Origin of the sequence: Lapidilactobacillus luobeiensis (genome assembly GCF_024345205.1) — a bacterium.
In the GTDB taxonomy this organism is placed as follows: domain Bacteria; phylum Bacillota; class Bacilli; order Lactobacillales; family Lactobacillaceae; genus Lapidilactobacillus; species Lapidilactobacillus luobeiensis.
Genome location: NZ_BROC01000015.1, coordinates 1 through 57,671 on the forward strand (window position 1 = coordinate 1; position 57,671 = coordinate 57,671).

Consider the following 57,671-nt stretch of genomic DNA (forward strand, 5'->3'; position numbering starts at 1 on the left):
TTCGGCGGGTTTCCGAAAAGCTTCAAGTCGTGCCCGCAGCGTTCCACCACCCCCAGCCCGACCTGGAGCCCCACCACGCTTGCCATCCACCAACACCCCGCGCATGATAGACACGTGCTCGGAAGCAACCCGGACTGGCTCTCACTCTTTTTTTCATAAATTTCGTTGAAAGGGGAATCTGTGGACAAATCCACTAGCAAAGCTGGCGGGAATCCATGCTATAATTAGCAAAGCATCTTGAATCAATGAGAGAGAAATGGGGTAACCAGATGGCTAATCAATATTTTGAGAACGATCCGGAGTTGGATCATCAACGGGAAACATTTGACTTCACATTACTGGGACAGTCATTGCAATTGACCACTGATCGCGGGGTTTTCTCGCGCGCGCGAGTTGATTACGGTACCGTCGCATTATTAACGAGTAGCGCCGAATTGCTCCAGACGTTGGCCCAAACTCACCCTAACTTTACTTGCCTTGATCTAGGTTGTGGCTATGGTCCAGTGGGGATCAGTATTGCCAAGGCCTACCCACAAGCTCAGGTGACCATGGTCGATGTCAATCAACGCGCGTTGGCTCTCGCCGAAGAGAACGCGCAGGCTAATCAGGTGAGTGCTCAAGTACAGATCAAGGCGAGCCAAGGTTACTCAGCCTTAACTGATCAACGTTTTGATTTGATTTTGACCAATCCCCCTGTTCGGGCCGGTAAAAAAGTGGTTTCCGAATTTTTAGCTTTGGGACAAGAACATTTACAACCAACTGGTCAATTATTAGCCGTTTTGCAAAAAAAACAGGGTGCACCCTCGGCCTTGAAATTATTGCAACAAAAATATCCCGTTGCTCAAGTTCGGCATCGGGATAAAGGCTATTATATCTTGCAGGCTCAAAATCAAGATTGATCGTTGGGGGAGTTAGCACAAGGTCGGTGCTAAAGCTTTTGTTCAATCATTGAACGCGGTGATCAATAAATAGCAGAGAACCAGATCGTCCATCTGTTTTAAGTTTAGATTGGTGGCCTCATAGAAACGTTCAAGCCGATATTGCAGGGTATTACGGTGCAAGAACAGCTTTTTGGCGGCCGAGCTCAAGTTGCCGGCGCTTTGGTAAAGGGCGATCACCACATCTTTGATCTCTGCGTCTTGATTCAAGATCGTATTGAGTTGTTGCGCCAAGGGTGATTTTCGTAATTGCGGACGGGCGTAATAATCAAGCGCAAGCGTGGCCAGACTACTGACCGAGGACGTTGATTTGGCGAAAACAGCTTGTTCTTCATTGAAAATAGCAGCCAGTTGTTCATCGACCGGCCAGTAGTTGCCTATGAAGGCTTGTGCTTTGACCATAAAGTCACTTTCGATCGTTTGCAGAATGCTTTCTAATTCCACTAGCGTCAAAGTCTCGGGACCATTTGCTTGGACGATGATCAATGTGTTTTCATTTAAATAAAAATTTGTGATCAAATGACTGAACAAGTCGGCGATCGCCTGGGCAAACTCGCGCCGATCATTGGTGTCTTGGACGGTGGTGCGGAATTGGATCAAACGCACAGTTTTAGCGGACACTTTCGGAAGGATCGTTGATTGTTGCGTCAGGAACTGATACCAAGGATTACTTTGATCAGCGGCGATGAAGTTCTGATCGCTGAGGTTTTGCAGGATCAGCGTACTGGTATTGTTTAGTTCCTTTTTATTGATAGCCAACCAGTTGCCTGCAAAAGACCATGCTCGTTCTTGGCTGGTCGCTTCCTGGGGGCCTTTAAGCGTACGTGCTTTAGGAAAAGTATTTTTGAGACGCATGATCAGGTCGAGTGGTTCGTTCATAAGATGGCGCGAAAACTGGGTAATTTGATTACCTTAGGATCCGCTGATCTCCTTCCGACAAGTTGATTGGCTACTGGAGTAACTGGGTTTGACCCAAGTTTAGGATAGGTGGTCATCGAGATAGCTTGAGATTGATATAGTTTAGTGTAACATTTTTTTCGAGAAAGGACGAGATGGGTTGATCAGTTTAGTAGCGCTAACGGCGGCGCAAAAAGAACGATATATGGCAGTGGCGCTCGCTGAAGCTAAAAAGGCCGCTGCTTTAGGAGAAGTCCCGATCGGTGCGGTGATCGAATTGGATGGGCAGATCATTGCTCAAGCCCATAATTTAAGAGAGACCAGCCAAGATGCGACGGATCACGCGGAGACCATGGCGATCCGTCAGGCTTGTCAAACGATCGGCAGCTGGCGGTTGGAGCGCTGCCGGCTCTTTGTGACCTTAGAACCTTGTCCCATGTGTGCCGGTGCGATCATCAATAGTCGCATCGCCGAAGTTTATTACGGGGCTCCAGATCCTAAAGCAGGCGCTGCCGGAACTTTAGTCGATCTTTTGCGAGATACACGGTTCAATCACCAACCATTAGTTTTCCCGGATGTGGAGAAGCAGGCTGCCCAGGAACTCCTACAGCAGTTTTTTCGCGCGATTCGTCAACGTCAGAAGATGGCCAAACGACACCGGCAAGAACAGGCCAGGCCGGATCCATCCAAGCCGGACTGAAACTCGTTGTTTGCTAGTCGTGCTGCGCACAACTGACTTCTGCGCTTAGCTACACAAGGATTCCGGAAGCAAGGTGCGCTTCCATAATCCTTGTTAGGTTAATGCTCAAAGTCAACCCGTTGTGCGCAGCACTCTTTTCCAATAAAGTGCTGGCTTTTTTTCTTCTAATTCGTTACAATAGTAAGTGCCGAAAGGCTGAGGCAATGGCTCACCTGCAAATCGTGTCAGGTCCGGAAGGAAGCAGCACTAAGCTTGCTGGGTCATGTGCCTTATTTTTTTGTACTTTTTTTAAAAATATGTGTGGATTTTTTGGGGATCATGGTATTTGATGCCCATTTTTGATAAAGTAAAGTCATGTTGTTTGGTGATCGACTTTAGATCATTGTTTTTATTGCAAAATGTTGGTTAAATACATACTGTTCAGCTATTGAATTTCTCAACGTGGTTTGCCTAAGTGTGTTAAGGTTAAGCCATGATCTGGCTGGGCAGTCAGAAATCAGTTTGATAAAAATGATATAGAAGGAGTTAATATGGCATATCAAGCACTTTATCGAGTTTGGCGGCCACAGACGTTTGCGGGGGTCATTGGCCAGAAAATCGTGACGCAAACACTCCAAAATGCAATCATTACCGATCAGATCAGTCACGCTTACTTATTTGCGGGACCTCGTGGCACCGGAAAAACCTCTTGCGCGAAGATTTTTGCTAAGGCGGTCAACTGCTTACATCCGGTCAACGGCGAGCCGTGCAATCAGTGTCAGATCTGTCAGGCAATCAATGAGAATCGATTGACGGATGTGATCGAGATCGATGCGGCTTCAAACAATGGTGTGGATGAGATCCGCGATATTCGGGATAAAGTCAAATACCCGCCGACAGAAGCCAAATATAAAGTTTATATCATTGATGAAGTCCATATGTTATCCACAGGTGCTTTCAACGCGCTTTTGAAAACACTAGAAGAACCGCCTGCTCATGTGATCTTTATTTTGGCGACAACGGAATTACAGAAGGTCCCAGCGACGATCATTTCGCGGACCCAACACTTTTCTTTTCGGCGGATCGTGGCAGCAGACTTAACTGAGCAAATGGTCAAGATCCTTGATGAAAAGCAGATCACTTATGATCCTGAGGCGTTAGATGTGATCAGCCGGGCGGCAGATGGCGGAATGCGGGATGCTTTGAGTATCCTTGATCAGGTGCTGTCGTTTGGTCAAGATCACGTTTCTTTAGAAAATGCGCTCGAAGTGACCGGAGACGCCAGTGATCAACAATTGGCGCAATATTTATTAGCGATCTTCAAGAATGATTTGGATCAGGCGTTACAAACGATCACGACGTTATTTATGAATGGACGGGCCGCGTCTCGTTTGATCGAAGGGCTGATCGCTTTGTTGCGTAATCTCTTGCTACAAAAAAGTAGTCCAGAGTTATTACAAACTCTAGATTATCGTCCGCTACCAGCTGACTTGTTGCCCTTTGCAACCGAAGTGACGAATGAACGGCTTTATCGAATGATCGATCAGGCTAATGAAACTTTACTGCAATTGCGGACCAGTGCGCACAGTGATTTGTTTTTGGAGGTCTTGACAGTTCGTTTTGTGACCGGAACGCAAGCAACAGATCCGGTCACACCAGTAGCCGAGGAAGCTGAGCCGGCGGAAAATCAGGTAACGGGTTTACGCGCGCAAGTGAAGGATCTAGCGGCGACAGTGGCACGGCTGGAAGAAACAGCAAAGAACAGCAATGGCCCTAGCCCTGATCGTCCAAGAAAGGCCAGCCCAACACCACGGCGGGCCGCGATCCGGATCGACCATGATGCTGTTGATCGAGTCTTGAGTAAGGCGACTCGGCGTGACTTAGATGCGGTCCAAGAGGTTTGGCCGGATATGTTGAGTAAATTATCGCCAGCCAAACGAGCGATGATGCAGGTCGCTAAACCAGTAGCGGCAAGTTCCGAAGCGATCGTTGTGGCCTTTACTTACGCTTTTACGCTTAAGACGGCTAATGGTGATCAAGAATTGCAGACGGATCTAAAAAATGAACTGAATCATTTTATGGCTAACAATGCTGATATCGTTTTGGTCGAGGAAGCGCAGTGGCCGCAATTACGGAAAACATATTTGCAGCAGCACCGGGTGCAAAAACGGACTGTGCCGGCGCCAACATCAGTGTCATCGTCTGATAAGCAGCCTGCTGAGCAGTCAGCAGCGCCGACTTCCGTAGTGGATCAGGCGCAGGCTTTGTTCGGTGAACAGATCGTCAAGGTCCAACCAGACTAGTCTGGGATGATTCTGTTAAAATAAGGGTAAGTCGTGTGGATCGATCATTAAAAAAATAAAAAAAAGAAAGAGGTTTTTATGATGCGGGGAAATCCAGGAAATATGGCCGGTATGATGAAGAAAATGCAAAAATTACAAAAGGAAATGCAGGCGGCCCAGAGCCAATTGGAAGTGGCTGAATTCACTGGCAAAGCGGCCAATGATTACGTCACGATCACGATGAATGGCAAACGCGAGGTCAAGGACCTTCAAATCAAACCAGAAGTGATCGATCCAGATGATCCGGATATGTTGCAGGATCTGCTGATCGAAGCGCTAAATAATGTGTTACAGACGATCGATCAGCAGACTGAACAGACAATGGGTAAATATACCCGTGGCTTAATGTAAGGTGTGATCAAGAATGCAGTATCCAGAAGCAATCGCCAAATTGATCGACAGTTATATGAAATTACCTGGGATCGGTAGTAAGTCAGCGACGCGATTGGCCTTTTACACCATTGATATGGATGAAGAGACGGTCAAGCAGTTTGCGGAAAGTTTGTTAAAGGCCAAAGAGGATTTACATTATTGCAGTATCTGCGGCAATATTACCGATGTGGACCCTTGCGAGATCTGTCGTGATCCTAACCGGGATCAGTCGCAGATCCTTGTCGTTGAGCAGCCTAAGGACATTATGGCACTGGAAAAAATGCACGATTATCAGGGTCGTTATCATGTTTTGCATGGTGTGCTTTCACCAATGGATGGTCAAGGACCAGAAGATCTTAATATTGCTTCACTGATCAAACGATTGCAAAATAGTGAGGTCAATGAAGTGATCGTCGCCACGAACGCGTCGCCAGAAGGTGAAGCTACCGCAATGTACTTGGCACGTTTGATCAAACCAGCGGGGATCAAAGTCACCCGGTTGGCCCATGGTCTTTCTGTCGGCTCAGATATTGAATACGCTGACGAAATGACCCTACAACGAGCGGTTGAAGGGCGGCGGGAGCTGTGAGTCTATTTAAGCCAAAATATAAATTGCGCCATGAAGGTGACCAGCTCTTGCGTGATGAATTGGATCAAGTCCAAGACCAATTACAGCGACTTCAAAAGGCAGCTACTCAGGGGCTGGAAGATCCGATCCAGTTTGTTGATAGTATCAAGATCCAGCAGGCTAAATTCAATTTACTGTATCACGAGGCTCGTTATCGTGGGACCAAGGCTAAAACTTTACGGACAGTGGTCACCCGATAGTTTTGACCGTAGTCAGTTACAAAATTGGTGAATTAAAAATGAACGAAAAAAGCAGTTTTACTGTACAATGAAGGTAGAGGAGTCAAATGGCAGGATTTTTTATTTCGTTTGAGGGACCTGACGGCGCTGGAAAATCAACAGTGATCCAACGATTGGTCGAACCACTGATCAAGGCAACCGGTCAGGAAGTGATCGTGACTCGGGAGCCAGGTGGTAGCGCGATCGCCGAACAGATCCGACATATTATTCTTGATGTGGCGAACACAGAAATGGATGATTGGACTGAAGCATTGCTGTTTGCTGCATCACGGCGGCAACATTTAGTGGAGGTCGTTGAGCCAGCGTTGGCTGCGAATAAGATCGTTTTGTGCGATCGGTTCGTCGACAGCTCCATCGCCTATCAAGGTGGTGGCCACCAGTTGGGAATGGCGAAAGTCGCGGCTTTGAACGATTTCGCGATCCAAGGACATTATCCTGATTTGACTTTATACCTCGATGTTCCGGTAGAAGTAGGTCTGCGGCGTGTTCAGAAGTTAGGCGCGGGCTTCGATCGCTTGGAGGGGCAACAACTGGCCTTCCACGAACGAGTGCGTGCAACTTATCAGCAACTACTAAAATCACAATCAGCGCGGATGGTCCAAGTAGATGCCAGCCAACCAGCAGCAACGGTCGTGGCTACTTGCTTAGATGTGATCCAGCAGCGCTACAATTAAAGGAGGAATTATCATGAAATTGATTCTTGCGATCGTTCAGGATAAAGATGCTAATATCCTGAGCAATGAATTTATTGATGCCAATATTCGTGCGACTAAATTATCGACGACCGGCGGTTTCTTACGTTCTGGCAATACGACCTTTATCGTGGGTGTTGAGGATGATCGCGTTGAGGAAGTGCTGGAGATCATCAAACGGACTTCTCACGCGCGGCAACAATTTATGACACCACCAGCTAATTTGGATCCAATGGGCGATAGTTCGATGCCTTATCCGATCGAAGTCCAAGTCGGCGGCGCCACTGTCTTTGTGATGCCAGTTGACCAATTCCATCATTTCTAAGCGCTCGACGGATGGAAAAAACGACACTGACAGAGATCAAAATGCATTTCAAGGATTTGATTGCAACGGATCGGTTGAGCCATGCCTATTTGTTTGCTGAACCGGTCAATGCTGGCGCACTGGATCTGGCCCAGTGGGTGGCTGAGCGTCTTTTTTGTCAGGATTTGACTGCTACTGGCGATCCTTGTCAGCAATGCGCAGAATGCCAACGGATCCAAACGGGAAATAATCCAGATTACTTGGTCGTTCAAACAGAAACACAATCGATCGGTGTCGACGATGTGCGCAACCTGAAACAAGAATTGAGTAAAAGTGGATTGACTGGTCAGCGAGTGTTTGTGATCGCAGATGCAGATAAAATGACCTTGCCGGCAGCCAATTCATTACTTAAATTTTTGGAAGAACCGGTCAGTCAAGTGCTGATTATTTTGACGACCACCCGATTGGCCCAAATCTTACCGACGATCCGTTCACGGGTGCAAACAGTATTATTACCGGCGCCTGAATTGGCAACGCGGACGGCGGCATTGGCAGCAATGGGTCTTACGACAGAACAAAGTCAGGTATTGAGCCAGACCCCGCTAACGACCGCAGAGATCGAAGAATTACATGAGCAAGATGCGTTGGCGCCGGCATTGACAGCTTTTTGGCAGTGGTACCAAAGCCTAGTCCAAGGATCAGCAATGGCGTTTGTGCTCGTGCAAAGTACGATCTTACCCTTGTTTAAGGCCAAGGCGATGCGGCGTTTACTAGAAGAACTGTTAGTGCTGACTTTTAGTGACCTGTTTACGACCAAGTTCCAGTTAGGGACAGCGCTGAAATGGCCGCAGAAATCAGCGGCCCAGCAAGAATTAGCGCCACAGGTATCCTCGACGCAAGTCACCCAGGAATTGGCGCAGGTCTTACAGGTCAAGCAGCAATTAGACGCTAATGTTAGCTTTCAAAATACATTGGAGCAGTTATCATTACAACTAATTTTGATAAAAGAGGGAAATTTTAAATGAATCAACATGATCCTTTTACTGATTTTCAGCGTTTGTCAACCGAGGCTGATAACTTAGCGCGCGATTTGGCGGAATTTCGTCAGGAGCTGAATCGCGTGTTGGAGCAAAATGCGGAATTGATGATCGAGAACAAGCATCTAAGAGGGCGGCTGAATGAGTTGGCACCGTCGACTGAGACTGCGCCGCAACCGGAAATGTTACCTTCACGGCGAAATCTTGAAAAACTTTATGATGCGGGCTATCACATCTGCAATATGATGTATGGCGCACGGCGGGAGAACAATGAACCCTGCGCTTTTTGTACAAATATCATTTATGGCAATAATAAAAGTCGCCATAAAAAATAAAAGGGGGCCGTCCTTTGCGGATTCAGAATAGTTTTGAACCGACGGATAAGGGGACCCTTTTTTTGGTGCCCACACCGATCGGAAATCTTGATGATATGACTTTTCGCGCGGTCAAGACCTTGCAAGCGGTAGATCTGATCGCGGCCGAAGATACACGCAACACTGGTAAATTATTGGCCCATTTTGGGATCAAAACGCCACAGATCAGTTTTCACGAGCATAATACACAACAGCGACTGCCCGAATTGATTGCAAAAATGACGGCAGGGGTCTCGATTGCTCAGGTTTCTGATGCTGGATTGCCGTCCATTTCAGATCCTGGGCAAGAACTGGTCCAGGCGGCGATTGCGGCGGAGATCGCCGTGGTGCCGCTACCAGGTGCCAGTGCGGGGATCACTGCATTGATCGCCTCAGGGTTAGTGCCACAACCCTTTTATTTTTATGGTTTTTTACCGCGAAAGAAAAAGGAACTCAAAATAGCACTAGCACGATTGGTCCAACGACAGGAAACTATGATCTTGTATGAATCGCCGCATCATTTACGGCGAACGTTGGCTGATCTGGCCACGGTCTTTGCCTCTGATCAAGCAATCGTTTTAGGTCGAGAATTGACCAAATTGCACGAATCGTTTGAACGTGGGACCTTGGCTGAATTACAGGCTTGGTATAGCGAGCATGAGCCTCGTGGTGAGTATGTCCTGTTGTTGGCCGCTATGCCAGAATTACCGCGGCAGGGATCGGGACCACTTTCAACAGCTGACTTGAAAGCGGCCGTTGAAGGTTTGATCGCCGGTGGGCAAAAACCAAATCAAGCGATCAAACAAGTCGCCCAGGAGCAAGGTTTATCGCGGCAGACCGTTTATCAACGTTATCATGACTTGACGCAAGCGGTTGACGATTAAAGCCGGGTGTTCGTCACAAGAGACTTGGCGGTCGTTATTGCACTGACTGAGCCGATGATCTTAGTGTTAAGGGTTAAGGATAGAATGATAACGGTAGCTCAGTCTCAGAAAAAAAGTGAACAGCTCAGTGATCATGCCAACTGTGTTTTGCTTGCAGGAAGCGCCAAATTAAATAAAAATATGGTTTAAGGGGAAGTAGAATCTATGACCTATTACGCAGAAGAATTTACAGTACCTTTCTATGAATGTGATCCGGCTGGGTCGATGCATCTCTCAGCGGCGATGAATCATCTTGTTTTGGCCTCAGAACGACAGCTGGCGGCTCAGGGCTTAGGTCCTGATGATATGAACCGGCTGGCGTTAGGTTGGGTGACAACGGAGTATTTGATCAATATCACGCGTTTACCGAAGCAACATGAAGTGATCGAGGCTCGGACTGAAGTGACTCAATATAATAAATTCTTTTGCTATCGGAATTATTGGTTGTTTGACCAAGCGGGCAATGAACTGGTCGGAGTTCGGAGCACTTGGGTAGTCATGAGTTTGACCGAGCGGCGGATGATCAAGATGCCTGCGGAATTGACCAGTAAATATGATGCGCCATTTTCAAAGCAAGTTCTTGGGCTGCCACATTTGCCAAAATTGGCGTGGACTGAGTTACAAACGACTAAAGATTATCAGGTGCGGTATTTTGATATCGATTCCAATCGCCATGTTAATAATGCGCATTACTTTGACTGGATGTTGGATACTTTAGGAGCAGACTTTTTGCAGACCCACCGTCCTCAAGAAATGTTGATCCGTTATGAGCACGAGGTCCGCTATGGTGATCTGATCCAAAGTCAGCTCCAAAATGAAAACGATCAAACGTTGACGGCGTTCACGACTCACCATCGTATTTTGAATGGGACTGAAGTGGCGGCGGAAGCTCAAGTTCGTTGGCATTGAGTGAGTTTCATGTGTGTTGCTGTTCACTTGTTTTGAGACGAACTTAACTGATTTTTCGGATCAAGAAGCAAGATACTTGCAGTTGTACCAAAAAAACAGTAATATTTTTCTATATTCGGAGTAGGCGGCTAAGCGTTAAGTGCTGATGGAACGGAATGTGAACATCGGACGAAGATCAGGATCGATCGCGGTTTGGCTGCCGCATTCGCCGCTTTGGTGGCGCTCCAACAGGGGAGTGTTCAGAATGGAAAAAACAACAGGGCATGGCCTATCCATGCAACGATTAGTTTTCTTAGCGGTCTTAATTGCGGTGCAATTAGTGTTAGGCCGTTTTTCTTTTGGGACTAATTATTTGAAAGTCACGCTGACTTTTGTGGTGGCTGCCTTGATCGGCTATTGGTATGGTCCTTTTTATGCGGCAGTTGCCAGTGGCGTCAGTGATTTAGTCGGCGCGATCTTGTTTCCCAACGGTCCTTTTAATCCGGCTTTTACGTTAGTCGCGATTTTTAGTGGTTTTGTGTTTGGCTGGTTATTGGATCAACGAAAAATGCCACAGGTCAAGTGGAACCGAGTGCTGTTAACGGCTGTGATCATTAATTTGATCAGCAATTTGGCCTTCAATACGTTGATCATCCATTTGATGTATCGGGCGTCATTTTGGCCATTGTTTTGGCTCCGATTGCCCAAAGAGTTGCTGATGATCCCCATCTATTTTGTAGGTATCTATTTCATTTTGCAGATGGTCGAGCGTTTGCGACTCAATGAGCGGCTTGGTGATCGGTAAGAATGGTAGCAGCAAGGTGTTAGCGTCAGAAAACGCATTGAGATGACTCAGTGCGTTTTTTGCTGTTTGAATAGCTCAGCAGTCGTGGTAGTTTCCGGGTGAGTACGTCCTGATCAAGGTCACGATCGAGGCAACATTCGGCCCAAGAATGTGTTAAACTTGAAACAGATATTTTTTCAGAAAGCAGAGGCGTTTTTTGTGCTGACTTTAGCATTAGATACATCCAATACACCGTTAAGTGTGGCCGTGATCCAAGACCAGCAACCTTTGGCACTGATCCAAACAGCCAAGGCAAGAAATCATAGCGCGACCTTGATGCCAGCGATCGATCAAGCACTGAATTTTGCAGCGGTGAAGCTCACTGATATCGATCAGTTCATCGTCGCCGCAGGACCGGGCTCTTATACCGGCGTTAGGATCGCGATCACCACGGCTAAAATGCTGGCCTGGACCTTAAAGAAGCCGTTGTATCAAGTGTCAAGTTTGGCGGCATTGACGACGACTTGGCGTTCGGTCATGCCAGCACCTTTATTGGTGCCTCTGATCGACGCGCGTCGTAATTGCTTTTTCGCCGGGTTTTATCAATGGCGAGAGAATGGTGAGTTACAACAGCGGCAAGCGGATCAATATTTGGCAGCAGAACAGATCGTGGCCAGTGTAGACCGATTGCGAGCGCCGAATCAAACGATCGTCATCAATGGACAGTTGACCGTTGAGCAACAGCAATGGTGGCGACAAGCCTGGCCCCAGGCGCAAGTAACGATCGCCACTGGTTTAGCCACGATGCCGGTAGCGACTGAATTTGGGCGATTAGTGACCGCGAAACAATTGGTAACAGATCTTGACCACTTTGCGCCAAATTATTTGCGGCCCACTGAAGCGGAAGCAAACTGGCTCAAAGAACATCCAGGTGAGGCACATGAAAACTTTGTTGAACAAGTTTAAGCAGTTTTTTCATCCGATCTCGGCAACGACAGCAATGAGTGTGCCGTCTTTGCCAGTGACTTGGCTATCTGGGGCGGTCAGCTTGACCCTGCGCCCCTTGGTCGTCGCCGATTTGAATCAAGCGCTGGCGATCGAGCGGGACGTTTATGATGGCAAGACGCCTTGGGATCGTTTGGTTTTTATGAATGAATTATCCCGTCAGCAGGATCGACTTTATTTAGGTTTATTTACGGCTGACGATCTTTTGGTGGGTTTTATTGGCGCTTGGTTTTCCAACAATGAGACTCATGTCACCAATATCGCTTTACGCCGTTCTTGGCAACAGCAAGGCTGGGGACAGCGGCTGATGGGCTATTTGATCGCGGTGGCCAGTGCGCGGGGGTGTCGCATCATGACGCTTGAGGCTAGGGTCGATAATAAAAATGCCTTGGCTTTGTATCGACGTTTAGGCTTTCGTGATGTGCGGATCCGTAAAAATTATTATGAACAAGAACAAGCGGACGCGGTTTCAATGCGTCTCGAACTAAATTCAATAACCAAAAAGAATGCTTGATCAAGCAAGAAATGAGCGGTGAATGTTTTGAAAAGTAATAAACGGCAACTGATCCTCGCTTTTGAGACTAGTTGCGATGAGACCAGTGTTGCAGTGATCGCCGATGGTCACGAGATCCTTAGCAATATTATTGCGACCCAGATCAAAAGTCACCAACGTTTTGGTGGTGTTGTTCCGGAAGTTGCTAGTCGTCATCATGTTGAACAGATCCTTCATTGCACTGAATTAGCATTGGCAGAGGCGCAAGTGACTTATGCGGACCTGACGGCTGTCGCAGTGACTTATGGGCCAGGATTAGTTGGTTCCCTATTGATCGGGATCAGTGCAGCTAAGGCCTTGGCTTATGCGCATCAGTTGCCGCTGTTGCCGATCAATCATCTTGCCGGCCATATCTATGCTGCCCAATTAGTCAAACCGTTACACTACCCTTTTATGGCGTTAGTGGTCTCAGGTGGGCATACTGAACTTGTATTAGTCTCCGCACCCAATCAGTTTGAATTATTAGGTGAGACACGTGATGATGCGGCTGGCGAAGCCTATGATAAGATCGGTCGGGTCCTAGGGATCAATTATCCTGCCGGCAAGGAAGTTGATCGGTTAGCGCACCTTGGTAATGATACCTTTAAGTTTCCGCGGGCGATGATCGATGAAGATAATCTTTATTTTAGTTTCAGCGGGCTAAAAAGCGCCTTTATCAATCGCGTCCATCATGCGAGCCAGATCGGGGAGACACTTTCTCGTGAAGACCTTGCCGCTAGTTTTCAGGCTAGTGTAGGGGAGGTCCTTGTGAATAAAACGTTGCGGGCTTTAAGTGCCCATCCCGTCGACCAATTGGTGATCGCAGGTGGTGTTGCTGCCAATCAAGGCCTTCGGGAAATGATGCGTGCCAACTTGCATAATAATTTTCCACAGGTCGAGTTGATCATTCCGCCGCTACGCCTTTGTGGTGATAATGCGGCGATGATCGGGGCCGCGGCCCAAGTTTACTTAGCAACCGGCGCGCCTGCTGCTGATCTTAGCTTGAACGCAGACCCTAGCTTAGATCTCGTTAGATATTAATCATTGACACATCAGCTTTTTTAGACTATTATCGATAATGTATTGAAAACGGTTTAGAAGTTTTCATTAACATTTTTTAAGGAGCGTTTTATCATGGCCGAAAAAACAATCATGTTAGTATGTAGTGCTGGTATGTCAACCAGTTTATTAGTTTCAAAAATGCAAAAGGCTGCGGCAGCAAAGGGTATCGATGCTAATATCTTCGCAACAGCTGCAGGCGATGCTGACAACGCTTTGGCATCTAATGATGTTGACGTTTTGTTATTAGGACCTCAAGTTCGTTATATGCTTAAGCAATTCCAAGATAAAGTTGCCGGTAAGAATATCCCTGTTGAAGTTATCGACATGCGTAGTTATGGCATGATGGATGGCGATGCAGTTTTGGCGCGCGCTGAAGAGTTGATGGGCTAATAAGCCCCTTTAACTTGGGATTTGGCTCTAGACCACTAAAAAAAGGCGCCCTGTTCATGGGAACAGGCGTCTTTTTGTCGTCTTTTTTAGGGCGGAGTAGGTAGCGGTGTGCGCATGAGTAGACGTGCAGATCGCACCAGCCGCCAGTAGCGAGCTAGTTTTGTTCCAATTCATCGGTAGCTTGGAGCCAGTCATTTTCGGCCTTAGATTCCGCGTTTTGGATCTGATCAAGTTGTTTTTGCAGATCGCCCAATTTTACAAAATCTGCTTGGATCGCCGGTTGGGCCATTTGCAACTGCAACTCTTCGGCCTGCTGTTGCAATTGGGTCATTTTTTCTTCGGCGGCACTGACAGCACGTTCTAGTTTGCGTCGCTCGCGTTGTTGCGCCTTGTCTGCGATAAACTGTGCTTGATTGGTTGAGATCTCTGTGGCGACAGTGGTCGTAGCGAGTTCAGGTTGACGTTTCTCCAGATAGAAGTCGTAATTGCCCTCATAGACCTGACTGCCAGTCGGGGTGAGATCTATGATCCGGTCTGCCAGACTATTGATAAAATAACGGTCATGGGAGACAAAAATCAAAGTGCCGGTGAACTGTGCCAATGCTTGTTCGAGGACTTCCTTGGATTGAATGTCTAGGTGATTGGTCGGCTCATCCATTAGGAGCACGTTCCGTTTTTCCATGGCCAGTTTTGTTAAAAGTAGCCGCGCTTTCTCACCGCCAGAGAGTTGATGAACGACTTTTTGGACGTCATCACCGCTGAACAGAAAACTACCTAGCACTGTCCGGATCTCTTGTTCTGGTAATAATGGATGCTCGCTCCAGATCGTTTCTAAGACCGTTTGCTGGGGATCGAGTTGTCGTTGATCCTGGTCGTAGTAACCGATCTCGACGTTAGCGCCAAATCTAAAACTACCGGCAAGAGCTGGGATCTGTTTTAAGAGAGTCTTGACTAAAGTGGATTTACCAACACCATTTGGCCCAATGATCGCCACTCGTTGGTGTTTCATCACTTCGAAATTGATCGGACGCGACATGACATGGTCCTCGTAGCCAATGGCCAAGTCACGGACAAATAGGACTTCCTTACCGGTTTCTTTAGTGAGCTCGAAATGGAAATGAAGACTCTGATCAGCGTCGATCGGCTTGGCTAGACGCACCATTTTTTCTAATTGTTTCCGGCGTGCTTGAGCGCGTTTGGTTGTCGAAGCGCGGGTGATATTCTTCTCAACGAAAGTTTCTAATTTCTTGATCTCAGTTTGCTGCTGATCGTAGGCTTTCAAGGCTTGTTGGAAGTTTTCTTGACGTTGTTGCAAGTAGGCACTGTAATTGCCGTGATAATGTTTCAAAGTGTGTTGTTCTAACGCGAAGATCTCTTTAGTCACATGATCAAGAAAATACTGGTCATGGGAAACGATCAATAACGCGCCACGATAACTTTGCAAATAGTTTTCTAACCAGTTGAGGGTCTCGATATCCAAGTGGTTGGTCGGTTCATCAAGAATCAGTAAATCAGGTCGTTGGAGCAAGATCTTGGCTAGCGCTAGGCGTGAACGTTCCCCACCAGATAAGGAACTGATCGGCTGCTGATAGGTCTCTGCAGGGAATTGAAACCCTTGAAGCACTGCTTTGACCTCAGCCTCGTAGCCGTAACCATTTTCTGCTTTAAAACGGTTTTGCAATTGATCGTATTGATTCAAAAGGTTTTGATCAGTAGGGTGTTCCCCTAATTGACGCTCGAGTTGCCGAAGCTGGCTCTCCATATTCTTGAGATAAGTGAAGACGGCCATCATTTCGGCAATGATCGTCTTGCCGGAATCTAGACCGCTATTCTGCGCGAGATAGCCGACGGTCAGCCCCTTATTCTTAACGACTTGTCCTTCATCAGGGGCATCGATACCTGCGATGATCTTGAGCAAGGTCGATTTGCCGGAACCATTGACGCCGACCAAGCCCACGCGACCTTGATTTTGGATCTCCAGGTTAACAGCGGAAAATAGGGTTTCAGCACCAAAGAAACGAGCGACTTGTTGAGCTTGCAAAATAATCATTGTGAGGTTCCTCCATAATAATCGAAAATTAATAAAAGTTTAAAAAATATTGATGTGAGAACATTATAATGTTCAAACGTTGATTCTAAAGGGTTCAAGCATTTTTATTGCATCTTTTTCACTAATCAGGTATTATGCAAATTAGAAATTAAGTTGTTTATTTACTTAATTTGTGGAATAATCATTTTGGATAATTGACATGCTCCACAAAATAATGTTTGAAAGACTGAGGTGTTTCAGCAATGGCTGAAATAAAAATTCCAAAGGCAACGGCGCGCCGTTTACCTTTATACTATCGTTACTTACAATTTCTCCACGATGGAGAGAAGAAGAAGGTCTCATCCGCTGAGTTATCTGAAGCGGTCAAAGTCGACAGCGCGACGATCCGTCGTGACTTTTCCTACTTTGGCGCTTTAGGAAAGCGTGGCTATGGTTATGATGTCGATTCATTATTGACATTCTTCAAGCGCCTACTTAATCAGGACCATTTGACGAATGTCGCTTTGGTCGGGGTAGGTAATCTTGGTCATGCGTTGCTCAACTACAATTTCCGCCAAACGAATAATATTCGGATCAGTGCGGCTTTTGATGTTGATCCGGATTTGACGGGTACGATCCAAAGCGGAGTCCCGATCTATCCAATGGCGCAACTGAAAGAACAGTTGCGGGCCCAACAGATCGATATCGTGATTTTGACCGTGCCGATCGAACAGGCTCAAGAAATTACAGATGAATTGGTTAAAGTCGGTATCAAGGGTATTTTAAACTTCACCCCATTGCGGGTCAATGTCCCTGATGATGTCCGGGTCCACAACGTTGATCTGGCCAACGAACTACAAACCTTGATCTATTTCTTGGATAACTTCAATGAAGATGGTACTTTGATCAATCCGTTGGCGAATGATCCGCTATTAAATTAGGCGCTGATCAACTTGTCGTTAGAACTACCTGATTACGATCAGGTAGTTTTTTTATGGGCTGATCCGAAAAATGTGCTTCTTTGCACTTACATAATTATGCAAGTCGCCATCGCTCCGGCTTACTCTGCCTGATTTTGAGCAAAAGCAGGCTTGGATGGTCAAGAACGCCTACGCTCACCTTGGCAAAAGCAGTGCTACTGCTAAGGCGAAACTGTTGTAGATAATATGAGCGGCCATTGTCACCTTGATCGATTTGGTCTTATGGTACAACCAGCATTGTACGACCCCGATGCCGGCGTAGACGATCAGAAAGCGATTGTCATTGTGCGCCAGGCCAAAGAGTAGACTTGAGATCAAGGCGGCCCCTACTGGATTCATTAAGCGTCGACCGAGCCCGTAAAGTGTTTTGCGGAAAACGATCTCTTCTAGGACGGGCGCGATCAAAGCAGCATAAACCGCAAATAATGGCGCTTTGTGAATGTTTGTGATGATTTCTTGCGTATTGGTTGAACTTTGTGGCACTCCGAAGAACAAAGAAATCAGTAAGGTACCGACAAAATTGACACCAAAAAATAAAATCAAACCGAAGACACCATAGAGAAGAATATCGGCCAGGGATCGTTTCGGTTCTGGTTCGATACCGATCTTCTGATCAGAGCGATGATCATACCAAACAAATAAAACGGTGAGCAAGATACTGAACCCCATCTGCCAACTGACACCAGTGGCGCCCTTGATGCCAAGGGCTAATAGCAGTTGCCCGGGCACAGCAAGGATCAATAAGTAAGCGAGCACGATCCAAATGATTTTAGTCCAAATTTTACGATTAGTCATGTGAGCATCCTTTCTTAACTCTGATCAACGTGGTCACTGGGAACTGGCCTGATCATCGCACTAACTTGGATTCAAGGAAGCAATCGAGGTTACTGTGATTTTGCTGTGATCAAGCAGTGGCGCGCCAGCGGGCTAGACGGTGTCAAAGTGAAACAAACTAGCTCAATCATAACAATTTTTAGGATGCAAAAAAAGCCTAACTTGAAGAGGAATCTGATTCGGTTATCACGAAAGCGCGTTGTGGCCGATAAAAATCGAGAAAATCTTGACCGTGGGGGAATCACTTTCTCAGGGGAATCGTTTTATTTTTTGAATGAAAATCAGAAAACAAGGTTGAAAAAACTTGCAATCACCCTGAAAAATGCTATTATGAATCTTGTGGTTAGCACTTGATGCAATTGAGTGCTAAAAAGAATAAATGTTAACGGAGGGATTTTCTGTGTTAAAACCTTTAGGAGATCGTGTTATCGTAACTGTCGAAGAACCAGAGGAACAAACGGTAGGTGGGATCGTTTTAGCTAGCAATGCTAAAGAGAAGCCACAAACAGGCAAGATCGTTGCCATCAGCGCTGGTCGCTTTACCGAAGATGGCAAGCAAGTACCTTTGACTGTCAAAGAAGGTCAAACAGTTTTGTTTGATAAGTACGCCGGTTCTGAAGTTAAGTATGAAGGCGAGTCATACTTGGTCCTTCATGAAAAAGATATCATGGCGATCGTTGACTGATCCCAAGTCAGTCGCGAACAACGTTTTAAATAAATTTTTTGATAAGGTGGTAATTTTTAATGACGAAGGAAATCAGATTTTCTGAAGACGCGCGCGCGGCAATGCTTCGCGGTGTTGATCAATTAGCAAATACAGTTAAAACAACTTTAGGACCTAAAGGCCGCAATGTTGTTTTGGAGAAATCATATGGTTCACCAGAGATCACCAATGATGGTGTGACGATCGCCAAAGATATCGAATTGGAAGACCATTTCGAAAATATGGGCGCAAAGTTAGTTTCTGAAGTTGCGTCTAAGACCAACGATATCGCTGGTGATGGGACCACAACAGCAACTGTTTTGGCGCAAGCGATCATTCGTGAAGGGATGAAGAACGTTACTGCTGGCGCGAACCCAGTTGGTATCCGCCGTGGGATCGAATTAGCAACAAGTACTGCAGTCGCTGAATTACACAAGATCGCTCATAAAGTTGAAAATAAGAGCCAGATCGCCCAAGTTGCTTCAGTTTCTTCATCAAGTGATGAAGTCGGTAAACTGATTGCTGATGCCATGGAAAAAGTTGGTCATGATGGTGTTATCACGATCGAAGAATCTAAAGGGATCGAAACTGACTTGAGTGTGGTCGAAGGGATGCAATTCGATCGCGGTTACTTGTCACAGTACATGGTCACCGATAATGATAAAATGGAAGCCGATCTGGACAATCCTTATATCTTGATCACCGACAAGAAGATCAGTAATATCCAAGAAATCTTGCCAATGTTGCAAGAAATCGTTCAACAAGGCAAGGCACTTTTGATCATTGCTGATGATGTTGAAGGCGAAGCATTACCGACCCTAGTTTTGAATAAGATCCGGGGAACGTTCAACGTTGTTGCAGTCAAGGCTCCTGGCTTTGGCGATCGCCGTAAAGCACAATTGGAAGACATCGCTGTTTTGACTGGCGGGACTGTGATCACTAGCGACCTTGGGCTTGAATTGAAAGATACCAAACTGGAACAATTAGGCCAGGCTGGTAAAGTCACAGTCACTAAAGATAATACAACGATCGTTGAAGGTGCTGGTGCCAAAGAAGCAATCCAAGAACGGGTCGACTTGATCAAGGGTCAGATCGCTGATACGACTTCTGATTTCGATCGGGAGAAGTTGCAAGAACGTTTGGCTAAATTAGCTGGCGGTGTTGCCGTGATCAATGTTGGTGCCGCAACTGAAACTGAATTGAAAGAACGCAAATATCGGATCGAAGACGCTTTGAACGCGACTCGGGCCGCAGTTGAAGAAGGTTACGTCGCTGGTGGTGGTACTGCCTTTGTCAACGTGATCTCTGCTGTCAAAGAATTGCAAGAAACTGGTGATGTTCAAACTGGGATCAACATCGTGGTCCGGGCTTTGGAAGAACCAGTTCGTCAGATCGCTGAAAATGCTGGCATGGAAGGTTCTGTCATTGTGGAACACATGAAGGGCCAAGCAAACGAGGTTGGTTATAACGCTGCCACTGATAAGTGGGAGAATATGATCGAGGCTGGGATCTTGGATCCAACTAAGGTCACTCGTTCAGCGTTACAAAATGCGGCCAGTGTTGCTGCTTTGATGTTGACGACTGAGGCAGTTGTGGCTGATAAGCCAGAACCTGAAAAACCTGAAGCTCCTGCTGGCCCTGGCGCTGGTATGGGCGGTATGATGTAGTCGTTATTTTCTTAATAAAAACGAGTAGGATCCACTGATTTTAGAGATCGAGTCGAAATGACTTGATCTCTTTTTTCTGTGTTAGTCCTTTCTGGACCAGCTGTTATTATTTACGGGCTTTTTGCCTAGATTAACTTTGTGTTTAGCCTAAGAAACAGATATACTAAGACAGTAGAGACTGTAATAAAAGTGGGTGAGTTAGTGGCAACAAAACATGAAGAGATCATTCGTTATTTGGAGACTTTGCCGATCGGTCAGAAAGTTTCGGTGCGCTCGATCGCGCATGAACTTCAAGTCAGTGAAGGTACGGCTTATCGTGCCATCAAATCAGCCGAGACCAATGGCTTGGTCGCAACGATCGAGCGAGTCGGGACGGTGCGGATCGAAAAAGAGCGACCTAAGAAGATCGAGGAACTTTCTTTTTCAGATATCCTAGATCTGATCAATGGCCGTTTACTTGGCGGCGCTGCTGGTTTGGCTAAAACTTTAAATAAATTCGTGATCGGCGCCATGACTGAAGAAGCGATGATTCCCTATATCACGCCAATGTCCTTGGTGATCGTCGGCAATCGTTCTGGTGCCCAGAGGATTGCTTTGGAGCACGGGGCAGCCGTACTGATCACTGGTGGTTTTGATACGACTACTGAGAATATTCGTTTGGCGGACGATGAAGAATTGCCTTTGATCAGTACCAACTATGACACGTATACAGTTGCGAGTTTGATCAATCGCGAGATCTCCAACAAAAATATCAAGCAAGATATTTTGACGGTCAATGATGTTTATGAACCAATTGAACAGATCCAAGTGTTACGTCAGACCCAGAAAGTCAGCGATTATCTGGCGCTGCGCAATAGCACGAATAAATCGCGTTTTGCTGTTGTGACCGATAAGGGCCGTTTGGTCGGAGTGATCACGTATCATGATATCCAAGGGTTTAGCGGTGGCACGAGTTTGGACAAAGTCATGGTCAAGAATCCGATCACAGTGACCTTGCATACGTCTTTGGCTAACGCGACCCATTTATTGATGTCTAATTCGATCGATCTGTTGCCTGTTGTCGATACTGGCTTCAATCTGATCGGGTTGGTCAATCGCAGTGATGTCCAAGCTCATGAACGGCCACTTTCAAAAATGGGTACTTGGACGCTGGAAGCGCAGATCGGTGAGGCTTTGGCAGTCGAGGAAACGCCGCTGGATAACGGTGATGATTTTCCTGATTGGCACGCTCTAGTTACGCCACAAATGGCCAATGATGATGGCACTTTGGCGATCGGGGTCTTGACTGAATTGTTGACGTTAGCAGCAACGCGTTCTTTGCGCCTTTACCAGCAAAAGGTCAGTATGGTCGACCAATTGAATCTGTATTATTTACGGTTGGTGCAGATCGATCACGAGTTGACGATCAAATTACGTGTGGTCAATGCTAGTCGTCGGCGAACTTATTTTGACGTTGATATTCTATCCGATCATTTGATCGTGGCCAAGGCCATGGTAACTTGTCAGGTTATTGAGGAGATATAAAAAATGGAAGCAAATTTTGCGCAGATCCTTGAAAAAATCCAAGCTTATGATAAAATCGTGATCCACCGCCATCAAAATCCTGATCCTGACGCGTTAGGATCTCAAGGTGGTCTTGCCACAGCGATCCGGGCCGGTTATCCTGAAAAACAAGTCAGGACTGTTGGTGGCGCTGTCGGCGATCTTGATTGGCTGAATCAACCTGAAGAAGTTAGTGATGATTTCTACCAAGGGGCTTTGGTGATCGTGACCGATACTGCCAATACACCACGGATCAGTGATCCTCGTTTTGATCAAGGTGCGTTTTTGATCAAGATCGACCATCATCCCAATGATGATGCCTATGGTGATTATTATTATGTGCAAACAAGCGCGTCCAGTTCTTCAGAGATCATCACTGATCTGATCAATGCTAGTGCGGGGCAGTTGGTCCTGACTCAGGAGGCGGCGCGGGTACTTTATGCGGGGATCGTTGGCGATACGGGGCGGTTTATGTATAACGCTACAACAGCCCATACCTTCAATGTGGCGGCACAATTAGTCAGTACTGGTTTTGATCATACGGCGGTCAGTGAGAATCTTTACGAAATGACTTTGGGTCAGGCACGCTTGCAGTCCACTGTGTTCGATCAAATCCAATTCGATGGTCAAGGCGCGGCCCACGTCGTGATCAGTCAAGCATTGATCAAGAAGCTGGGCTTACGAGATGATCAGGTCAATTCGATCGTTTCCACACCTGGTCGACTTAAAGGGGTCCTGCTTTGGTCACTTTATGTTGAAAAACCTGACGGGACTTATCGCGTTCATTTCCGTTCAAAAGGACCGATCATCAATGGTATCGCTAAAGCCCACAATGGTGGTGGCCATCCGCTTGCAAGTGGTGCCAGCGCTCGTGATCTTGAAGAAGTCCAGACGATCATCCAAGCAATGGTAGCGGCTGGCGCGGCTTATCAAGTCACGCCGCAATAGCACCACCAAGCAAACTAGAATCGTACAAGATGTTGATTAAGGAGAAATGCAATGCCAAATGAATTTGCTGATTACGGCTTAAAGCCTAGTATCTTGACCGGGTTGACAGAAATCGGATTTCGTCAACCGACCCCGGTCCAAAACGCGGTCATTCCTGTTTTATTAGCGGGTAAAGACGCTATTGTGGAATCACAAACAGGGAGTGGCAAGACTCATGCCTTTTTGTTGCCATTATTGAGCCGCTTAGAAAAGCACGAAGAACTGGCTCAGTTGGTGATCACTGCGCCAAGTCGAGAATTGGCTACCCAGACTTATGAAATGACCAAAGCGCTGCTAACGGCCAGCAATGAGCACTGGTCGACTCATTTATATGTAGGTGGCAGTGACAAGGAGCGTCAGATCGAGAAATTGCAGCGGCAACAACCGGATATCGTGATCGGGACACCTGGTCGAATCTTAGACTTGGTTTCTAGCGCCGCCTTACGAGTCGATCAAGTTCGTTTTTTGGTGATCGATGAAGCAGATATGACTTTGGATATGGGTTTTCTCAACCAAGTCGACGCGATCGCCAGTAAAATGCCTGCAAACTTGCAGACTGCTGTTTTCTCGGCGACGATCCCCGATAAATTACAACCGTTCCTGCGTAAATATCTACACGCGCCTGAACAAATCAAGTTAGCGCCGAAGTCAGTGATCAATCCGCAAGTAGAGAATTGGTTGTTTGCGACTGGCGGGAAAAATAAGGCTGAATTAGTAGCACAATTGTTAACGCTCGGTCAACCTTATTTAGCCTTAGTTTTCGCTAATACGAAACAAACCGTTGATGAACTGACCGATTATCTCAAGAAAAAAGGTCTGCGGGTTGCCAAGATCCATGGCGGGCTCCAACCGCGCGAACGGAAACGAGTGATGAAGCAGATCGAGAACCTTGAATATCAATATGTGGTCGCAACGGATCTGGCGGCGCGTGGTATCGATATTCCTGGAGTCTCACTGGTGATCAACTATGAGTTGCCGCAAGATCAAGAATTCTTTATCCATCGGGTTGGTCGGACTGGTCGCAATGGCTTGTCTGGGACCGCGATCACTTTGTATCGTCCGGCTGAAGAAAATTTGGTCGCGCAATTGGAACATTTAGGCGTGAAATTCTTACCGAAAGCTTTGTCAAAAGGTCAGATCATTGATAGTTATGATCGACAACGGCGGGATCAACGGCGGGCGACACAACATAAATTAGATCCTACTTTGGTCGGTTATGTTAAGAAGGCGCGGGGCAAAGGAAAACCTGGCTATCGTAAGAAGATCAAACAAGCGATCAGTGATGACCGGCGTCGTAAGCGGAAAATCGAGCAACGGGCAGAACGTAATCAACAAAAGCAGAAAAGGAAGACATCGCGATGATCTCGGAGAATATGCTGTATTGGTCAAGTTGGCGTGACCTTACGGCGGAGGTACAACAGAAAATTTTTGAACAAGTGCTACGTTATTTTGTCAATCCGTTATGGACTGTGGAACGGATCCAGTATGTGGAAACACCCAGTGCTGATCAAACCTGGCGGACGTTCACTGTTGATCTCAATGGCCAATCTTTCTTCTTTATGCCGGGACAAGAGGCTGGCGAGCTGGTCGCGCACAGCACTAATGTGGCTCCTTTTCTGATGAGCGTTCAGGCGATCCCCGCAGGTTTGAAATTGATCGGTGAGTTGGATCAGGTCACTGGCGCTTCACAGGGTGATCAACGACTATTGAAAAAATACCAAACAGAGATCAAAGCTTATCTTGACCAACGTCAGGCAACGTTAGATCCTTTTGCTGTTGATGATGAGCTGGCGGATACGGGCGATCTATTTTTTGCGCCGGTTGATGATCATGCGACCAAAGTGTTCTTGTTGAAAGACTTTACTTTTGATAGTTTGCGCCAAGAATTACGGCGCGATGGTGCGAATTTGCCGACTCGAAATCAATGGGAGTACGCGGCTAGCGCCAATTTGCCGGCTAGTTTCGCTAATTATCAGCCAACTGCCGCGGATCACCAATTGGGTTTGGGAATGATGTTCGATGATCTACCCACTGTGGAATTATTGGATGATCCAATCTACAGTAAAGGCAATCCGTTCATGGCAACTGCGGCCTTACTCAATGGCGTTGAGCCAGCGCCGTTGACTGCAGATGTATTGGCTGAGCGTTTGTTTGCCGTTAAAGAGAATGGCTTTTCCGGTAAATTGCCGCTTTGGGCGGCCTATCGTTCTGTTTTTAATATTCAGTTAGATTGATCCGTTGATCGTTAGGTTTAAGCTGACAGTTTTTAGCTGCGGTAATTGACAGCGGCGTTGATTTTCACTATAATGATTTTTGACTTGAGATATGTTAGCGTGATCAGCGTTTAGAGAGAGACTGTTTGGTGCAAAGTCTTCGCGAGATCAGGTTGGATGCTCCTTGAGTGGTAATCGAATAGTAATACGATAAAGAGGTTAACGATCAAACATCGTTGCAAACAAGGTGGTACCGCGCACAAGCGTCCTTGTAAGCAGCGGTGTTTTTATTTGCTTTTGTGAGAAAGGGTGTTTGTATGAAAAAATTATCGAGTAGTGAGTTCCGGCAAATGTTTTTGGACTTTTTCAAGTCAAAAGGCCATGATGTTGAACCTAGCGCGTCATTGATCCCACATGACGATCCAACCTTATTGTGGATCAATTCCGGTGTCGCCACTTTAAAAAAATACTTTGATGGAACCGTGGTCCCCAAGAATCCTCGGATCACCAACGCGCAAAAGAGTATTCGGACCAATGATATTGAAAATGTTGGTAAGACCGCACGCCATCATACCTTTTTTGAAATGTTGGGAAATTTCTCAGTTGGAGATTACTTTAAAGAAGATGCGATCCCGTGGGCTTGGGAATTTTTGACCTCAAACCAATGGTTGGCGATGGATCCGGCCAAACTCTATGTAACGGTGTATCCAAAAGATACAGAAGCTTACCGGATCTGGCATGAGGTCGTCGGTCTACCGGAGAACCATATCATTAAGGTCGAAGATAACTTCTGGGATATCGGCGAAGGTCCTAGTGGTCCTGATTCTGAGATTTTTTATGACCGCGGTCAGAAGTTCAACAATGTGGCTGCGGATGATCCCGAAAATTATCCTGGCGGCGAGAACGAACGTTATTTAGAGCTTTGGAATATCGTGTTCTCAGAATTCAATCACTTACCTGATGGTCGCTTCGTTGAACAACCACATAAAAATATTGATACAGGGATGGGCTTGGAGCGAGTCGTTTCTGTGTTACAAGATGCGCCGACAAATTTTGAGACTGATTTATTTCTGCCTTTGATCCATAAAACAGAAGAGATCAGTGGTCAGGCTAAATATGGCGTTGACCCCAAGACTGATATTGCTTTCAAAATCATTGCGGACCATGCGCGTACTGTTAGTTTTGCGATCGGCGATGGTGCCTTACCTTCAAATGAGGGTCGCGGCTACGTTTTGCGGCGCTTGATCCGCCGGGCAGTGTTGAATGGTCGGCGTTTACAGATCAATAAGCCATTCTTGTATGAGTTAGTACCGGTGGTCGGCAAGATCATGGCAAGTTATTATCCTGAAGTATCAGCGCAGCAGGTGTTCATTGCTAAGGTCATCAAATCCGAAGAAGATCGCTTCAGTGAGACGTTGACTGATGGCTTAGCTTTACTCAACGAGGTGATCAGCAAACAAAAGGCCGCTGATGCCACGGTGATCAGTGGTCGTGAGGCGTTCAAATTATTTGATACCTTCGGCTTCCCCATCGAGTTGACCGTGGAATACGCGGCGGACGAAGGCCTGACGGTCAATGAGAGCGAATTCGACGAAGCGATGAAGGAACAAAAAGAACGGGCACGTGCTGCCCGTGGTGATTTACAATCAATGGGTTCACAAAACGAGACGTTGATGGCGATCAAGGCCGAAAGTATTTTTGATGGCTATCAGCATTTGACGATCCCCGCAGCTAAATTGGTAGTGGCGTTACAGGCCGATACTGAAGTCGCAACAGTTACGAGTGGTCAAGCTCAGTTGATCTTCCAGCGCACACCGTTCTATGCGGAAATGGGTGGGCAGGTCGCTGACCACGGTGTGATCAAAAATGCCGCAGATCAGGTCGTGGCTAAAGTCGTTGATGTGCAACATGCGCCTAATGGTCAAAATCTGCATACAGTCGACGTTCTAGCGCCATTGACAGTCGGGCAGACTTATACATTGGCGGTTGATCGCCAATGGCGCTTGAAAGTACGGCGTAATCATACGGCGACTCATTTACTAGATCAAGCCTTGCGAGATGTTTTAGGTGAACACACACATCAGGCGGGATCTTTAGTAGAGCCAACTTATTTACGGTTTGATTTCACCAACTTGGGCCAAGTGACGCCTGAAGAACTGAAACAGGTCGAACAGATCGTCAATGATAAAATCTGGGCCGAATTACCTGTTGAGACCATTGAAACGGACTTAGAATCCGCGAAAAAACTTGGCGCGATCGCGTTATTCAGCGAAAAATATGGTGATCGTGTGCGGGTAGTCAAAGCTGGCGATTACTCAATGGAGCTTTGCGGAGGCACTCATGTCGATAATACCGCTGAAATCGGGTTATTCAAGATCACCTCAGAGTCGGCGATCGGCGCTGGGGTCCGCCGGATCGAAGCGGTCACCGCTACTGAGGCCTTTGAATATTTGGAAGCTCAGGCGCAGATGTTGGGCCAGATCGCCGCAACATTAAAGGTCAATCAGCTAAAAGAATTACCGCATAAAGTTAGTGCTTTACAACAGGACCTGAAAGATAGTCAACGTGATCGTCAGAATCTAAAAGCAAAGATGGCGCAATCAACAGCCCAAGATCAAGTTCAAGTGGCGTCAGCTGGTCAGTACAAATTGGCCAGTGCTGTGATCCCTAATGTTTCGATCAACGAATTGCGGCAACTTGCCGATAATTGGCGCGATAAACCAACCAGTGATGTGCTAGTCTTGGGGACCGCGCAAGGCGAGAAAGCTAATCTTTTGGTCGCGGTCACTGCGTTGGCTGTCGCTAAAGGTCTGAAAGCTGGTGCGATCATTAAAGCGATCGCACCAGCCATCAATGGCGGTGGCGGTGGTCGTCCAGATCTTGCTCAAGCTGGTGGGAAAAAGCCGGCAGGTCTAACCGCAGCGTTAGAAGCGGCCCAAACGTTTATCGCGCAACAGGATTAGCTTCAAAAAACAGGTTAAGTAATGGTAACAATGATTGTTTTTTACCTAATTTTCCTGTATGATTCAGTTAGAGTGAGGTGACGGTCATGAGTGAATTGGATAAGACAATGTCCTTTTCTTTTAATGAAAATGAATCAAAGAATGTCAAAGATACATTAGAGAGTGTTTATCAGTCTTTGGAAGAGAAAGGTTATAACCCGATCAACCAAATCGTTGGTTATTTACTCTCTGGTGATCCAGCATACATTCCTCGGCATAATGATGCCCGTAATCTGATTCTGAAGCATCAACGTGACGAGATCATTGAAGAATTGGTTCGTAAATATCTAAATAAGGATCGTTAACGGATGCGTTTGATGGGATTAGATGTGGGCTCCCGCACAGTTGGGGTCGCCGTCAGTGACGAACTTGGTTGGACGGCTCAAGGTGTTGAGATCATTCAAATCGATGAGGCAAATGAGAATTTCGGAATGAAACGATTGAAGAAGTTGGTGGCTGATTATCAAGTCACCGGCTTTGTTTTAGGTCTGCCCAAAAACATGAACAACACCAGCGGGCCACGAGTCGTTAAGACTAAAGCCTATGGTGATCGACTGATCCATAAATTCGGATTACCTGTTGATTATCAGGATGAACGGTTAACGACGGTCCAGGCTGAGCGAATGTTAGTTGAGGAAGGCAATGTGTCGCGTAAGAAACGCAAGGCGGTCATCGATAAGCTGGCTAGCGTGGTTATTTTACAGAATTATCTGGATGCCCATGGGCGGTTGACCCAACAATAGGAGGAACTATGACTGATAAAAAAATTGATGATTTCAGCGATTTGAGTGCGGACGATCGTCAGATCACACTCGTTGATGAGAATGGCAACGAGGAGCTTTATGAAGTGTTGTTCACTTTTGACTCGGAAGACTATGATCGGTCCTATGTTTTGCTAGTTCCAGCTAATTCGGCTGAGGGTGAAACTGTTGATATCTATCCATTTGCCTATACACCGGATGAGAATGGTGACGCGACCTCAGGTGATCTGATGCCGATCGAAGATGACGCTGAATGGGAAATGGTGCAAGGTGTCCTTGATGTTTTCATGAACGACGAGAATTTGAACGATCAAAATCAAGATTGATATTTTCCAAAAAGGTTCGGCATAGCTGAGCCTTTTTAAGTGCCTTTGAAGTGGTTTTATAAAAAGCAAATCAAGAAATACGATATTCGTCAAGATATCGACTGAATTATCTTATTTTTGATAGGAAATAGAATTTATATGAAAAGTTTGCATAAAGTAAATACCTTGTTTGGTAGCACAAATGCTGATTTAACAATATTTTTGGCAAAGTAAAGGGGTAAGCTTGTGAGTGGGATTTTTGTAAACATTGAATCGTTGACCCAGCAAAATGCTGAGGAAGTAGCCGATCATTGGCATTACGACGGCGAATATTCGTTTTATGATATGGAAAATGATCGCGAAGATTATGAGGAAATCATTTCGCCAAAGCAACGTCGCGATAAATACTTTCAAATTTTAAATACAGCTGGGGATTTGGTCGCTTTTTTTTGCATCGAACCAGAAGATACAATGCGAGCCGAGATCGGGTTGGGAATGACGCCAGCTTTAACGGGGAAAGGTTTGGGATCAGAACTTATAAGTGTTATTGAGGAATATGTCAAACGCCACACTGATTTTAAAACCATCATATTGTCCGTGGCTAGTTTTAACCAGCGGGCGCTCAAAGTCTACCAACGCGCGGGTTTTGAACGGGTCGGTGTGGAAAATGAAGAATCTAACGGTGGCGTATTTGAGTTTATCAAGTTATCTAAAAACGTGGTTGATTAATCGAAAAACAGCCAACGGATACGGTTTTTGCTGAACTTTTAGAAGAATTTTCTAAAAGCAATCCTTTTTAGCAGGGATTTTAAAAGTCACTCCGAAGACAAAATCAGCGATTAGGCTGGTCTCGATCTTTAATTGCCAGTCCCGGTCCTTGCTTGTGGGAATCGGTGTCTGTTTCATAGCGTTTGCAAAATGGTGCGGCAGGACAAAGGTGATAAAGGGCAGGCTTCCATGATCATCGTTAGGTTAATGCTCAAAGTCAACCCGTTGTGCTTCGCACTTTGTTATGAAAATCTGGGGCTGGCTCATCTTTGGGTTTAGTGATAAACTATTAATTAGTTTTATGAGCGTGGTGAATATTTTCAGGTATGGTGAAACAAAATCGACCTTACAAGGCAGTGATCAATCATCGGGAGTACCAAATCATTGGTCCACGCACACCTGAACAGATGGCGCGGATCACACAGCGGGTCAATGAGCAATTGCAAGCCCTGAAGCAGCAGGATCCTTTTTTGAGTTCAGAGGATGCGGCTGTTTTGTTGGCATTCAATTTGGTTGCCCAGCAAATGGCGCGAGAAGATCTGCAATTAAAACGCCGAAAAAAATAAGTATTTAGATTGTTGAGGAACTTATGCTAAGTTTTGTGATTATTCTTATCTTTGCTTACAACCTCTATATTGGCGCGCGGCGCGGCCTTTATTTACAAGGTGCGTATACGATCGGGTATTTGATCAGTTTGTTGTTCGCCCGTATCTTTTATGTTAGCTTGGCGTCAAAACTAGATCTTCTGATCCCTTATCCATCAGCGACATTGGACAGTCATTTTGCTTTCTTTTCCAGTGAAGTGGGTCTGGGTCTAGATCAAGCTTTTTATCGTGGGGTTGCTTTTATTTTGATTCTCGTGGTAGGTTGGCTACTGACCCATTTACTCATGTTGTTTTTCAGTGACCTGGCTTATTTGGAATTGCCGCTGATCGATCACTGGGCCAGTTTGGCGGGAAGTCTTTTTTTGGCCTTTGTTGTCACATATTTTGGCTTGTTTTGCTTGTGCTATCTACTAGCAGTGATCCCGATCCCTGGGATCCAGAATGCGTTACAGAAATCTTGGCTGGCAACCTTGATCGTGCGGTATACCCCGATCTTAACAAAATGGGTGACCGCTTTATGGGTGGCTTAATAGAGTTGTTGAAGTGAGATCGGGCATTTCAGCTCGGTCTTCTTTTCTTGGACAGCGGTTTTTAGAAAATGGTGATAATCAATGAATTCAAGAGTTTTACGTTTATTGGAGTTTAATAAAATCAAACAACAGATCCAACCATACTTGGTTACTGAAATGGGCCAAGCGACTTTAACCGGTTTAACGCCGAGTGCGGATGCGGACACGGTTCAATTGTGGTTGGATCAAACGAAAGATGGCGCTGATCTTTTACGACTTAAAGGTGGCTTGCCTTTAGCGCAATTAGTCAGTATGGACGCACCTTTGCATCGTTTAGAGATCGGTGCGAATTTGAATGGTGCGGAATTAGCAGCGATCGGGCGTAGTTTACGCGTCGCCAATCAGATCACGAATTTCTTTCGAGATCTAGATGAAACGGTGGCACTGCGCGCTTTACCAGCGTTGGCAGCAAATTTGGTCAGTTTACCGGAACAAAGTCAGCTATTACGGCGTTCGATCGAAAGTGATGGCTCAGTTTTGGATACCGCGTCTAGCCAATTACAAAGTTTGCGGAAAACGATCCATAGTCAAGAGACTGAGATCAGAAGTCGTATGGATGGTTATACTCGGGGTAGTCAAGCCAAATACTTGAGCGAGCCCATCGTTACGATTCGGAATGATCGCTATGTGATCCCTGTTCGTGCGGAATATCGCCATCAATTTGGGGGGATCATTCACGATCAAAGCGCTAGTGGGCAAACGGTTTACGTTGAGCCGCAAAGTATTTTGGAAATGAATAATAAATTACGCCAAGTTCAATTGGCGGAAAAGCAAGAGATCGAGCGGATCTTGGCTGAATTGTCAACTGCGTTAGCACCTTACACTAATGAGTTGCGGAGCAATGAGTACTTACTGGGTCAATTTGATTTTATCAACGGTAAAGCCAAGTATGCGGCTAAGATCCGGGCGACTGAACCATTGGTGGCGACCAATAATGTGGTTCGTTTGTTGCAAGCGCGCCATCCACTTTTGGATCCGCGTCAAGTGATCAGCAATGATATCACGATCGGTGCTGAGTACAAAACTATTGTGGTGACTGGTCCTAATACCGGCGGGAAAACGATCACCTTGAAAACGCTGGGTTTGATCCAATTAATGGCCCAGGCTGGCTTGTTTATTCCCGCTCGTGAGGAAAGCCAGGTCGCCATCTTCCGTGAGATCTATGCAGACATTGGTGATGAGCAATCGATCGAACAAAATCTAAGCACTTTTTCCAGTCATATGGATAATATCATTCACTTCTTGGACACGGTCGGTGATCATGACCTCGTGCTTCTTGACGAATTAGGCGCTGGCACTGATCCACAAGAGGGGGCAAGTCTAGCAATCGCGATCTTGGATTATTTGGGTGGCACTGGGGCAGAAGTTATGGCCTCGACTCATTATCCTGAATTGAAAGTTTATGGCTATGAGCGACCTGAAACGATCAATGCCAGTATGGAGTTTGATGTTAAAACCTTGAAACCAACTTATCGGTTATTGATCGGGATGCCCGGACGATCGAATGCTTTCGATATTTCGCGGCGATTAGGGATGCCCGAGGCGATCGTCGCTGCGGCTAAGGAATTGATGAATGGCGCCAGTCAGGATCTCAATGATATGATCAGTGACTTGGAAGCGCAACGTAAAGAGACGGAATCCCGAGGTCAGGCACTGGCGCAACAATTACAAGATGCCACTGAACTACATGATGAATTAGAATCCGCTTGGCAAGATTTTCAAAAGCAAAAAGAGCAACTACAAGCGACTGCCCAAGAGAAGGCCAACGAGTTAGTCGCTCAGGCCCAAGAAGAAGCGTCAGAGATCATTGACGAGTTGCGGCAGATGCGGTTGAATGGCGCTCAGGGCGTCAAGGAAGATCAATTGATCGCGGCTAAGGGCAAACTCAATCAACTACACCAAGAACGGGATCTAAAGCAAAATAAGGTCTTACAGCGTGTCAAGCGCCAACAGGCGATCAATGTCGGCGATGATGTTCGGGTCCTTTCCTATGGTCAGGTCGGGGTCGTGACGCAGAAGTTGAGTGCGCATCAATTTGAAGTGCAAATGGGGATCATCAAAATGAAGATCGCGGAGCGTGAGTTGGAGAAGATCAAGGCACCAGAGCAACAAGCCCAGCGCCAGATCGTTACAGTTCGCGGCGGTAGTGATCATCATGTTTCAACGCAACTTGATCTTCGCGGTCAACGTTATGAGGAAGCTTTGGCGAACCTCGATCGTTATATCGACGCGGCTTTATTGGCTGGTTATGAGTCCGTGACGATCGTCCACGGCAAAGGGACCGGTGCGATCCGCCAAGGTGTTCAAGACTATTTGAAACAGAATCGTCGCGTTAAACGCTTTGAATATGCGCCGGCCTCTGCTGGGGGAAATGGTGCCACGATCGTCTTTTTCAAATAAAGCAATTAGGTTATTTTTTGTAAGCAAAATCGTTGCGCAATTAGAACGAAGCGCTTATGATTAGACTATGTTAATTGGAGGTAAGAAAAATGGTAAAACCGATCACAGATAAGAATTTTGCGGCTGAAACTGATCATGGCGTTGTTTTGACTGACTTTTGGGCGACTTGGTGTGGCCCTTGCCGGATGCAATCGCCAGTGATCGAAAAGTTAGAAGAAGAGAATAAGACCGTCAAATTCACCAAAATGGATGTGGATGAGAATCCGAATACACCGCAACAATTCGGCATTATGGCGATCCCAACCTTGATCATCAAAAAAGATGGCCAAGTCGTGGAAAAAGTTGTCGGCTATCACAGTAAAGAGCAACTGGAAGAAACATTGGCGAAGTATACCAACTAGATCCACAACAATGCTTTTCAGCAGTGGCTTGCAGTAATGATTTTAAAAACGATATCAGTGCTCAGAACACGAAAACCCCGCCGGTCAGTTCGACCAGCGGGGTTTTTGGATAACGGCGTTATTCTGTAGCGGTTGTTGAAGTTAGGGAGATAAAGTGGGGACGTTCACGCTCGATCGCATCTTTCAGATCCGTTCGTAAATGTAAACTGACCCGTTGTTGACGTTTCCCAACGTCAAAACTTGCTTCTGTTAAGAAACCGATCTGCTGTTCCCAAGACTGTGCGAGAAAACCCGCCTCCAGACTGAAGTCAACGACAGCTGGTAAGGCCAACCGACTTGTTATTGCGTCTCCTTGTAATCGGAGTTCGACAGCGTCCTTTTTTTGGTTGATCAAAGTCAGATCACCCCAGTTGGCGGTTTTGAAGAAAGCGACCAGATCATCCCAATCGGCTAAGGGCAGTTTGCGGGCCAAAGCCTTGCCCAACCAGTAGGATAGATCAGCCGTATCATCGCCTAATAACAAAGGAAGTAGGATATCACGATCTAAGTAGTCCTGAAAATTTTCAGGTTGTTGCTGTAGTCTCTCTTGAATTGATTGCCAGTTCATTTTTCATCCTCCAAGCTGATTCAATTATACCTGATTTATCAGGATAATCGTTAGGAAAAGCTGATTTTAATGAAATATTAGCGTTGGCCTGAGGTCAGCGTTTTACTTGACGGATAAAACCATTTAGAACTTGCTGTCAGGTGGACCTAAACAGGTGTGCTCACATCGGAAGAGGCCGGCCGATCGTCGGCGCCTTTTTGAGTCTGCCACTTGAAAAATCAGTGAAAAAAAGCGACAATATAGGCTAAGTCAAAATTGAAGGGATAGTCAATGAATAATCAACCAATTGGTTTTTTAGACTCTGGTGTCGGTGGTCTGACCGTTGTGAAAGAAGCCCTGCGCCAGCTTCCGCACGAGGATATCGTTTTTATTGGCGATCAAGCGCGGTTGCCTTATGGCCCTCGCCCAGTTGATCAGGTCCAAGCGTTTACTTGGCAATTGACGCGTTTTTTACTTAAGCAAAATATAAAAATGTTGGTCTTCGCGTGTAATACCGCAACTGCTGATGCCCTAGAGGTGATCAAACCACAATTACAGATCCCCGTAGTCGGGGTGATCTTGCCGGGAACTCGCGCGGCGATCAAAGCGACCAAAAATCGCCGGATCGGGGTGATCGCCACTGAAGGGACGATCAATTCAGGTGCCTATCAACAAGCCATCAACGCTCGGGATCCACAACTGGAAGTCATCAGTTTGGCCGTTCCTAAGTTTGTGACCCTAGTTGAAAGTGGCCAATATGCGACGCCGATCGCGCGCAAGATCGTGGCTGAGATGTTGCAGCCCCTTGTAGGTAGTGGCATCGATACTTTGATCATGGGGTGCACCCACTATCCTTTATTACGGCCCTTGATCCAAGAGTTTATGGGGCCAGAAGTGCAATTGATCGATTCTGGCGCTGAGGCGGTCTCTGAAGTTTCTGTGTTATTGGATTATTTTGAAATTGCTGCAGGCAATACTGAACATCGCGGCAAGGCGCGTTTTTACACCACCGCTTCACCAAAAATGTTTGATCAGATCGCCGCGGATTGGCTTGATCTGACTGATCTAAAGGCGCAACAAGTCAATGTTACGGAGGAGGGACCAACATGCAGCATGAACTAGTGATCGCGACCAATAACCCAGGTAAGGCCCGGGAATTCAAAGCTATTTTTACCCCGGCTGGCTGGCAAGTCAAAACATTGGCCGATTTTTCTGGCCTGAGCCAAGTTGCTGAAACCGGGCGAACGTTTGAGGATAATGCCCGCTTGAAGGCCGATCATTTTGCTCAAGAACTGGGACAGGTCGTTTTGGCTGATGATTCAGGTCTGCAAGTCCAATATTTACACGGCCAGCCAGGTATTTTCTCTGCGCGTTATGCAGGTCGTGATCATGATGACGCGGCGAATAATGCCCGGCTATTGGCTGAACTCGGTGGGGTCGACCCCAGTCAGCGCCAAGCAAATTTCCACTCGACGTTAGTCTTGGCTTGGCCTGGTCGTCCGGCAACTGATCTAGTCGTTGCCGGCGATGTTCCAGGAGAGATCCTGGCCGTACCTCGCGGTGAGGATGGCTTTGGCTATGATCCGCTTTTCTTTTTGCCTGAATTGGCGAAAACATTTGCCCAGCTGACCCCAACTGAGAAAAACAAGTTCAGTCATCGCGGCTTGGCGATCCGTAATTTGATGCCATTGTGGCAGACATGGTGGCAAGAACAGGAGCAAAAATAATGACACAGATCTTAGTAGTGAGTGATAGTCACGGTGATGATGCGATCCTTGCGAAACTAGTTGCCCATTATCGGGATCAAGTCGCGCTGATGGTCCATTGTGGCGATTCAGAATTATCTTTTCAAGATCGACTGCGATCGCAATTTTTGATCGTTGGCGGCAATATGGACTTTGATCCAGACTTTCCGGCGACGGCTAGTGCAACGCTGGGCTCAGAGCGGATCTTTGTCGCCCATGGGCATCGTTTAGGCGTTAATTATGACCTATTACAATTTCAGTTGGCAGCGCAAGCACAACAAGCGACAATGGCCTTTTATGGGCACACGCATCAGCTAGGGTGCGTGTTGACCGCAGGGATGTTGATCCTAAATCCTGGTTCGATCAGTCAGCCGCGAGGAAAGTGGACCCGTTTAGGTGGTACTTATGCCTTGGTTACAGCAACGCCCGAACGTTTCACCGTCCAATATTACGATCGCGCCTTTCAGCCGGTCCCTGAGTTGCAATGGACTTTTGACCGTTGATCAAAAAAAGCTGACCTGCAATCTGCAAGTCAGCTTTTTCGTGAATAAGTCACGGGGTTACATGAAAATATGTTTGTAGGTGAAGACGGCACAGATCCCGGCTATAATCGGCGCAACAACGGGGATCCAAGAATAGCGCCAGTCAGATTTTCCTTTATTTTTTAAAGGTAAGAGAGCGTGCAAGATTCGGGGTGACAAGTCCCGCGCAGGGTTCAGTGCCGGGCCAGTGGGACCGCCCAAGGAGGCCACTAAGGTCATGACCAGAAAGCCGAGGGCCAAATGCGCCGTTCCAAGATTATCCTTGAAGAAAGGTGCTTTGGTGATACCTAGAGCCGAAAAAATCAGAATGAAGGTCCCCACGAACTCGTTGAAGAAGCCATTCAGTCGACTGGAGGTCGCATCGATCGTTGAGAAGGTGCCCAGGATGTGTTCCGGATTTGTAGTCATGTCATAATGAGGCTTGTAGATCAAAACAACGATCGCCTGTCCGCAAAATGCGCCCAACATTTGCGCCGTTAAATAGGGGAGAACTTCGGCCCAAGGGAAAAGTCCTGATGTTGCTAAACCTAAGGTAAAGGCAGGGTTGATATGGTTGCCGGAGATCCCGCCAAAGATCAAGGCGGGGATCATCACACCAGCACCATAGCCAAGCGAGATCAGGACCCAACCGCCATGCTCGCCCTTGGTGCCAGCTAAGTCAACGTTTGCGACCGCACCATTACCCAAAATCACCATAATTGCTGTACCAATGAATTCTGCCGCTAAACGCGTCATTAGTGAATATATCATTTTCATCCTCCAAAATTAAAATACAAATAAATATTATACTTGGTAATGGCAGAACAAGCAATCTGTGTCATAATAAAAGTGGGGAAGTCAGAAAGGATTTTTTAGATAATGATTGCAAAGTCGATTGATAAGATGTTATTAAAGAAACAAACCGGGTTTTTGATCCCGGCTGATCGGGTCGCACAAGTGCAGGCGAATAACCCGTTGACCCATGCCTTTCTCGTTTTGACCAAGGTCCGTTATTCTAAGATCCCAGTTTTAGACGCAGAGTCCCATATCATTGGCCTACTGACCATGCCGATGATCACGGACGCCATGATCGGACTAGAGGAATTGAGTTTCGATCCGATCGCGGAGATGACTGTGGCAGATGTGATGCAGACCAAGTTCGATACGATCCAAACTGATGCTGATATGGACCTGACATTGCATCTGTTAGTGGATAATCCTTTCTTGCCAGTCGTTGATAGTGACAACGTTTTTCAAGGTATCCTGACCCGGCGAGAAATGATGAAGGCCTTTAACTATGTGGCTCATAACATTGAACAAGAATACGAAGTCGTGGCTAAAAGTACCACGGAAGCTGAAGTGGAGCAAGACCGCTGATCAAGCGCAGGAGCTTACGAATTTAATTTAAAAAAACGCCATCATTGGCGTTTTTTGTTTCTGGTCAGTATCAACCAAGTTGAATGATGTTTTGCGGTAATTCGACGCCAGCCGCTTTTAGAGCAGGTAGGTAATGGTCTAAAAGTAATCGCTGCATCGGTAATTCGGCGCCTTGTTGAGGCGTGATCAGGACCTGATAGATCAGATTACCGTTTGCCGTCGTGTTGGTCCCCAATAATTGCGGTTCGGCCAGTAGTTCAGGTGTTTGGGGATAAAGTTGGGCATTGACTGCCTTCAAAGTGGTGGCCAGTTTATGAAGATCTGTCGCTCCGGTGATATTAAGATTCAAGATCTGTTGTCGATGACCCCGGGAGAAATTTGAGACGATCGTAATATTACGATTAGGGATGTAGTGTAGGGTACCATCTGCGCTTCGCAATTCAGTAGTCCGTAAGCCAACTGCAACTACTGTGCCACTGACTTCAGCAATCTTAACGAAATCATCGACTTGGAATTGTTGCTCAAATAAGATGAAGAATCCGGTGACAACATCATTAACGAATCCTTGCGCGCCTAAGCCGATCGCCAAGCTGGCAACACCAGCGCTGGCGACCAATGTTCCCACGGGGATCCCGATCATGCTTAAGATGGTGTAGATATAGAAAAGCATCAGAGTATAGCGGAGAATATTCTTTAGTAAAGATTTCAAAGTATAGCTGCGATTTGTCGAGGTCTGCTCTAGTTTGGCATAGCGATCCATCCCCTTACTGATCAGCTTCTGACCAAAGAAATTGATCAAATAAAAGAGCGCTGAGACTAAAATCAGTTGCAATCCTTTTGATAGGATATCAGCGCCGATCTCGCTCCAATCGAATTTAGAAAATAGATTTAGTTTGGACACGGTACGATCGTTTCCTCCTTCATGGTAAACTTACTGACGAGCCTACCAATTATTTTACCAAAAAATAGTGAAGATTGCGTGGGCATCTGCAACAAATCCGCAACAATTAGTAGCCTGCTGGTTGGCAGGATCGTATTCTAACGGCAGGTACTTTTTATTAAAAGCGATTGCATGTTTTCTAATTGCCGATGAATGTTATTGGTGTTATGCTTAACATACATGAATTGATACCTTAGAGGAGGTTAATGATGTCTGGTGGAGAAATTGCTGGGTTGATCGCGGCAGGTGCTTTTTTGATTCTAGTTATTTTCACGGCTGTTTTCTTGAATCGTTTGAGTAAAGTCATGAAGAATGTTGAGAAAACAGTTGATAGTGTCGATCAATCCTTAAAAACTGTGACTAAAGATGTAAACACATTATCAAGTGAGGTCGAGGGATTACTGGTTAAGAGCAATACCTTATTAGGCGATGTTAATCAAAAAGTCGCGACCATGGATCCTGTTTTTCAGGCGATGGGTGATCTAGGTGAATCCGTTTCTGATTTGAATGCGGCATCACGACAATTGGTCGTTAAGATCACCAATGCTGGTGGCACCGTCGCCAAGGTCAGTGTTGGCCGGCGGGTACTAAGCTCACTGTTATCACACAAAAAAGAAGACTAACAACAAAGGAGTCGTTATCATGGCAAAAAAAGGACATTTTCTATTAGGGTTGGTCGTTGGTGGCGTAGCAGCAGCCAGCGCAGCTTTATTGTTCACACCGGAGGCTGCCGCAGATCTGCGGAAAAAGGCTGCAGAAAAATGTGGTCGGGCACGGGACCGGGCTGTTGATTTCTACGAAGTCGCTGGCGATGCCACAGCCAATTGGCGTGAAGACGCCGCGGCGAAAGTTGATCAAGTTTTGCATGAACATGAGGGCTTACAGTCAGCAGTGAGCAGCTCAAACGAAAAGTTTCAGCAATTGGTCAGCAATTTTCAAGACGCGACAGATTCCTTGAAAGCGCAATTGAGCGATGTGTCACAGCAATTGAAAACCAACCTTAATGAGGTCAGCGAGAAGAATTCAGCGGCGGATTTTGATGACATCGTCTTAGATAGTCAATCAGCATTCCAAGAAGCTAAGGATGATCACGAGGTCGCTTCCGATGCTGATGCGCCAGCTGAGCAGGATCCAGACGTGGCCGAAGCAGTTAAATCGGCAACCGCGGCAGTAGATCCTGAGCAGGTAGATGCTGAGCCCGAAGAAAAGCCACAGTCAGCACCAGAGGCTGAAGCGACGCCTGAAGCTGGCGCAAAGGGTTTTGACTTTGACAAAACAGCACCTAAATTGGACGCTAATCCGACTGAAAAATAAGTATATCTAAAAACGAATACAAAAAAGGCTTAAGCAAGTCAAATTGCTTAAGCCTTTTTTATATCAGAGCGAGCGAGATCACTCATTTTTTCAATGGAAAGGGATATGGTTCAATTCTTTTGAGGTATGGGTAAAGGCCTTAGCACCATTTTCAGTGACATGGACGCAATCTTCGATCCGCACACCAGCAAAACCGGGAATATAAATACCAGGCTCGATCGAGAAACACATGCCGGGTTCGAGTACCAAGTCATTGCCCGCCATGATCGAAGGGAATTCGTGGGTCGAAGTGCCGATCCCGTGGCCAAGACGATGGATGAAATATTCGCCATAACCTGCTTTGGTAATAATATCGCGGGCGATCTTATCTAACTCTGCAGCAGTCAGCCCTGGCTTGACTGCTTCTTGGGCCGTCAGTTGTGCTTCTAGACAGACATCGTAGATCTCTCGTTGCTTTTCTGTCAATTGACCAAAAGCAACAGTTCGGCTGGCGTCACTCATATAGCCTTTATGATTCGTGCCCAAATCAAAGAGGATCAGCTCGTTGCCTACGATCGGATCCTTTTCAGGACCACCATGTGGGTTAGCAGCATTCGCGCCTGCTTGGACGATCGTATCAAAACTCATTTCCATGATACCTTGTTTCATTAGACCATATTCGATCTCGGCTACGACCTCTTGCTCAGTGCGTCCTGCTTGGATCGCGTTAAAACCAATAGAAAAGGCCAGATCAGCTTCTTCGCCTGCTTCTTCCATCAGCCGGATCTCATCAGGCGTTTTGAACAATTTCAAATGTTCGACGAAACGTGAAACATTGCCGGGGAAATTTGCCTCAGGGAATTGTTCGCGAACGGCCTCAAAACGCTGGACCGGCAAACTGTCTTTTTCCAAGCCCCAATTCGTTATTTTTTTAGTCCGCTGTTTGATCAGATCAGCGATCATGGCGAAAGGATGTTGATGATCGAGATAGCCATAGGTATCGCCAGTCCAGCCAGCCTTTTTAGCTGAGTTGACTTCGAGTTCTGGCGCGAATAGGAACGGTTCGGCATCCGCAAAAACAAAAAGTCCTAAAATACGTTCGTGAGGATCAGATACGAAATTTGTAAAGTAGGCGACACTATTAGGGTCACTGATGTAAACGATATCTAGTTGCTGTTGTTGGAGCCATTGTTGCAGTAATTCCAGTTTTGTCATGATAGGGCTTCCTTTCAATAAGACTTCGCTTTCAGTATACCATAATTCCTACCAGCTCAAATGAAAAGAATATGAAAGTCAAAAACGTGAAAACGGTTTATTTTCAGAAGAAAATTGTAAAAACGTTTGCATTTATGATTATACAGTGCTAAATTAATAACTAGGAATATGAAAATCACAGGGAGATCTACTAATGGAAAAACAAACAATTACGATTTATGATGTTGCTCGGGAAGCTAGTGTCTCCATGGCAACGGTTTCACGGGTTGTCAATGGCAATCCGAATGTGCGACCGGATACGCGCGAAAAAGTTTTGAAAGTTATTGAGAAATTGGATTACCGTCCTAATGCGGTCGCTCGTGGTTTGGCTAGTCACCGGACAACAACCGTTGGCGTCTTGATCCCTGATCTTACTAATATTTTCTATGCTTCGTTGGCTCGTGGAATCGATGACGTCGCGACGATGTACAAATATAATATTATTTTGGCTAGTGCGGACGCGGCTAAGAATAAAGTCGATAGTGTCTTGGAAAGTATTCTAGCTAAACAAGTCGATGGTCTGATCTTTATGGGGACCCATTTGTCTGATTCTACGCGTAAGGAATTAGAGCGTAGCAAGACACCAGTCGTTTTGGCCGGGACGGTTGATCCTTTGGATAAATTAGGTAGCGTTAATATTGATTATGTGGCTGCGGTCAAAGAAGCGACTCAACGCTTACTGTCAACAGGTAATGAGCATGTTGCGTTCGTGACTGGCGCTTTGAGCGACCCGATCAATGGTCAATATCGCCTGAAAGGCTATCAAGCGGCGTTGAGCGAAGCTAAGGTCGCTTATGATGAAAGCTTGGTCTTTGAAACGGAATATAGTTATCGCGCTGGTGAGGCGATCTGGGATGCGGTCAAACGTTCTGGCGCAACGGCAGCCGTGATCACTGACGATGAATTGGCAGTTGGTTTTCTAAATGGGGCCAATGACGGTCATACTAATATCCCTGAAGACTTTGAGATCATCACCAGCAATAATACGATGTTGACAGAGATCGTACGGCCTAAGTTGACGTCGATCGCGCAACCGCTTTATGATATTGGCGCAGTCGCGATGCGGTTATTGACTAAGATGATGAACAAAGAAGAGATCGAGCAAAAGACAGTACTCTTACCGCACAGTATTATTACTCGTAACTCGACCAAATAAGTTCTTGATCATTATTAATAAAGCCTGACTAGACTCGTTATTCACGGGTTTTGTCAGGCTTTTTTGCTATTTCTGATTCAGATAAAAAAATATCGACTTCGCTGACCATGATCAGGCGGAGCCGATATTTATGGATCAATGAGCCATTCATCAATCATTCTGATCGAGCAGCCGATCATTGAGCTGGCGGTGTTGTTTCCGTGGTACTTGAGCTTGTGGCCGAACTAGAAGAACTGGCGCTTGAAACACTGGAAGCACTGCTACTGGAGCTGCTGGTAGCTGGTGGATCGACTGTTGTTTCTGTGTTTTCTTCCTCGGTGGCTTCTTTTTCTGCTTCTTCCTCTTTTTTCTTTTCTTCTTCCTCTTTCTTTTCCTCTTCGGTGCTATCTCCACCGATCACATTGCCATTAGCATCCAGAGTCAGAACGACGCCATATTTATTCTTGACGCCTTGTAAATAATCAAAGAATAGTTTGTAGTCCGCTGCAGTACCGCCAATACCAAACTCTGTTCCGATACTCTTTGGTGACGAATTATTGAACAAGGCAGTCACGCGATTACCAGCGATCGCGATCGATTTGCCTTGATATGAAACGGTCCCAGGATTTGTTCCTGTATTGGCCAAGACTGAGTGGCCTTGAACGCCAGCAGGTCGGGTCGTGGTCTGGTCAAGCTCCAATAGACTGGAATCTTGTTGATAGATCGCATTAGCAAGCGCGGCCCAATAGGTGGTATTGATGGTACTGGCGTTTGAACTCAGGTTATGGACATTGCCATAGAAATTGTCATAACCCAGCCAAGTCGCCATCGTGATCCCCGGTGTGGAACCAACGAACCAATTATCGCGATAATCGTTGGTCGTCCCTGTTTTACCATAAACATTGTTGGTATTGAATTCCAATTGCCAAGATAGATTGGCCGCGGTACCACTCGAGACGACCTTCTTCAACATTTCTTGCATGATGTAAGAAGTCGAGTCGCTGAATACCTTAGTTTTTTGGGTTTTATGCTGATAGATCACACTACCATTGGGGGCTGTGATCTTAGAAATCACATAAGGCTTGATATAGTTACCTTGGTTGGCGAAAGTAGCAAAGGCGGCAGTATTCTGTTCGACCGTGAACCCTTGGTCAGTCCCTCCTAAAGCTAGTCCCAACTGTGAGTATTCTTCATTCGTCAGCTCGATCCCCATTTTTTTCATATAGGTGCTGACATCGACTCGGGTATTGTTTCGCAAATAATAGTAGAGATTGACTGCCGGTAAGTTATAAGACCATTCCAGCGCTTCAGTTGCTGGGACGAAACGGTTTTGAACCGTTGAACCGTAGTCAGTTGGTTTATAGTCACCAAAAGCTCGCGGGAAATCAGCTAAAGCGGTCTGACTATTGATGACCTGATTTTCGACTGCAGGCCCATAGATCATCAGCGGCTTGATCGAGGACCCCGGTGAACGCTTGGTCGAAAAAGCGTGGTTGATCTGATTATCATTGAAATCACGGCCACCGACAAAGGCCAGAACGGCACCAGTATTATTATCTAAAACGATACTTCCCGGTTGAACGTTTTCAGTGATCGTGACTTGCTTTTTCAAATTATCATCGTAAGCAGTCTCAGTATAACTTTGACCAAAATTGCCACTGGCCGATTGGGTCACATTTTCAAGACGATCATAAAGGTCTTTATTGACGGTGCTATAAACCCGGTAACCCTTTTGCTTCAATAATTCGTCAGCGGATTCCCAGTAACGGTTGTACAGCTGGGCGTCTTTTTCCACATCCGCGACTTTACGACCATTTTGAACGATCAATTGCTGGATCAAGATCTCGCGAGCCTCTTCCATCAATAAGTTATACATATAACCATATTTAGTCGTTGAGGTGATCGCCGTAGTAGGCTGCTGGAATTCAGCGCGGAGATCGACTTTTTCAGCTTCTTGATATTGCTTCTTCGTGATATCACCATGACGGTACATCCGGAAAAGGACGATATCCTTACGTTTCATGCTGTAAGTCAGATCCTTTTTGACCGTTCCATCCTGTTGATAGGGCGTATAGATCGACGGACTTTGCGGTAACCCGGCGATAAAAGCGGACTGAGCCAAGGTCAAATCTTTAGCAGACTTACCAAACAGGCCCTGAGCTGCCGTTTCAACACCAGCGATATTTTGACCTGCGTTATTTCGACCAAAAGTGGCAACGTTTAGGTACGATTCTAAGATCTGATCTTTGGAAAAATATTTATCGATCCGCAGCGCCAACATGATCTCGACTGCTTTGCGTCGCCAAGTCGTTTCCGAGGAAAGAAGTTGCATTTTGACCAATTGCTGCGTCAATGTCGAACCACCAGTTTGGGTGCCTAGTCCGGTAACATCGGCCAGAACGGCTCGAACCAATGACTTGGGAACGACGCCGGCATGGTTATAATAGTCCTCATCCTCAGTTGCGACGATGGCCTTTTTTAGATAAGGTGAGATCTGGGCGGAAGTCGTTTTAGTCCGTAGCAGATCACTTTTGACACTGGCCAGTTTGACATTTTTTGCGAAATAAAGTTCTGAGGATTGGTTTACGTTCTCGATTTGCCGTTTCATGCTACTGTATGAGGGAACTTTCTCGTGGCTCATCAAGCCGCCAAAATAACCCAACCCAAGGCCCAAGACTAGGGCACCGGCAATCAAAACAAAGGAAACAAAATAAAGAAATAGTTTCCTGATCGTTTGGAGACCGACATTGAGGCCGAAACGCCAGTCAGGGTCGAAGTTCTCTCGTGTGAATTTGCGTCGACAAAAGGCGCTCAGCGTCTGCCATTTCGTTTTAAGAAATGCACCCAGCCGCCGACCGCTTCGTTGTAATTTTTGAATAAGATCCTGCCACCAATTTTGAGGCTCGTTCAAGTGTAGCGCCACCTTTATTAGATACTCTTCAAAATTATATAACATTTCCAGCCCTAAAAGGGGGAAATGGGTGAAACTGTCATTAGATTGTTAAGTTGGTCGATGTTTTTGCTGCATTGCCTGATTACAGATGTAGTTGGGTTTAGGTGGTGACGCAACCGCCTCAGGGCGTTTGTTGTGGCTGGAACGCAGTGGGCATCGTTTGAAGCCAATCCGCAAATACGGCGGCTTGTCTTCAAAGCGAGCCTTTGTCTAAGTAGCTACTGGCGCACCTACAAAGACAAATCTCACTGCTGAAACGTGTTCGCCGACCAAGCTTCTTCCGCTTAGCTACGCTCTTATTCTGGAAGCAAGGAACGCTTCCAAAATAAGAGCTAGGCTAATGCTCAGAAGCTGCCCAGGTCGGCTCACACTCTGAATAGAGCCACACGCCCTGAGGCGGTTGCTGGGCAAGTTTGAGCCAATCTGCAATTGTGCCGTAGTAGGTTACGAAGTTCTGGCTTGGGACGGCAATTGTTTTTTCAGATGAAATCAGCTAGACTTAAAGAAGTTAGGAAGTGAGATCAATGACAAAATTAACCGCCGCTAATTATTGGCGGATGTTTCAAGCAGAGAATCCGCAACTGTCGGCCGATTATCAGGCCTATCAGACTTGGTCTTTCGGCAATAGCGCGGCGATGGCTGATGAGTTACTGGCGCTGGTCTTAAGTGGCGAAAAGCGCGCGACGGCCTCACTTTATCAACTTTATCGTTGGACCAATGAACCTTTACCACAAGTTGGTGACCATAGTATTATTCAAGACGGTGCGCAGACACCGAGCTGTATCATCGAAACTACGGCAGTCACGGTGGTCCCGTTTGCGCAGGTCACACCGGAGCATGCTCGTTTGGAAGGGGAAGGCGATTTAAGCCTTGAATATTGGCGCGAAGTTCATTGGCAATATTTTAGTCATGAGGCCGCTGCGGCCCATCATCATTTTGGCGAAGATGATTTAGTAGTTTGTGAAGAGTTCAAAGTGGTCTACCGATAATTCGGTCTGGACCACTTTTTTATTTTAGTTCATTAATTGTACAATTATGGCATAGACCAATTTTAAAAGTCAATGTTCATATGAATCTGGTTCGGTTCACAATTGAAATAAAAATCACAATATTCCTAATTTGGGGTTCATCTCAGGCCGTTATTATGTTATGCTTCGGTTAAATGGTTGTTTGTTATTTAACTAGGAGGGCAAAATGAAGACGTTTCGAAAGATCGGCGTCGGATCACGGGCGCTATTAGGGATATTGTTAGTAAGTTTGGCATTGCTGGCACAAGCAACAGTTACTGCGCGGGCAAGTACAGTAACCTCACCGATCACGATCGATGGTCGGGTCGATGATTGGGGAGCGCATTCCCAGGGTGAACTAAGTTATACGAATGGCCATAGTAATGTTCGTCATATTGGCTTATTTAGTGATGGTACCTATATTTATTTTTATGTGAACATGAATCCTGATTTTCAAGGAACGGTGTCACATTTGCCCAGTGATGGCTATCATTTGGAGGTCGAGGGTCGGCGGTATTCGATCTCACTGAAGGATCCGGAATTCCGATCACCGTTTACCTCTAAGGTCGGGGAACAACATGATCTGCGCGTTCAGAGTGAAGGTGGCGTTCATTATGCAAATTCTCAGGCGACAGTGCTTCGGTTAGGCGATGGTCAAGGTCATTCGTCGGAACAAGTCGAGGTCAAGATCAAGGTAACTGACCTTAACGCCGGTCTGAAATTAAATCCCAGTGCCCCGATCAGCTTTGAAAACAATACTGCGATCGGTGAGGAAAAAGTGACGTACCAAGGAACTAGTTCAGGCCCAGTCCTATTGGCGGGGATCGGCTTCGTTATTGCATTACTTGGCATTTATCAGGTCCGTCCAAACCACCATCAAAAGAGGTTGTCATAATGAGTGGCTGGTTGTTATTTGGCGTACTGGCTTGGCTTTACGGGCTATCTCTACTTAAACGCGCGCATTTGCCCGCGTTTTATTTTATTTGGGGTAGCGTTGGTTTATTTTTTATTTTGATCGCATTGGCTGATCCTTACTGGATCTGGTTCCAAAAACAATTGGTGGTCCGCGGGGCAGGCGGTCTAGGTCAGACTTTAAAAATGGCTCAAGTATTGCCACGATTGATGCTGATCGAAGTCGTTCATGGTCCGACGATCAATTTTTTGAGTATTGATTATGAGTGTTCCGGTATTATTGAAATGACCGCCTTTTGGGGGCTGGTTGCCTTTTATCCAAGTTTCTCCAGTCAAGAGAAAGTTTTTTATGGTCTTGGCGGGGCGCTGTGGATCTATTGCGCAAACGTCATCCGCTTATTATTGGTCGTGACCTTGGTCTTTTTCGGCGGTGATGCTTGGTTTTTCGCAGCCCATGCTATTATCGGCCGATTAGTCTTTTATTTGCTGGTGATCGTTCTTTACTATCACGTCTTCACCTATTCGCAGGTGTCTCAAGGAGCCTACCAAGCTGCACAACGTTTTCTAGCGGGAGGTAGATCATGACATATTTTATGGGTCTGACTTTGACGCAAATGGGATTTTGGTTGACTTGGGCCTTGATCCCACTGATTTTTGAGATCATTCCGGCGTTATATAGCGCCTTACGTTTGATCGTTAAAACTTTAGCGCAACGCTGGCAACGTCAACCTTTACCCGAACCAGAAAAATTGCCGATGATCTCGGTGATCATTCCGGTACACAATTCAGCAACGACGCTGTTTGCTTGTTTACAATCGATCGCTGAGTCTACTTATCCGCGTGAGTTGATCCAAGTTATCTTGGCGAATAATCAGAGTACCGACAATAGTTTTTCGATCTATGCCCAAGCACAACAGAAATTTGATCTGCGGTTACAGTTGATCGAGACTGAGCAGGGCAAGGCTAAGGCACTGAATGCGGCGATCTATCAGTGTATCGGCAACTATATTATCAATATCGACAGTGATGGCACCTTGGAGCCCCACGCATTGATGAACATGATCCAGCGTTTTGAAAACGATCTGGATCTAGCGGCGCAAACAGGAACAGTTTTGCCTAACCGGCAATTGATCAAAAATAGTGATCGGCTCTGGCGGCGGATTTTCCAAAAGACGGAATATTTTGAATACGCGCAGGCCTTCCTCTCCGGGCGGACGATCGAGTCCCGGCATAATCAACTTTTTACAATGTCCGGCGCCTTCTCGGCCTTTCGCAAAGAGACCTTGATGCAGACCTTTTTATACAATACTGAAACTGTCGGTGAAGACACTGATATGACCTTTCAGATTCGGGATGTGTTGCAAAAGAAAGTTCAATTATGCGCTGATGCTATTTTTTATGTTGAGCCAAGCGCCGATTGGAGTTCCTTATATTTGCAGCGCCAACGTTGGCAACGAGGTGAGTCAGAAGTCACTGAAGCCTATGGTGAGCAAAAGTCAGCAGTCCACCACTTTTTCAAGAATTTTTTGATTCGGCGCATGATGGTGGATCATACCACGCTTTTCCCACGGATGATCTGGTTGTTCGCAGGAATAGTTTTACTATATTTCGGTTATTCTTTAAAGATCTTGTTGCTTTCCTTTCTTTTGATCTATTGTTTGTACGTGCTGATCTCGCTGTTTAACTTTATTAGTGTGGCCTTATTGTTACGGGATTTTCCAGAAGAACGGCGATTTTACTGGTCGACTTGGTGGACGATTTTTTTATTGCCGCTCTACAATTTTGTCTTGGCTTGGATCCGTTATGTGGGGATCATCAATGGTATGGCGATCCCCGCGCGTTGGAATACTAAAAAATTTGGTGATGAGGGTCGGGCGATCGGGCAAGTGATCCACGATGACTTTAAACGACTATTGATGAAGGAGCAACAAGAAGATGATGATACAACACACTTATAAAATAAAATCTTATCTAAATGCTAGTCACGCCGTTAGATGGGCTCAAGGTCAAGGACAAGTGCATAACCATACTTGGGAGATCGTGACTGAATTCAGCGTGGTTGACAATGAGCTGGTCCCCTTCAATGTTTTGGAACGAGCCTCACAGGTTATTTTTGATCAATATTCTGGAAAATTTCTAAATGAGTTGGCGGCTTTTTCTGAGACGAATCCAACACTGGAGAATTTTTCGGCGTTGCTTTGGCAACAACTGGATCAAACCCTGACTGAAAAGCAAGCGTTGCTTATTCCACTTGAAGTCGGTGAATCGCCGACACGTTTTTGTTGTTTAACACGTAGCTGAGCGGATGGCGCAGTCAATTTGAAAAGGTCATCGATCATAAACAATGGTTCAATTGAAGGAGTGAAGATCATCAAACGATTTGCGAATTGGTCTTGGCGTGCGATCAGTCGGATTTTTTATCTCTTTTTGGGGCTGACGTTTTATTTCGCGTTGACATCACCTAATCTGATACTGGGCGATAATAAGGTACTCGGGACCGGAACAACAATGATCACAACGGTGGGTCTATTGATTCTGGGAAGCGTAGCACTGGCTTTATGGGCGTTTGCCGCCTTGCGACATTTTTTGAAAAAAATATTTATTGAAAAGCGGCAGATCACTGCTTGGGTCTGTTTGGGCTTCGTGGTGCTTTTGCAGATCTGGTTTGTAACGATTTTTCATCCCGCGGTCGGCTTTGATGTGGGCGCGATCCATCAAGGCCTGATTGATCCTGATCAGGCGGAGCTTCGGGCCTATTTCAGCATTTATCCTAATAATCTTTGGTTGCTTTTAGTTCAAAATTTCTTGGCGGAGCGATCGGGGACAACGGCCTGGTTATTTTTTGATTACGTCACTTTATTTTTAGTTGATCTAAGCATGGTCTTCAATCTTTTCACGGTCAAGGTATTGGCGCCGCGGCAAGTTCCCACAGCAGTCTATTGCCACGCGCTTTGGCTGGGCTGTTTCCCTTGGATCGTGGTACCTTATTCAGATACTTGGGTACTTCCTTTGGTCTCGGGCTATTTGTTGACCTACGTTATCTGGCGGCACAGCCAATTGCCCAATTTGGTGAAGATCATCGCGGCCGGATGCAGTGGCATATTGGTCGTCAACGCTTATTTTCTTAAACCTTCGGCGCTGATCCCTGTTGTCGCGATCTTGATCGGAGAACTTGTTCAGCTAGCCCGGCGTTTCTCAACAAAATCAGACCAATCATTGCTTGGCCAGAAATTTTGGTCCCATTGTTTGATCATACTGGCATTGTGGAGTGGATTTGCAGGCAGCTATTTCACGATCCAGCGAACGTTGCAGCAACAAACGTATCTAACTTTACAACCGGGACGTGAAATGACAGCTTGGAATTATTTCAGTATGGGTCTAAGTGGCGTTGGTGGCTACAATGGTCAGGACGTGCTTGCTTTAAATCGCTTGCCCAGCAAAAAAGCGCGCACGGCCTATTCACAGAAATTGATTCGCCAACGATTGAAAAAGCATGGCTTTATTGGCTATCTACGTTTCTTATTCAATAAACAGCGCGCTAACACAGCAGATGGGACCTTTGCTTGGGTCAAGGAGGGCCATTTCTTTGCTGAGGAAGGTGTTCCTGAGCAAAAAGGGGCCATTGGTCAATTGCGAAATCTATTTTATTTGAATGGGCGCTATCTAGGCGATTTTCGTTTTTGGGCGCAACTGATCTGGATCAGCGGATTGACCGTGATCTTTTTGGGATGGCGCCGGCGCGATTTGATCACCCAAATTTTGCGCTTGACTTTCATTGGCGGCTGTTTGTTCCTGCTGATTTTTGAAGGTGGTCGTAGCCGTTATTTGATTCAATTTTTGCCGATCTTCTTGTTATTGATCCCTTTACTGGGACCAACCGCTTTGGCACAGTGGCAGCGGCTATTTTCGTGGCAGAAAATAGATTTTTCTGAACCGACTCCTCTGGTGATCTCACCCAAAAAGGAGTCCACCCAGCCGGCCGGCACAATGATGGAAAAGTGATCGCGATGAGTGGTTTTAGGCCAAACGCAAAGGAGCCGACCATAATACGCGTCATCTGAGCAAAAATAAATAGCGTCGCTTACGCTGAGCATTCAGAGTAGGCGGCGCTATTTTTAGGATCGGATTATAACCAGTAGTTTAAGGCCGAACTAATTCATAGATCGCTTCGGCATAGATCGCGGTCGCTTTAATGATATCTGCGATCGGCATAAATTCATTGGCTTGATGCATAACATTAGGTTGACCGGGGAATTGGGCACCGAAGGCGACGCCACGTTCAAGGATCCGACCATAAGTGCCACCACCGATCACCTGCTCATGACCGGGAAGTCCAGTTTGTCGTTCATAAACAGCCAGCAATGTTTTGACTAGAGGATCATCGCCAGAGACATAGTGCGGTTCTTGCGCGTGTCCGTCGATTTGGCAAGTGACATTGGCCGCAGCGATCGTTGTCGCGATCTGTTGACGGATCCGTTCAGCATCAGTGCCTTGCGGATAACGGACATTGATCAGTACCGAATTGTGTTGGCCTGCGGTATAGGTGAAGATATCCGGACTGGCCGTCAATTCACCCATCAATTCGTCGTGGTGGGCGATCCCTAACTTTTTGCCGCGAGAATCTAAGTGTAGCCAGTTACTGATCGTATTGACATATTGCTGTCCAGCCTCATCTAAAGTTTGTTGGCTTAGAAAAAGTGCCAAGTAAGTCCCGGCGTTAACGCCATCGCGTGGTTCTTGGGCGTGAGCGCCTTTGCCGGTCAAGGTGAGGATGACTTGCTCATCTTGAATCTCGGCGTCAGCTACTAGATCATTTTCAGCAGCAAAGTTAGTCAAGGCAGTGCCCAGTTGATCAAGGTCATGGCCCTTCACGATCGCAGTTGCTGTTTGGGGCACCATATTGGCGCGAATGCCACTTGAGAATCGGCATAATGACGTTGCACCAGTGGTCGTCAATCCTGGCGCAAAGGTCAATTTGAATGAGGCAATCCCCTTTTCACCATTAATGATCGGGAACTCAGCGTCTGGAGAAAACCCGAAGTCAGGGGTCGGTTCAACTTCGAGATAACGATCGATCCCGACCCATTCACTTTCTTCATCAGTCCCAAAAATATAATGGATCTGTTTAGCGACCGGGAGACCCAGCTCCTTGATGATTTTTAGGGCGTAATACGCGGCCATCGCTGGTCCTTTATCATCGGAACTACCACGAGCGATCAGATTTCCGTCCTTGATCACAGGTTGGTAAGGATTTGTTTGCCAACCAGGACCAGCCGGGACGACATCCATATGGCCCAAGAGGCCGAAAATCTCTTGACCAGCGCCATATTGGACCCGACCGGCCACATTTTCCACATTTTTTGTTACAAAGCCATCGCGTTCAGCAATCGCTAACATTTGAGCCAGCGCCTTTGCCGGACCGGGCCCTAGCGGTTGATCCGCCGTTGCGTGCTCGATATCACGTTCACTGGGGATCTCCAAAATACTGATTAGATCTTTTAAAAGATCGTCCTGCCGTGCTGTTGCTTCCTTTAACCAATCAACCATGTAAATCTGCCTCTTTTCTAAAAATTATTCATTGATGTGTTCAATGACTTGCTTGAAGATCGTCATCACGTGGGCGTCTGCTAATGAATAATAGATTTCTTTCCCACTTTTGCGGAATTTGACCAATTTGGCCTGTTTTAGCAGACGCAATTGGTGCGAGACGCTTGATTGCGACAACGCTAAAACCGCCACGATATCATAAACGCGTAGCTCCGATTCAAATAGGGCATACAAAATCTTGGCCCGCGTGGGATCACCTAGGATTTTGAACAATTCGCTGATTTGCGTCATTGTTTCTGTTGGCGGTAAAGTTGCCGTGACCTCATGGACCAAAGCTTGATGGTCGATCGCGGCTGTTTCATTTTCTGATTCCCGATCGGTTACATTCATTGACAGACTCCTTAAGTGTTGACACCATCTCTTGATTATAACGAATCAGACCCCGATTCGGCTACTGATTTCGCCGAAAAACTTGTTTCCGTTGCTCTGCTGGTTTTGATCAGCGCTACGAAGATGGGTCAGGTTTGATTTGCTGGGGCTAAAGCCACGCTCAAATTATCGGTAGCCAGAGGAGGTAGGTCACCGCTGATTTCTGTGGCTGGGCGTCGCCGCGCTAGTGGCCAGGTCAACGTCGGGTGCGCCAGTTTGCTTTGTGGCGGTAATTTTTGATAATCCCGCCAGGCCTGACTATGTTCAACAAAAGAAACGGTCCCGGGTTGCGCCCGGATCCAGCCTTGTTGAACTTGAAACCAAAGGGTCGCACCATTCAATTGGACGGCTGTGATCTGATAGTTGGTGGCAGTCGCTAAATGATTCCCATTGGCTTTAGGCGCGAAGGGGCGATCGTAAAGCTGACGTTGTTCGCGATCCATTCCTGTGGCCAGTCGGAAATATTGGTCAAGGTAGGGTCGCGTCAAAGGCACATCTGCTAACGAATTGAAACCTGCCGCTGCGATAAAACGATTATCACCGATTTGATAGTAGGGCACGCCATGACTGACGACAAAGCTCTGCGCATGATATTCCAGCAAGGGCTGTGCTGCGGTTTTGATCAGTGTAAGGTTGTAGGGGTTCTCATAACTAGGTTGACTTTCATTGGTGATCAAGGCGCCGTCCAAGTCGATCGTTTTGATTTTAGCGTCCATTTTTTGATTGCGGTATTGGTTGCCTGTCCGGGGATAATTGGTCACCACACCATCGATCGGCAAATTGACCAACCAATTCCATTGGGCCGCGTTCTCCGTCATTTGCGCCCAAACGAAGACTTTCTGATCGAGGCGATGCAATTGTTGGATCAGTTTAGCATTGACTAACGTTGAAGAAATATTGATGCCAGTGGCGGTTTGTAAAACTTCAAAATTGATTTTTTTAAGCGTTCCCGCGATAAAGATCCGCGGTGCTTCGGGTAAAAGTGTTTTTAAATTCTGTAAACTCAGCAATGAGAAAGAATGAAACATGACTCGTTTCTCCATGTGATAGCGATGGACACTGGCGGCGATCAGGGCTTCCATATTTTTGGGATTCCCTTTTTTGGTCTTTTTGGTTTCAATCAAAAATTTGGTTTCGGGACGGTTTTGGTAGTAGGCGAAGATCTCATCCAAAGAATGCATCGGTTCGCCATTAGCCTGATGAAAAGTTTTGATCGTGGCCCAAGGTGTTTGCGAGACGATCGCGTTTTGGCCAGTGATCCTTGCCAGATTTCGGTCGTGAGAGACGACTAAGACATTATCTTGCGCCACATGCAGGTCTAGTTCGACATAGTCAGCGCCGTTTTTGAAAGCAAGGTCGAAACTGGCTAGCGTTTCTTCAGGCGCGTTGATGGGATCGCCCCGGTGACCTACGACAACGAATGCGCTGAGCACGGACCAAAGAAATAAGAGTAAACTTGAAAAAATGATTTTTCGAAAAATAATAAACACCTAACTTTATTTAGAATGATCTGTTTGATAGCACGGTTACCAACTGGGGATTTATCGCGAGATGATACCCGTTCGTTGCAAAACATGATACACTTAAACTATTGCTGGAGGGACTTAAATGGCTGAGAAATATCAAACGCTGGATCTGATCGAACAGATCACCCGGAATGATGGTAGTAAATATTACGAGATCTCGAACATGTTTATGAACGGTCGCGCCGAATTGGCGGCCACTCGGGGATTGATCAAAGAGGTGCGCATTTTGCAGTTGAACATCCCACATTCCACTGCGGTCGATGTTTATGAACACTATATCAATGACACTTTTCAAATGCCTGCCGAAGATTTTACAGTTTGGGATGAATGGACCAAGCCTAGCGGTAAGATCCAAGAGACAGTCGCAGAGATTTTGCGAGCCAATCATATCGGCTGATCGTAGCCGTTAAATCAGTAAAGATAACATCTGCTAGTATTATACCTGTTTGTGGGCGTTGGACCAAATGGTGGACCACTCAAGGGCAGATCACAGTTGGATCAAGTCATGGCTACCGATCGTGCGGCGATGATAACAAAGGAGCGTTATTTGTGAGTACAGATGAACTTGACTTGGCATCGTTGACAAGTCAACCTCAGATTTTTAATATGAAGCATGATCAAGACCCTGATTATCAGGGGACGGTGGTGAAAGTTCTTGATCCAGATCATTTGGAGATCGGGACCCGCGCCTATCGATTGGTGACGAATTATCATCATGGCTTTGAACCGGAACGTTTAGGCGAACGTTTTGAGCCGATCCTTAGTAAATACGATTATATCGTTGGGGATTGGGGCTTTGATCAATTGCGATTAAGAGGATTCTATGTTGATGAAAATCGCAACGCTAATCGTGACCAAGTTATTTCAAGTTTAGAAGATTATTTGATCGAGTTTTGTAATTTTGGCTGTGCTTTTTTTGTGCTTGAAAAAAGTGGACCTAATTCTGCGACCAGTAATCGAACGCCAAGTCGACGGCCGCGAAATCGTAGCGGTCAAGAATCGAATCGTGGCAATGGTCGCCGCGGCAATAATAACGCCGCCAGTACCAGCGCAAACGAGCGAAATCGTCACGGTGAACGCCGCCGGGGCAATCATGATCAGAAACCGCGAACGGAGCCAACCACAACAACTGGCGAGCGGGCTCAGCGAACTAATTCGCGTGCGAATCGTCCGAACAAAGGGAAGCAGACCAAAAACAGTGTGGTAGCTAAGCCGGAAAAGGCGGAGCGTTCACAACGTAATCCTGGCCGGATCCGGCGTCAGGCTGATACTACCGCGAAATCAAGCCCGGCCGCGACACCATCAGTGCCAGTGCGTGCGACCGCGGCACAAACGACAGAACCAAATGGTAAGAAACGTTTTCACATTCGCGCGCTCGACCAAAAATGATCGCGGTGGTGAAAAAATTTATCAAATAAACAACGACGAATTTGCTTTGGAAACAATGGTTACTGACCATTTTTGAGCAAAACCAGTCGGGCAGAAATGCGCTCATGACGGTCAGCTGATCGTCAATATGTTTTGATTTTTAAACTAAAAAAATGGAGTTCTTACTTTTGAAACGATATGCAGCTTATATGATCGACCTTGATGGTACTATTTATCGTGGTTCCGAAAAAATCCCGGCCGCGCGCCGTTTTATTGAAAGATTGCAAAAGGCCCAGATTCCTTTTCTATTTTTAACGAACAATACCACGAAGACACCTGCGGCAGTTGTTCGTAATCTAGCCGATAATCATCAGATCTATGTTGAACCGCACCAGATCTATACCCCTTCGTTGGCGACTGCTAGTTATCTAAAAGCAAAGAACCATGGTGATCTCCGCGGTAAATCAGTTTACGTCATCGGGGAACTTGGTCTGGTTTCGGCTTTATTGGATGCAGGTCTAAGTTTGAACGAGACTGATCCCGATTACGTTGTTGTTGGTTTGGATTATGATGTGACCTATCATAAGTTCGAGCTGGCAACTTTGGCGATCCGCCAAGGTTCAATTTTTATTGGTACGAACGCGGATACGAATCTGCCCAATGAACGGGGGCTGGTCCCTGGGGCTGGTTCGGTGATCGCAATGGTCGAGCGCGCAACGCAACAACGCGCCACTTATATCGGCAAGCCAGAGCCAATCATTGTTCAGGCTGCTTTAAGTGTGCTGGGACGGCAAGCCGACGAGGTTTTATTAGTGGGCGATAATTATGAAACTGATATTCGCGCGGGGATCAATGCAAAAGTTGATCAGTTGTTGGTGTACACCGGTGTTAGTAAACCCGAGGTCATTGCAACCAAAGCACAACAGCCGACTTATCAGATCAACTCCTTGGATGAGTGGCCATTATGATCTGGGTAACGTTAAAAAGAGTCCTAGCTTGGCTCGGACTGGGACTCTGGACGATCAGTCTAACTGTCTGTTTAACACTATTGGGCAGTTTTCCTTTATATCTGGCCAATATCCACTGGTTAAAACTGACTGAATTTGGATTTACCACTGGACAATTGATGACGGATTATCGTCAATTGATGGCCTACCTGAATTTTCCTTGGGTCAACCGCCTGCAAATGGCGGACTTTGCCAGCTCAGTTGCAGGGACTCAACATTTCGCGGATGTTAAGCAATTGT

Annotated in this window: 61 protein-coding genes, 1 other RNA gene and 1 riboswitch (1 of these 63 running past the window's edge); of the genes, 51 read left to right on the plus strand and 11 right to left on the minus strand. The window is 46.3% G+C overall.

Features of this window, described 5'->3' with window-relative positions; translation table 11 throughout:
- Positions 1-269: 269 nt before the first annotated feature.
- The gene (locus OCU21_RS06610) at positions 270-899 is read left to right on the plus strand and encodes a class I SAM-dependent methyltransferase (protein ID WP_261806648.1); all 630 of its coding nucleotides are present in this window, start codon (positions 270-272) and stop codon (positions 897-899) included.
- A gap of 42 nt (positions 900-941) precedes the next feature.
- Here OCU21_RS06610 and OCU21_RS06615 read toward each other — a convergent pair whose 3' ends face one another.
- Entirely contained in the window at positions 942-1,697 is a 756-nt protein-coding gene (locus OCU21_RS06615; RefSeq protein ID WP_261806649.1) for a PucR family transcriptional regulator, read from the minus strand.
- Positions 1,698-1,995: 298 nt separating this feature from the next.
- Between OCU21_RS06615 and tadA the strand changes: the two genes are divergently transcribed.
- From tadA to OCU21_RS06700, 17 genes are all read left to right on the plus strand, one after another.
- Positions 1,996-2,535: a tRNA adenosine(34) deaminase TadA gene (gene tadA, locus OCU21_RS06620; protein WP_261806650.1), complete on the plus strand. Its 540-nt coding sequence runs from the start codon at positions 1,996-1,998 to the stop codon at positions 2,533-2,535.
- 187 nt (positions 2,536-2,722) lie between these two features.
- Positions 2,723-2,821, plus strand: an RNA gene (ffs, locus tag OCU21_RS06625) — signal recognition particle sRNA small type.
- 244 nt (positions 2,822-3,065) lie between these two features.
- Positions 3,066-4,817, plus strand: a complete 1,752-nt coding sequence (gene dnaX, locus OCU21_RS06630) for a DNA polymerase III subunit gamma/tau (RefSeq protein WP_261806651.1) — start codon at positions 3,066-3,068, stop codon at positions 4,815-4,817.
- 81 nt (positions 4,818-4,898) lie between these two features.
- Entirely contained in the window at positions 4,899-5,207 is a 309-nt protein-coding gene (locus OCU21_RS06635; RefSeq protein ID WP_261806710.1) for a YbaB/EbfC family nucleoid-associated protein, read from the plus strand.
- Between the two features lie 13 nt (positions 5,208-5,220).
- Positions 5,221-5,817 (plus strand): recombination mediator RecR, encoded by a 597-nt coding sequence (gene recR, locus OCU21_RS06640; protein ID WP_261806652.1) that lies wholly within the window; start codon positions 5,221-5,223, stop codon positions 5,815-5,817.
- On the plus strand, positions 5,814-6,056 hold the full coding sequence (locus OCU21_RS06645; protein WP_261806653.1) for a DUF2508 family protein: 243 nt from the start codon (positions 5,814-5,816) through the stop codon (positions 6,054-6,056). The genes recR and OCU21_RS06645 overlap by 4 nt, the downstream gene beginning before the upstream one ends.
- Before the next feature lie 86 nt (positions 6,057-6,142).
- Positions 6,143-6,769, plus strand: coding sequence for a dTMP kinase (gene tmk, locus OCU21_RS06650; RefSeq protein WP_261806654.1), 627 nt, complete (start codon positions 6,143-6,145; stop codon positions 6,767-6,769).
- Positions 6,770-6,782: 13 nt separating this feature from the next.
- A complete protein-coding gene (gene darA / locus OCU21_RS06655) occupies positions 6,783-7,112 on the plus strand; it encodes a cyclic di-AMP receptor DarA (protein WP_261806655.1) in 330 nt (109 codons plus the stop codon).
- Positions 7,113-7,153: 41 nt separating this feature from the next.
- Positions 7,154-8,116 (plus strand): DNA polymerase III delta subunit-related protein, encoded by a 963-nt coding sequence (locus OCU21_RS06660; protein WP_444979783.1) that lies wholly within the window; start codon positions 7,154-7,156, stop codon positions 8,114-8,116.
- Positions 8,113-8,463 carry a DNA replication initiation control protein YabA gene (locus tag OCU21_RS06665; RefSeq protein ID WP_261806657.1) on the plus strand — a complete coding sequence of 117 codons (351 nt, stop codon included), beginning with the start codon at positions 8,113-8,115 and terminating at the stop codon, positions 8,461-8,463. Before OCU21_RS06660 ends, OCU21_RS06665 begins: the two co-directional genes overlap by 4 nt.
- Positions 8,464-8,477: 14 nt before the next feature.
- On the plus strand, positions 8,478-9,365 hold the full coding sequence (rsmI, locus tag OCU21_RS06670) for a 16S rRNA (cytidine(1402)-2'-O)-methyltransferase (protein WP_261806658.1): 888 nt from the start codon (positions 8,478-8,480) through the stop codon (positions 9,363-9,365).
- A gap of 204 nt (positions 9,366-9,569) precedes the next feature.
- Positions 9,570-10,313 (plus strand): acyl-[acyl-carrier-protein] thioesterase, encoded by a 744-nt coding sequence (locus OCU21_RS06675; RefSeq protein ID WP_261806659.1) that lies wholly within the window; start codon positions 9,570-9,572, stop codon positions 10,311-10,313.
- A gap of 114 nt (positions 10,314-10,427) precedes the next feature.
- Positions 10,428-10,526, plus strand: a riboswitch (THF riboswitch).
- A 31-nt stretch (positions 10,527-10,557) separates the two neighbouring features.
- Positions 10,558-11,097 carry a folate family ECF transporter S component gene (locus OCU21_RS06680; RefSeq protein WP_261806660.1) on the plus strand — a complete coding sequence of 180 codons (540 nt, stop codon included), beginning with the start codon at positions 10,558-10,560 and terminating at the stop codon, positions 11,095-11,097.
- 159 nt (positions 11,098-11,256) lie between these two features.
- Entirely contained in the window at positions 11,257-12,042 is a 786-nt protein-coding gene (tsaB, locus tag OCU21_RS06685; protein ID WP_261806661.1) for a tRNA (adenosine(37)-N6)-threonylcarbamoyltransferase complex dimerization subunit type 1 TsaB, read from the plus strand.
- Complete coding sequence (rimI, locus tag OCU21_RS06690; RefSeq protein ID WP_261806662.1) at positions 12,017-12,595, plus strand: ribosomal protein S18-alanine N-acetyltransferase; 579 nt, start codon at positions 12,017-12,019, stop codon at positions 12,593-12,595. The genes tsaB and rimI overlap by 26 nt, the downstream gene beginning before the upstream one ends.
- Positions 12,596-12,622: 27 nt before the next feature.
- The gene (gene tsaD, locus OCU21_RS06695) at positions 12,623-13,654 is read left to right on the plus strand and encodes a tRNA (adenosine(37)-N6)-threonylcarbamoyltransferase complex transferase subunit TsaD (protein WP_261806663.1); all 1,032 of its coding nucleotides are present in this window, start codon (positions 12,623-12,625) and stop codon (positions 13,652-13,654) included.
- Positions 13,655-13,747: 93 nt separating this feature from the next.
- Entirely contained in the window at positions 13,748-14,065 is a 318-nt protein-coding gene (locus OCU21_RS06700; protein ID WP_261806664.1) for a PTS sugar transporter subunit IIB, read from the plus strand.
- Between the two features lie 154 nt (positions 14,066-14,219).
- On the opposite strand, the gene abc-f is transcribed toward OCU21_RS06700, so the two are convergent.
- Positions 14,220-16,115 carry a ribosomal protection-like ABC-F family protein gene (abc-f, locus tag OCU21_RS06705; protein WP_261806665.1) on the minus strand — a complete coding sequence of 632 codons (1,896 nt, stop codon included), beginning with the start codon at positions 16,113-16,115 and terminating at the stop codon, positions 14,220-14,222.
- Between the two features lie 242 nt (positions 16,116-16,357).
- Between abc-f and OCU21_RS06710 the strand changes: the two genes are divergently transcribed.
- Positions 16,358-17,035 carry a redox-sensing transcriptional repressor Rex gene (locus tag OCU21_RS06710; protein ID WP_261806666.1) on the plus strand — a complete coding sequence of 226 codons (678 nt, stop codon included), beginning with the start codon at positions 16,358-16,360 and terminating at the stop codon, positions 17,033-17,035.
- Positions 17,036-17,209: 174 nt separating this feature from the next.
- On the opposite strand, the gene OCU21_RS06715 is transcribed toward OCU21_RS06710, so the two are convergent.
- Complete coding sequence (locus OCU21_RS06715; protein WP_261806667.1) at positions 17,210-17,869, minus strand: CPBP family intramembrane glutamic endopeptidase; 660 nt, start codon at positions 17,867-17,869, stop codon at positions 17,210-17,212.
- A gap of 439 nt (positions 17,870-18,308) precedes the next feature.
- On the opposite strand from OCU21_RS06715, the gene groES reads away from it, so the two are divergent.
- The 15 genes from groES (at position 18,309) to trxA (ending at position 33,831) form a co-directional block, all read left to right on the plus strand.
- The gene (groES, locus tag OCU21_RS06720; RefSeq protein ID WP_261806668.1) at positions 18,309-18,593 is read left to right on the plus strand and encodes a co-chaperone GroES; all 285 of its coding nucleotides are present in this window, start codon (positions 18,309-18,311) and stop codon (positions 18,591-18,593) included.
- A 59-nt stretch (positions 18,594-18,652) separates the two neighbouring features.
- Entirely contained in the window at positions 18,653-20,278 is a 1,626-nt protein-coding gene (groL, locus tag OCU21_RS06725; RefSeq protein WP_261806669.1) for a chaperonin GroEL, read from the plus strand.
- A 201-nt stretch (positions 20,279-20,479) separates the two neighbouring features.
- A complete protein-coding gene (locus OCU21_RS06730; protein WP_261806670.1) occupies positions 20,480-21,802 on the plus strand; it encodes a DRTGG domain-containing protein in 1,323 nt (440 codons plus the stop codon).
- A gap of 3 nt (positions 21,803-21,805) precedes the next feature.
- Positions 21,806-22,768 (plus strand): DHH family phosphoesterase, encoded by a 963-nt coding sequence (locus OCU21_RS06735; RefSeq protein ID WP_261806671.1) that lies wholly within the window; start codon positions 21,806-21,808, stop codon positions 22,766-22,768.
- 51 nt (positions 22,769-22,819) lie between these two features.
- A complete protein-coding gene (locus OCU21_RS06740) occupies positions 22,820-24,169 on the plus strand; it encodes a DEAD/DEAH box helicase (protein WP_261806672.1) in 1,350 nt (449 codons plus the stop codon).
- Positions 24,166-25,041 carry a hypothetical protein gene (locus OCU21_RS06745; RefSeq protein WP_261806673.1) on the plus strand — a complete coding sequence of 292 codons (876 nt, stop codon included), beginning with the start codon at positions 24,166-24,168 and terminating at the stop codon, positions 25,039-25,041. Before OCU21_RS06740 ends, OCU21_RS06745 begins: the two co-directional genes overlap by 4 nt.
- Positions 25,042-25,337: 296 nt before the next feature.
- Positions 25,338-27,983, plus strand: a complete 2,646-nt coding sequence (alaS, locus tag OCU21_RS06750; RefSeq protein WP_261806674.1) for an alanine--tRNA ligase — start codon at positions 25,338-25,340, stop codon at positions 27,981-27,983.
- Between the two features lie 86 nt (positions 27,984-28,069).
- Entirely contained in the window at positions 28,070-28,327 is a 258-nt protein-coding gene (locus OCU21_RS06755) for an IreB family regulatory phosphoprotein (protein WP_125598778.1), read from the plus strand.
- A 3-nt stretch (positions 28,328-28,330) separates the two neighbouring features.
- A complete protein-coding gene (ruvX, locus tag OCU21_RS06760; protein ID WP_261806675.1) occupies positions 28,331-28,765 on the plus strand; it encodes a Holliday junction resolvase RuvX in 435 nt (144 codons plus the stop codon).
- Between the two features lie 8 nt (positions 28,766-28,773).
- On the plus strand, positions 28,774-29,109 hold the full coding sequence (locus OCU21_RS06765; RefSeq protein WP_261806676.1) for a DUF1292 domain-containing protein: 336 nt from the start codon (positions 28,774-28,776) through the stop codon (positions 29,107-29,109).
- A gap of 225 nt (positions 29,110-29,334) precedes the next feature.
- Positions 29,335-29,817, plus strand: coding sequence for a GNAT family N-acetyltransferase (locus OCU21_RS06770; RefSeq protein ID WP_261806677.1), 483 nt, complete (start codon positions 29,335-29,337; stop codon positions 29,815-29,817).
- Positions 29,818-30,182: 365 nt separating this feature from the next.
- The gene (locus OCU21_RS06775; RefSeq protein ID WP_261806678.1) at positions 30,183-30,422 is read left to right on the plus strand and encodes a cell division protein ZapA; all 240 of its coding nucleotides are present in this window, start codon (positions 30,183-30,185) and stop codon (positions 30,420-30,422) included.
- 23 nt (positions 30,423-30,445) lie between these two features.
- Entirely contained in the window at positions 30,446-30,991 is a 546-nt protein-coding gene (locus tag OCU21_RS06780; protein ID WP_261806679.1) for a CvpA family protein, read from the plus strand.
- Positions 30,992-31,072: 81 nt separating this feature from the next.
- Complete coding sequence (locus tag OCU21_RS06785) at positions 31,073-33,430, plus strand: endonuclease MutS2 (protein WP_261806680.1); 2,358 nt, start codon at positions 31,073-31,075, stop codon at positions 33,428-33,430.
- 89 nt (positions 33,431-33,519) lie between these two features.
- Positions 33,520-33,831, plus strand: a complete 312-nt coding sequence (gene trxA / locus OCU21_RS06790) for a thioredoxin (RefSeq protein ID WP_261806681.1) — start codon at positions 33,520-33,522, stop codon at positions 33,829-33,831.
- Between the two features lie 118 nt (positions 33,832-33,949).
- Here trxA and OCU21_RS06795 read toward each other — a convergent pair whose 3' ends face one another.
- Positions 33,950-34,438, minus strand: coding sequence for a DUF2507 domain-containing protein (locus OCU21_RS06795; protein ID WP_261806682.1), 489 nt, complete (start codon positions 34,436-34,438; stop codon positions 33,950-33,952).
- A 270-nt stretch (positions 34,439-34,708) separates the two neighbouring features.
- Here OCU21_RS06795 and racE point away from each other — a divergent pair, with 270 nt between their 5' ends.
- From racE to OCU21_RS06810, 3 genes are read left to right on the plus strand one after another with little or no spacing between them, the layout of a single operon-like run.
- Entirely contained in the window at positions 34,709-35,539 is an 831-nt protein-coding gene (gene racE, locus OCU21_RS06800; RefSeq protein WP_261806683.1) for a glutamate racemase, read from the plus strand.
- Positions 35,524-36,144 (plus strand): XTP/dITP diphosphatase, encoded by a 621-nt coding sequence (locus tag OCU21_RS06805; protein ID WP_261806684.1) that lies wholly within the window; start codon positions 35,524-35,526, stop codon positions 36,142-36,144. The genes racE and OCU21_RS06805 overlap by 16 nt, the downstream gene beginning before the upstream one ends.
- Positions 36,144-36,665 (plus strand): YfcE family phosphodiesterase, encoded by a 522-nt coding sequence (locus tag OCU21_RS06810; RefSeq protein WP_261806685.1) that lies wholly within the window; start codon positions 36,144-36,146, stop codon positions 36,663-36,665. Before OCU21_RS06805 ends, OCU21_RS06810 begins: the two co-directional genes overlap by 1 nt.
- Positions 36,666-36,722: 57 nt before the next feature.
- Here the strand turns inward: OCU21_RS06810 and OCU21_RS06815 are convergent, their stop codons facing one another.
- The gene (locus OCU21_RS06815; protein WP_261806686.1) at positions 36,723-37,454 is read right to left on the minus strand and encodes an MIP/aquaporin family protein; all 732 of its coding nucleotides are present in this window, start codon (positions 37,452-37,454) and stop codon (positions 36,723-36,725) included.
- Positions 37,455-37,562: 108 nt separating this feature from the next.
- Between OCU21_RS06815 and cbpB the strand changes: the two genes are divergently transcribed.
- Entirely contained in the window at positions 37,563-38,060 is a 498-nt protein-coding gene (gene cbpB, locus OCU21_RS06820; protein WP_261806687.1) for a cyclic-di-AMP-binding protein CbpB, read from the plus strand.
- Between the two features lie 70 nt (positions 38,061-38,130).
- On the opposite strand, the gene OCU21_RS06825 is transcribed toward cbpB, so the two are convergent.
- Complete coding sequence (locus OCU21_RS06825) at positions 38,131-38,961, minus strand: mechanosensitive ion channel family protein (RefSeq protein WP_261806688.1); 831 nt, start codon at positions 38,959-38,961, stop codon at positions 38,131-38,133.
- A 248-nt stretch (positions 38,962-39,209) separates the two neighbouring features.
- Here OCU21_RS06825 and OCU21_RS06830 point away from each other — a divergent pair, with 248 nt between their 5' ends.
- Positions 39,210-39,623, plus strand: a complete 414-nt coding sequence (locus OCU21_RS06830) for a DUF948 domain-containing protein (RefSeq protein ID WP_261806689.1) — start codon at positions 39,210-39,212, stop codon at positions 39,621-39,623.
- Between the two features lie 19 nt (positions 39,624-39,642).
- Complete coding sequence (locus OCU21_RS06835; RefSeq protein WP_261806690.1) at positions 39,643-40,314, plus strand: YtxH domain-containing protein; 672 nt, start codon at positions 39,643-39,645, stop codon at positions 40,312-40,314.
- A 90-nt stretch (positions 40,315-40,404) separates the two neighbouring features.
- Here OCU21_RS06835 and OCU21_RS06840 read toward each other — a convergent pair whose 3' ends face one another.
- Positions 40,405-41,508: an aminopeptidase P family protein gene (locus OCU21_RS06840; protein ID WP_261806691.1), complete on the minus strand. Its 1,104-nt coding sequence runs from the start codon at positions 41,506-41,508 to the stop codon at positions 40,405-40,407.
- Positions 41,509-41,701: 193 nt separating this feature from the next.
- Here OCU21_RS06840 and ccpA point away from each other — a divergent pair, with 193 nt between their 5' ends.
- Positions 41,702-42,703, plus strand: coding sequence for a catabolite control protein A (gene ccpA, locus OCU21_RS06845; RefSeq protein ID WP_261806692.1), 1,002 nt, complete (start codon positions 41,702-41,704; stop codon positions 42,701-42,703).
- Positions 42,704-42,878: 175 nt separating this feature from the next.
- Here ccpA and OCU21_RS06850 read toward each other — a convergent pair whose 3' ends face one another.
- A complete protein-coding gene (locus OCU21_RS06850; RefSeq protein WP_261806693.1) occupies positions 42,879-45,593 on the minus strand; it encodes a transglycosylase domain-containing protein in 2,715 nt (904 codons plus the stop codon).
- A gap of 566 nt (positions 45,594-46,159) precedes the next feature.
- Here OCU21_RS06850 and OCU21_RS06855 point away from each other — a divergent pair.
- The 6 genes from OCU21_RS06855 (at position 46,160) to OCU21_RS06880 (ending at position 51,556) form a co-directional block, all read left to right on the plus strand.
- Positions 46,160-46,624, plus strand: coding sequence for an ASCH domain-containing protein (locus OCU21_RS06855; protein ID WP_261806694.1), 465 nt, complete (start codon positions 46,160-46,162; stop codon positions 46,622-46,624).
- 205 nt (positions 46,625-46,829) lie between these two features.
- Positions 46,830-47,537 (plus strand): Firmicu-CTERM sorting domain-containing protein, encoded by a 708-nt coding sequence (locus OCU21_RS06860; RefSeq protein ID WP_261806695.1) that lies wholly within the window; start codon positions 46,830-46,832, stop codon positions 47,535-47,537.
- Entirely contained in the window at positions 47,537-48,139 is a 603-nt protein-coding gene (gene xrtG / locus OCU21_RS06865; protein ID WP_261806696.1) for an exosortase XrtG, read from the plus strand. Before OCU21_RS06860 ends, xrtG begins: the two co-directional genes overlap by 1 nt.
- Complete coding sequence (locus OCU21_RS06870) at positions 48,136-49,512, plus strand: TIGR03111 family XrtG-associated glycosyltransferase (RefSeq protein ID WP_261806697.1); 1,377 nt, start codon at positions 48,136-48,138, stop codon at positions 49,510-49,512. Before xrtG ends, OCU21_RS06870 begins: the two co-directional genes overlap by 4 nt.
- Positions 49,490-49,855 (plus strand): 6-carboxytetrahydropterin synthase, encoded by a 366-nt coding sequence (locus tag OCU21_RS06875; protein WP_261806698.1) that lies wholly within the window; start codon positions 49,490-49,492, stop codon positions 49,853-49,855. Before OCU21_RS06870 ends, OCU21_RS06875 begins: the two co-directional genes overlap by 23 nt.
- Before the next feature lie 60 nt (positions 49,856-49,915).
- Positions 49,916-51,556, plus strand: coding sequence for a TIGR03766 family XrtG-associated glycosyltransferase (locus tag OCU21_RS06880; RefSeq protein ID WP_261806699.1), 1,641 nt, complete (start codon positions 49,916-49,918; stop codon positions 51,554-51,556).
- 138 nt (positions 51,557-51,694) lie between these two features.
- On the opposite strand, the gene pepV is transcribed toward OCU21_RS06880, so the two are convergent.
- From pepV to OCU21_RS06895, 3 genes are all read right to left on the minus strand, one after another.
- Complete coding sequence (gene pepV, locus OCU21_RS06885) at positions 51,695-53,101, minus strand: dipeptidase PepV (RefSeq protein ID WP_261806700.1); 1,407 nt, start codon at positions 53,099-53,101, stop codon at positions 51,695-51,697.
- A 24-nt stretch (positions 53,102-53,125) separates the two neighbouring features.
- Positions 53,126-53,491: an ArsR/SmtB family transcription factor gene (locus OCU21_RS06890; RefSeq protein ID WP_261806701.1), complete on the minus strand. Its 366-nt coding sequence runs from the start codon at positions 53,489-53,491 to the stop codon at positions 53,126-53,128.
- A gap of 128 nt (positions 53,492-53,619) precedes the next feature.
- The gene (locus tag OCU21_RS06895) at positions 53,620-55,020 is read right to left on the minus strand and encodes a glycerophosphodiester phosphodiesterase (RefSeq protein ID WP_261806702.1); all 1,401 of its coding nucleotides are present in this window, start codon (positions 55,018-55,020) and stop codon (positions 53,620-53,622) included.
- 118 nt (positions 55,021-55,138) lie between these two features.
- On the opposite strand from OCU21_RS06895, the gene OCU21_RS06900 reads away from it, so the two are divergent.
- The 4 genes from OCU21_RS06900 to OCU21_RS06915 all read left to right on the plus strand — a co-directional run.
- Positions 55,139-55,453: a hypothetical protein gene (locus OCU21_RS06900; RefSeq protein ID WP_261806703.1), complete on the plus strand. Its 315-nt coding sequence runs from the start codon at positions 55,139-55,141 to the stop codon at positions 55,451-55,453.
- Between the two features lie 152 nt (positions 55,454-55,605).
- Positions 55,606-56,445: a YutD family protein gene (locus tag OCU21_RS06905; RefSeq protein ID WP_261806704.1), complete on the plus strand. Its 840-nt coding sequence runs from the start codon at positions 55,606-55,608 to the stop codon at positions 56,443-56,445.
- 152 nt (positions 56,446-56,597) lie between these two features.
- Entirely contained in the window at positions 56,598-57,392 is a 795-nt protein-coding gene (locus OCU21_RS06910; protein WP_261806705.1) for a TIGR01457 family HAD-type hydrolase, read from the plus strand.
- Positions 57,389-57,671: the start of a TIGR01906 family membrane protein gene (locus OCU21_RS06915; protein ID WP_261806706.1), read on the plus strand. 365 nt of this gene lie beyond the right edge of the window; only the first 283 of its 648 coding nucleotides appear in the window; its start codon is at positions 57,389-57,391; its stop codon lies beyond the right edge, outside the window. Before OCU21_RS06910 ends, OCU21_RS06915 begins: the two co-directional genes overlap by 4 nt.

Bases quoted from the DNA above. Each gene is read 5' to 3' on its own strand.
- OCU21_RS06610 (WP_261806648.1), top strand. From the start codon at position 270: ATGGCTAATCAATATTTTGAGAACGATCCGGAGTTGGATCATCAACGG.
- dnaX (WP_261806651.1), top strand. From the start codon at position 3,066: ATGGCATATCAAGCACTTTATCGAGTTTGGCGGCCACAGACGTTTGCG.
- OCU21_RS06635 (WP_261806710.1), top strand. From the start codon at position 4,899: ATGCGGGGAAATCCAGGAAATATGGCCGGTATGATGAAGAAAATGCAA.
- recR (WP_261806652.1), top strand. From the start codon at position 5,221: ATGCAGTATCCAGAAGCAATCGCCAAATTGATCGACAGTTATATGAAA.
- tmk (WP_261806654.1), top strand. From the start codon at position 6,143: ATGGCAGGATTTTTTATTTCGTTTGAGGGACCTGACGGCGCTGGAAAA.
- darA (WP_261806655.1), top strand. From the start codon at position 6,783: ATGAAATTGATTCTTGCGATCGTTCAGGATAAAGATGCTAATATCCTG.
- OCU21_RS06660 (WP_444979783.1), top strand. From the start codon at position 7,154: ATGCATTTCAAGGATTTGATTGCAACGGATCGGTTGAGCCATGCCTAT.
- OCU21_RS06665 (WP_261806657.1), top strand. From the start codon at position 8,113: ATGAATCAACATGATCCTTTTACTGATTTTCAGCGTTTGTCAACCGAG.
- OCU21_RS06675 (WP_261806659.1), top strand. From the start codon at position 9,570: ATGACCTATTACGCAGAAGAATTTACAGTACCTTTCTATGAATGTGAT.
- OCU21_RS06680 (WP_261806660.1), top strand. From the start codon at position 10,558: ATGGAAAAAACAACAGGGCATGGCCTATCCATGCAACGATTAGTTTTC.
- rimI (WP_261806662.1), top strand. From the start codon at position 12,017: ATGAAAACTTTGTTGAACAAGTTTAAGCAGTTTTTTCATCCGATCTCG.
- OCU21_RS06700 (WP_261806664.1), top strand. From the start codon at position 13,748: ATGGCCGAAAAAACAATCATGTTAGTATGTAGTGCTGGTATGTCAACC.
- abc-f (WP_261806665.1), bottom strand. From the start codon at position 16,115: ATGATTATTTTGCAAGCTCAACAAGTCGCTCGTTTCTTTGGTGCTGAA.
- OCU21_RS06710 (WP_261806666.1), top strand. From the start codon at position 16,358: ATGGCTGAAATAAAAATTCCAAAGGCAACGGCGCGCCGTTTACCTTTA.
- OCU21_RS06715 (WP_261806667.1), bottom strand. From the start codon at position 17,869: ATGACTAATCGTAAAATTTGGACTAAAATCATTTGGATCGTGCTCGCT.
- groL (WP_261806669.1), top strand. From the start codon at position 18,653: ATGACGAAGGAAATCAGATTTTCTGAAGACGCGCGCGCGGCAATGCTT.
- OCU21_RS06735 (WP_261806671.1), top strand. From the start codon at position 21,806: ATGGAAGCAAATTTTGCGCAGATCCTTGAAAAAATCCAAGCTTATGAT.
- OCU21_RS06740 (WP_261806672.1), top strand. From the start codon at position 22,820: ATGCCAAATGAATTTGCTGATTACGGCTTAAAGCCTAGTATCTTGACC.
- OCU21_RS06745 (WP_261806673.1), top strand. From the start codon at position 24,166: ATGATCTCGGAGAATATGCTGTATTGGTCAAGTTGGCGTGACCTTACG.
- alaS (WP_261806674.1), top strand. From the start codon at position 25,338: ATGAAAAAATTATCGAGTAGTGAGTTCCGGCAAATGTTTTTGGACTTT.
- OCU21_RS06755 (WP_125598778.1), top strand. From the start codon at position 28,070: ATGAGTGAATTGGATAAGACAATGTCCTTTTCTTTTAATGAAAATGAA.
- ruvX (WP_261806675.1), top strand. From the start codon at position 28,331: ATGCGTTTGATGGGATTAGATGTGGGCTCCCGCACAGTTGGGGTCGCC.
- OCU21_RS06765 (WP_261806676.1), top strand. From the start codon at position 28,774: ATGACTGATAAAAAAATTGATGATTTCAGCGATTTGAGTGCGGACGAT.
- OCU21_RS06775 (WP_261806678.1), top strand. From the start codon at position 30,183: ATGGTGAAACAAAATCGACCTTACAAGGCAGTGATCAATCATCGGGAG.
- OCU21_RS06780 (WP_261806679.1), top strand. From the start codon at position 30,446: ATGCTAAGTTTTGTGATTATTCTTATCTTTGCTTACAACCTCTATATT.
- OCU21_RS06785 (WP_261806680.1), top strand. From the start codon at position 31,073: ATGAATTCAAGAGTTTTACGTTTATTGGAGTTTAATAAAATCAAACAA.
- trxA (WP_261806681.1), top strand. From the start codon at position 33,520: ATGGTAAAACCGATCACAGATAAGAATTTTGCGGCTGAAACTGATCAT.
- OCU21_RS06795 (WP_261806682.1), bottom strand. From the start codon at position 34,438: ATGAACTGGCAATCAATTCAAGAGAGACTACAGCAACAACCTGAAAAT.
- racE (WP_261806683.1), top strand. From the start codon at position 34,709: ATGAATAATCAACCAATTGGTTTTTTAGACTCTGGTGTCGGTGGTCTG.
- OCU21_RS06805 (WP_261806684.1), top strand. From the start codon at position 35,524: ATGCAGCATGAACTAGTGATCGCGACCAATAACCCAGGTAAGGCCCGG.
- OCU21_RS06810 (WP_261806685.1), top strand. From the start codon at position 36,144: ATGACACAGATCTTAGTAGTGAGTGATAGTCACGGTGATGATGCGATC.
- OCU21_RS06815 (WP_261806686.1), bottom strand. From the start codon at position 37,454: ATGATATATTCACTAATGACGCGTTTAGCGGCAGAATTCATTGGTACA.
- cbpB (WP_261806687.1), top strand. From the start codon at position 37,563: ATGATTGCAAAGTCGATTGATAAGATGTTATTAAAGAAACAAACCGGG.
- OCU21_RS06830 (WP_261806689.1), top strand. From the start codon at position 39,210: ATGTCTGGTGGAGAAATTGCTGGGTTGATCGCGGCAGGTGCTTTTTTG.
- OCU21_RS06835 (WP_261806690.1), top strand. From the start codon at position 39,643: ATGGCAAAAAAAGGACATTTTCTATTAGGGTTGGTCGTTGGTGGCGTA.
- OCU21_RS06840 (WP_261806691.1), bottom strand. From the start codon at position 41,508: ATGACAAAACTGGAATTACTGCAACAATGGCTCCAACAACAGCAACTA.
- ccpA (WP_261806692.1), top strand. From the start codon at position 41,702: ATGGAAAAACAAACAATTACGATTTATGATGTTGCTCGGGAAGCTAGT.
- OCU21_RS06855 (WP_261806694.1), top strand. From the start codon at position 46,160: ATGACAAAATTAACCGCCGCTAATTATTGGCGGATGTTTCAAGCAGAG.
- OCU21_RS06860 (WP_261806695.1), top strand. From the start codon at position 46,830: ATGAAGACGTTTCGAAAGATCGGCGTCGGATCACGGGCGCTATTAGGG.
- xrtG (WP_261806696.1), top strand. From the start codon at position 47,537: ATGAGTGGCTGGTTGTTATTTGGCGTACTGGCTTGGCTTTACGGGCTA.
- OCU21_RS06870 (WP_261806697.1), top strand. From the start codon at position 48,136: ATGACATATTTTATGGGTCTGACTTTGACGCAAATGGGATTTTGGTTG.
- OCU21_RS06875 (WP_261806698.1), top strand. From the start codon at position 49,490: ATGATGATACAACACACTTATAAAATAAAATCTTATCTAAATGCTAGT.
- pepV (WP_261806700.1), bottom strand. From the start codon at position 53,101: ATGGTTGATTGGTTAAAGGAAGCAACAGCACGGCAGGACGATCTTTTA.
- OCU21_RS06890 (WP_261806701.1), bottom strand. From the start codon at position 53,491: ATGAATGTAACCGATCGGGAATCAGAAAATGAAACAGCCGCGATCGAC.
- OCU21_RS06900 (WP_261806703.1), top strand. From the start codon at position 55,139: ATGGCTGAGAAATATCAAACGCTGGATCTGATCGAACAGATCACCCGG.
- OCU21_RS06910 (WP_261806705.1), top strand. From the start codon at position 56,598: ATGGAGTTCTTACTTTTGAAACGATATGCAGCTTATATGATCGACCTT.